Here is a 54,687-nt window from a genome sequence, read left to right on the forward strand (position 1 = left end):
TCGCAGACCTCGGACCCGGTGCGGACGAAGGTGGTCGGACTGGACGGGGCGTTCTCGCAGACCTTCAGGGTCGACGCCGCGGACACCGTCGCGATCCGGGTCCGGGAGGTCCTCGTCAACCCGCGCACCGAGACGGCGGCGTTCACCGTCCAGGACGGCACCGTGCCCGCCGGACCGGCCTTCGCGCTCTCGCCGCCCGAGGGCCCCGTCGGCACCTCGGTCCAGGTGACCGGCCGGGGGTTCGCCCCCGTCGCCACGGTCTCGGTGACCGGCCGCACCGCGGACGGGAAGCAGACCTCGGACCCGTACGTCACCCGGATCGTCGGACTCGACGGGACGTTCGCCCTCGACTTCACCGTCCGGGACCCGGCGACGAAGGCGATCAGAGCCTGCGAGGTGCTCGTGAACGGAAAAATTATTCAGCAGTCGTTCACCGTGGGTTGACGCCGGTTCACCTGTGGTGCACGGAGGGTGGCCGGAGGCGTCGACCGACCAGGACGCGCGTAGATGTTCGCTTATCGGTCGGCGCCGCGCTGACCGGCGGTTATTCTCCGGCGCCCCGGCACCGCTCCCGGCGACGCCCGGATTCTGGACGAGGTCTTCCGCTGAGCGGACTCGCTCGCTACTGTCCCAAAAAACTGCACGCCCCGTGGCAGTACAGCCGCGGAGCGCAGCCGGTGCCATGGCCAGGCCGGCGGCCTCTCCGTGCGTCGCCGCTGGGACCGGCGGCGCACATTCCGTGGGGATCAGCCGCCGCCGCTCACCACAGAGGAGAGGGCGTCGTGACCGCGGAGACCTCCCAGACGCTCGACCGGGGACTGAGAGTCCTCAAACTGCTTGCCGACACCGATCACGGCCTGACCGTCACCGAGTTGTCCAACCGACTCGGGGTCAACCGGACCGTGGTCTACCGTCTGCTCGCCACCCTGGAACAACACGCCCTGGTGCGCCGAGATCTCGGCGGCCGGGCCAGAGTGGGCCTGGGCGTGCTGCGCCTGGGCCGTCAGGTGCATCCCCTCGTACGGGAAGCCGCGCTGCCCGCGCTGCGGTCCCTCGCCGAGGACATCGGGGCCACCGCACACCTCACGCTGGTGGACGGCAGCGACGCGCTCGCGGTCGCGGTGGTGGAGCCGACCTGGACCGACTACCACGTGGCCTACCGGGCCGGTTTCCGCCATCCGCTGGACCGGGGTGCCGCGGGCCGGGCGATACTCGCGGCCCGCCAGAAGCCGGTCGGCGAGACCGCCTTCACCCTCACCCACGGCGAGCTGGAGGCCGGGGCGAGCGGTGCGGCGGCGGCACTGGTGGGAGTGACGGGCGTCGAGGGCAGCGTGGGCGTCGTGATGCTCGCGGACTCCGTGCCCGAACGGGTCGGCCCCCGGGTGGTGGACGCGGCCCGCGAGGTGGCGGACGCGCTGCGGTAGCCGCGGCGGCCCGGTGGGGACGCACCGGGGACGCGCCGGGCTCCGGCGGATGGCCGGATGTGTGCGTACGAGGAAGGCCCGGCGTACGCACACGAGTGGCCGGACGAGTGCGTACGAGGAAGGCTCGGCCGGACGTACGCGCACGGGCGCCCGGCCCCGTGTTCCGGGGCGGCGGGCGCACCGTTTGGTGTCGGTGCCCGCCCCGGCGGTTAGATTGGGCGGGTGTTCACTCGTCATTCGCGCTCCCGGACCCTCGCCCTGTGCGCCGTGCCCGTCCTCGCCCTGTTCGGCGTGGCCGCCTTCGCACCGCTGCCGTTCACCCTGGCGCAGCCCGGTACGACCGCGAACGTGCTCGGGAGCGATCACGGCACCCCGGTGATCAGCATCAAGGGCGAACCCACCCGCCCGACCAAGGGCGAGCTGCGGATGACGACCATCGTCGCGACCGGGCCCACCGCCGACATCGGCATCGGCGACGTGATCGACAGCTGGTTCCGTACGGACCGAGCGGTCCTGCCCCGTGACTCCGTCTACCCGACCGGCGGCTCCGAGAAGGAGATCGAGAAGCACAACCTGGAGGACATGCGGGAGTCGCAGGACGACGCGGTGGACGCGGCCCTCGGCTACCTGGGCAAGCCCAAGGGCTCGGTCGACGTCACTCTGCACCTCGCCGATGTGGGCGGGCCCAGCGCGGGCCTGTTCTTCGCGCTCGGCATCGTCGACAAGCTCGACGGCGACGGCCGCGGCGGCGAGCTCACCGGGGGCCGCACCATCGCGGGCACCGGCACGATCGACGCGGACGGCGAGGTCGGTGCCGTCGGCGGGGTCTCGCTCAAGACCCAGGCCGCCCACCGCGACGGGGCGACCGTCTTCCTCGTCCCGAAGGCCGAGTGCCGGCAGGCGCGCGCCGAACTGCCCGAGGGGATGAAGCTGATCCCGGTCACGACGCTGAAGGGCGCGGTGTCCTCGCTCCGGAACCTGGCGCAGGGGCACAAGGTCCCGAGCTGCTGACCGCGTCGGCCGACGGCTCCGGCACGTCGGCCGCCTTCCCGGGGGCCCCGTCGGTCTCGTCCATCGTGCGCCACGCGGGGAACACCAGCGGGCTCAGCGTCGCCAGCAGGTACGCGCCGCCCATCGCCAGCAGCGCCCCCTTCGCGCCCATGCTCTCCACCAGCAGCCCGGCCGCGAGACCGCCCACCGGCATGGCCAGTTCGCAGCCCGCCGTGAGGGCCCCGGAGACCCGGCTGCGCAGCTCCTCGGGCACCCTTCCGTAGATCACCGTCGTCAGGATCGGGTTCAGCACCCCGCCCGCCAGACCGCTCAGCACCATGGTCACGGCGAGCGGCGTCGTCGTCCCGGTCAGCGCCGCGACCACGTACCTGGGCGCGCCGCACAGCACCACGCACACCGTGAACACGGTCCGCCGCGAGAACCGGTGCCCCACCGCCCCGTACAGCAGCGCCCCGGTCAGTCCGCCCGCGCCGAACAGGGCGGTGAGCAGTCCGATGTCCCGGGCCCCGCCCAGCTCCTCGGAGGCGTGCACCGGCAGCAGCACGGCGCCCCAGCCCTGATCGGAGCCGTTCATGAAGAGCACCATGAGCACGACGGCCAGCAGCAGCCGGTTGCCCAGCAAGTAGGCGTAGCCCTCGCGCAGTTCGCCGCGGTACGCCCGGAACGAGATCGGCTCGGTGGCCCTGCTCGGCTCGGCGGCGGGTACGCCCCGCAGCCCCGTCGCGACCAGCAGCGCGGACGCCAGGAAGGTCGCCGAGTCCAGCAGCAGGACGGTCTCCGCGCCGACCAGTGCGATCAGCACGCCCGCCAGCGCCGCCCCGGCCATCCGGGCGCCGCGCGAGACCGCGTCGAAGAGGGAGGCGGCGCGCGCCAGGGTGATGCCCGCGTGCTCGGCGAGGTCGGGGACCAGGACGTAGCGGGCCGTGTTGCCCGGGGTGTGCAGGAGCCCGTTGACCGCCATCAGCGCGCACAGCATCCAGAAGGAGAGGATGCCCGCGTGGTGCAGCAGCGGGACGGCGGCGACGGACGCGCCGCACACCAGGTCGGAGGCGACGGAGACCCGGCGGCGCCCGATCCGGTCGATGACGGGGCCGCCGATCAGCGCGGAGACGACGATCGGCAGGGTCGCGCAGAAGGCGACGACACCGGCGCGTCCCGCACTGCCCGTGGTCTCCAGGACGAACCACGGCACCCCGATCAGGGTGAGTGAAGTGCCTGCCGTGGATATGGAGTTGGCGGCCAGGACCGCGGCTATCGGTTTTCGTTTCCCCCCGTTCACGGTCAGACCGTTCGGGGCGAGTGGCAGGCGAGCGATTCCCGGCCGGGCAGTACGCGCAGGCCCAACTCGACCAGGGTCCAGCCCAGTTGGGTACGAAGGGTCCGGGGCGAGGAGTGGACGGTGCGCAGGGAGCCGGTGGCCCCGGCCTCGCGGGCGGTGCGGAACTTGACGGCCTGCTCCCGCAGTTCGGTGGAGCGGGCACGGTGCAGCGACAGGTGCGTTTCCGGGTTCATGGCGGATTCCTCTCGGTCTTCGGTGTGGTGTCGCTCGATGGGCCGCGGCCGGGGCCGCAGCCGATGTCACTCGGTGGGGCCGGGGCCGGTGGCCGGTGTCACTCGGTGGGGCGCGGGAAGAAGTGCACGTGGCTGCGGACGACGGCCGATCCCTCGGTGTCCTCCGGGACCCGGCCCCGGTAGCTCTCGATGAGCTCGTGGATCTTCAGGATCAGTTCCGTGGAGAGGTCGGGGGTGAGGCGCACCTTGAAGTCGCTGATGTCCCAGCCGTGCTGCCACTCCTCGGGCCACTCGCGCATGGTGCCGATCCAGGTGTTCAGCTCCTGGGCGTGGTTGCCGGCGATCTCGTGGAGCACGACGCCGACGGCGCCGCGCACCTCGGGGTCCGGGTGGCTCAGGAACCGGTCGGTGTTGAAGGCGGTGCCCCGGTGGACGGCCCGCCACCAGCGCTCACGGCCCTTGCCGCGCTCCGGGGCGTCCTCGACGAAGCCGTACGACGCCAGCTGCCGCAGGTGGTAGCTGGTGGCGCCGCTGGACTCGCCGAGCCGGTCCGCGAGACCGGAGGCGGTGGCGGGGCCGAACTCCCGCAGTGCGTTCAGCAGTCGGAGGCGCAGGGGGTGGGCCAGCCCGCGCAGGGTGCGGGCGTCGACGGTGTGGACGTTCTGGGCTTCGGCGGGAGTCGTGCCGCCGTCCTCTGTTCCGGGCATGGCACAACCGTAGGCTTGCAAAGCCGCCTTTGCAACTACTTCTTTGCAAGATTTTCTTTGTAACTCGACGGGGGGTGCTCGACGAGGGGTGCTCGCCGGGGGCGGGAAGGCCCTGCCGCTCATCCCTCCTCGATGAACCCCTCCTGGATCAGCCAGTCCTTCGCCACCTCGTGCGGGTCCTGCCCGTCCACGTCCACCTTGGCGTTGAGCACCTGGGCGACCTCGGTCGTCAGCTTCCGGCTGACCGGGTCGAGCAGCGCCGCGATCTCCGGGTACTTCTCGAAGGTCCTGGTGTGGACGACCGGCGCCGCGTTGTAGTTGGGGAAGAAGTGCTTGTCGTCCACGAGGACTTCGAGGTCCATGGCGCTGATCCGGCCGTCCGTGGTGAACACCTCGCCCAGCAGGCAGGAGTCGGATTTCGAGACCTGGGTGTAGATGATCCCGGCGTCCATCTTCTTGATGTTGGCGGCCGGGACCGACATCCCGTACGCCTTCTCCATCCCGGGCAGTCCGTCGTCGCGGGAGGCGAACTCGTTCTCCACGCAGATCGTCACCGCCGCCGGGTTCCGCTTCGCCAGGGCGGCCACGTCGGAGAGCGTCCGCAGGTGGTACTCGGCGTTGTTCTTCCGGCTGATGGCGAGCGCGTAGGTGTTGTTGAGGGTGGACTGCGGCAGCCAGGTCACCCCGTTGTTCCGGTCCTCGTCCCGGACCGCCTCCCACTGCTTCGACGGGTCGGCGATCGGCTTCGCGTGGCCCAGGTACGTGATCCAGCCGGTGCCCGTGTACTCGTACATCGCGTCCGCGTCGCCCTTGACGATCGCCTCGCGGGCGCTGATCGAGCCGGGCAGGTTCGTCCGGTCCAGCACCTCCGCGCCGGCGGCCTTGAAGACCAGGCCGATCATCTGGCCCAGGATGATGTTCTCGCTGAAGTTCTTCGACGTGACGGTCAGCGAGGCGCCCTCCAGGGGCCGCCCCCGGCCGACCGAGCCCGGCACCACGTCATCCACCATCGGCGAACCGCTCTTCAGCCCGCACCCGGCGAGCGCCAGCGCCCCCACCAGTGCTCCCGCCAGCCCGACACGTACCCGCCGCGCGCGCATCACCCCACCTCCAGTCCGCGCGGCGTCAGCGCCAGCTCGACCAGCGAGGCCAGCCAGTCCACCAGCAGCGCCAGCACCACCGTCAGCACGGAACCGAGCACCAGCACCGGCATCCGCTGGGTCTGGATGCCCGAGGTGATCAGGTCCCCGAGGCCGCCGCCGCCGACGAACGTGGCCAGGGTCGCCGTGCCGACGTTGAGCACCAGCGCCGTCCGCACCCCGGCCAGGATCAGCGGGACGGCGAGCGGCAGTTCGACCTTGGTGAGCGTCCCCATCGCCGACATGCCGATGCCGCGCGAGGCCTCGACCAGGTTCGGTTCGATCGCCTTGAGACCGGCGACCGTGTTGGAGAACACCGGCAGCACCGCGTAGATCACCATGCCGATGATCGCCGTCGAAGGCCCGATGCCCAGCCAGATCACCAGCAGCGCCAGCAGACCGATCGCCGGGGTCGCCTGCCCGACGTTGGCGACCGCCGTGACCACCGGGGCACCCCGGCTGAGCCCGCGCCGGGTCAGCGCGATGCCCAGCGGAATGGCGATGATCAGCACCCAGAACGTCGAGATCGCGGTCAGCCGCACATGCTGCCACCAGCGCAGTTGCACATTGCCGCCGGTGAGCGAGTTCCGTGCGATCGAGTCCAGGTGGACGTTGGTGATCCACAGATAGGTGATGACCAGCACGACCACCAGCGCGAGGGGCAGCGTCACCAGCTTGCGCCAGGTGATCCGGCGCGGCGGCCCGGCCGGCGGCGGGGCGGGCTCCTCCTCCTCGTCGCGGAAGGCGTGGCCCTTGACGTCGTGTTCGCCGGGCGGGCGGTCCTCGTCGGAGGAGGGCTCGGAAGACACCCGGGCCCCGGAACGCACCCGGCGCGAGGGCTCCCGCTCCCGGCGCCCGGACTCCCGGTCCTCATAGGGCTCCCGGTTCCGGTGCCCATAGGCATCCCGGTCCCCGTAGGCATCCCGGTCCCGGCGGGGCTCCCGGCCGTCCGAGGGCGAGCGGGGGGTCATCCGTTCACACCGCCCTCCAGCTCCGCCTCGGTCTGGTGGCTGCGCATCTCCTCCAGGTCGTGCTGGTGCTCGATCGCGGCGAGCCGGTCGGCCTCCAGCAGCTCGTGGACGGAGTTCATCAGCGTGTGCATGTCCACGACCCCGATGAACTCGCCGCGCCGCCCGGTGACCGCGACCCGGCCGCCGCTGTCGGTCAGCACCGCCTCCAGCGCGTCGTGCAGCGTCGCGTCCCGGGTCACCGTGTCGTGGACCAGCTGCCCGGCACGCGCCAGCGAACCGCGGGCCCGCATCAGGTCGCCGCGCCGCAGCCACTTGTACGGGCGGTTCCTGCGGTCCAGCATCAGCAGCTCGTTGTGCGGGCCGCTGCGCAGCTTGTTGAAGATCGACTGGAGCGGGTCGTCGACCGTCACCGTCGGGAACTGGGCCATCTCCACGTCCCGTACGCGGGTCAGGTTGAGCCGTTTCAGTGCCGCGCCGGCGCCCACGAACCCCGAGACGAAGTCGTCGGTCGGGTTGGTGAGGATCGCCTCGGGGGTGTCGAACTGCGCGATGTGCGAACGCTCCCGCAGCACCGCGATCCGGTCGCCCAGCTTGATCGCCTCGTCGAAGTCGTGGGTGACGAAGACGATCGTCTTGTGCAGCTCGTGCTGGAGCCGGATCAGTTCGTCCTGGAGGTGGTCGCGGGTGATCGGGTCGACCGCGCCGAACGGCTCGTCCATCAGCAGCACCGGCGGATCGGCGGCCAGCGCCCGGGCCACCCCCACCCGCTGCTGCTGCCCGCCGGAGAGCTGGCGCGGATAGCGGCCGTGGAACTCGCGCGGATCGAGCCCGACCAGGTCGAGCATCTCCTCGACCCGGTCCTTCACCCGTGACTTGGACCAGCCGACCATCCGCGGCACCAGGGCGATGTTCTCGGCGACCGTCATGTGCGGGAAGAGCCCGGACGACTGGATCGCGTAACCGATCTTGCGGCGCAGCTTCACCGGGTCGATGTCGGTGACGTCCTCGTCGCCGATCCTGATCCGCCCCGACGACGGCTCGATCAGCCGGTTGATCATCTTCAGGGTGGTGGACTTCCCGCAGCCGGACGGCCCCACGAAGATCACCGTCTCACCGGCCCTGATCTCCATCGAGACGTTGTCCACCGCGGGACTCGGATTGCCCGGGTACCGCTTGGTCAGGTCCTCCAGCTGGATGGTGGCCCCGGAAGCGGCCTTCGCGGTCGTGCTTCCGTCGACGGCAGTGCTTCCGCCGGCGACGCCGTTCCCGGAAGCGGCTGTCCCGTGGGACTCAGGCACGGATCCCCCTCGGGATGGTGAGCCGCCCCAGCAGCACGTACGCGGCGTCGAAGAGCAGGGCGAGGACGACGATGCCGAGCGTGCCCGCGAGGACCTGGTTGATCGCGTTGGCGCTGCCCAGCGAGGCGATGCCGCGGAAGATCTCGTTGCCCAGACCGGGGCCCGAGGCGTACGCGGCGATGGCGGCGATGCCCATCAGCATCTGCGTGGAGACCCGGATGCCGGTGAGGATCGGCGGCCAGGCGAGCGGCAGTTCGATCCGGCACAGCTGCGCCGGGCGCGACATCCCGATGCCCTTCGCCGCGTCGACCAGCGCGGGATCGACCCCGCGCAGCCCCACGATGGAGTTGCGGACGACGGGCAGCAGCCCGTACAGGGTCAGGGTGATCACCGTGGGCGCGACCCCGAGGCCGACCAGCGGGATCAGCAGACCGATCGCGGCGAGGGAGGGGATGGTGAGGATCGTCGCCGTGGACGTGATGGCCAGCGACCCGGCCCATCCGCTGCGATAGGTGACGACCCCGATCAGGACGCCCAGCACGGTGGCGATGACCATGCACTGGAACACGGCGCTGACGTGCTGGTACGCGTCGGTGAGCAGCTGTTGGTGCCGGTTGCCCAGATACTCCCAGAAGCTCACGCGCCACTCCTCGGCTCAGTCGTCGTCCTCCGCGGCCTGCTCGACGAGCGGGATGACCCGCAGCGGGACCGGGTTCTCCATGACGATGGCCGTGGAGGCCCGGACGATGCCATCAAAACCGACAACCCGGTCGATCACCCGTTGGAGATCGGCGTTGGAACGGGCGACGAGACGGCACAGCATGTCGCCGTGCCCGGTGGTGGTGTGCAGCTCCAGCACCTCCGGAACGCCGGCCAAGTGGGCCCGTACATCGGCCCCTTGACCCTGTTTGATCTCCAGCGTCGCGAACGCCGTGACGGGGTACCCGAGCGCCGCCGGATCGACCGTCGGACCGAAACCGCGGATGACGCCATTCGACTGAAGCCGGTCGAGACGGGCCTGCACCGTGCCCCGTGCCACGCCGAGCCTGCGCGAGGCCTCCAGCACCCCGATGCGGGGTTCGCGGGCCAGCAGCACGATGAGTCTGCCGTCCAGTCGATCGATCGTCATGAGTCATCCCCCGGAAGGTCGACGTGATGGTCATCATGTACAGATAGCCCGGTCATCATCCCGATTCGCTGTACAGATTGACCAGGGAAAACGCGAACTATTGCGCACCTTGCGAAGCGGGGAGAGTCTTCGAACATGACTGAGACTCTGCACACCACCCCCGACACCGCTCGGCAGGCCGACCCCTTCCCGGTCAAGGGAATGGACGCGGTCGTCTTCGCCGTCGGCAACGCCAAGCAGGCCGCGCACTACTACTCGACGGCCTTCGGAATGAAGCTGGTCGCCTACTCCGGACCGGAGAACGGCAGCCGCGAGACGGCGAGTTACGTACTGACCAACGGCTCGGCCCGTTTCGTCTTCACCTCCGTCATCAAGGCGGCCACCGACCGCGGCCGCTTCCTCGCCGACCACGTCGCCGAGCACGGCGACGGCGTCGTCGACCTGGCCATCGAGGTCCCGGACGCCCGGGCGGCCTACGCGTACGCGGTCGAGCACGGTGCCCGCGGCATCGAGGAGCCCCACGAGGTGAAGGACGAGAACGGCACCGTCGTGCTCGCCGCCATCGCCACGTACGGCAAGACCCGCCACACCCTGGTGGAGCGCTCCGGTTACGAGGGCCCGTACCTGCCCGGGTTCGTCGCCGCCGACCCGATGGTCGAGCCGCCGGCCAAGCGCTTCTTCCAGGCCATCGACCACTGCGTCGGCAACGTGGAACTCGGCCGGATGAACGAGTGGGTCGAGTTCTACAACAAGGTCATGGGCTTCACCAACATGAAGGAGTTCGTGGGCGACGACATCGCCACCGAGTACTCCGCCCTCATGTCGAAGGTCGTCGCCGACGGCACCCTCAAGGTGAAGTTCCCGATCAACGAGCCGGCGATCGCCAAGAAGAAGTCCCAGATCGACGAGTACCTGGAGTTCTACGGCGGCGCCGGCGTCCAGCACATCGCGCTCGCCACGAACGACATCGTCGCCTCGGTGCGGGCGATGCGCGCGGCGGGCGTCCAGTTCCTGGACACCCCCGACTCGTACTACGACACCCTCGGCGAGTGGGCGGGCGAGACCCGCGTGCCGGTGGAGATCCTGCGCGAGCTGAAGATCCTCGTCGACCGCGACGAGGACGGCTACCTGCTGCAGATCTTCACCAAGCCGGTCCAGGACCGCCCGACCGTCTTCTTCGAGATGATCGAGCGCCACGGCTCGATGGGCTTCGGCAAGGGCAACTTCAAGGCCCTGTTCGAGGCGATCGAGCGCGAGCAGGAGAAGCGCGGCAACCTCTGACCACAGGTCCGGCGACCGCGGGTCCGGCTCCGCCGGGCGGGGAACACCCGCCCGGCGGAGCCGTTGCCGTCGCGGTGCGTCACGGCGCCGACGTGACGGGCTCCTCGGCCCGGGGGCGTTCGCGGGCGCCGGTGCGCAGGTACGGGCTCGCCAGGGCGGGCAGGACCGCCGCGATCGCGAGGACGGCCAGCACGATTCCGAGGACGACCGGGGCGCGGAGTCCGTGGGCCGGGATCAGCGCCGATCCCACGGCGGAGCCGAGGATGACCCCGAGGGTGATGAACGACGCGTGGACGGTGTTGACCAGCGGCGTGGTGCCGCCGGCCCGCTGCACCCGTACGGCCATCGCGGGGTTCATGGTCACGCCGGTCAGGCCGATGCCGAGCATGAACGCCAGCGCCGGTGACGGGGCGTCGGTGAAGAGCGCGAACCCGGTCAGGAAGACCGCGTTGAGCCCGGTGCCGATCAGCAGGGTCGAGACGGTGTGCCGGTCGGCCAGGCGGGCGACGACCGTGTTGCCGACCAGCGTCGCGGCGCCGTAGGCGAGCAGGAGCAGCGGCACCAGCCCCTCCGGGAAGCCGGTGACCTCGGTCAGGATCGGCGTGAAGAAGCTGAAGGCGGAGAACGTCGCCCCGATGATCAGGGTGCTGGAGACGAGCGCCAGCACGAACTGCGGCCGACGGAGCACGGCGAGCTCGTCCCGCATCGAACGCGCCTCCTCGGGGACCTCGGGCTCCGCGGGGTTCCGGACGAGGGCGACGATCAGGATTCCGGCGACGAGGGTGAGCAGGGAGATGGTCCAGAAGGCGGCCTGCCAGCCGAGCCGCCCGCCGACGAACGTCGCCAGCGGCAGCCCGAGCAGGGTGCCGAGCATCAGCCCGTTCATCGCGACGCCGTTCGCGCGGCCGCGTATCCGCTCGTCCACCAGCCGCGCGCACATCGACACGGCGATGCCGAAGAACGCCTGCGAGGCGATGCCGCCGATGATCCGGGCGACCACCATGACCGGGTAGGAGGTCGCGAGGGCCGCGAGGACGTTGCCGACGAGGAACACGGCGACGATCGCCAGCAGCGCGGTCCTCGGCGGAACCCTCAGCAGGGACATGGTCAGGACCGGTCCGCCGACGGTCATCGCGACGGCGAAGACCGTCACGAGGTAACCGATCCGCTCGATCCCCGTGCCGAGTCCCTCGGCGAGTTGCGGCATGAGTCCGGCGACTGCGAACTCGCTGGTCACCATCGCGAAAATGCCCGCGGCGAGGATGTGGACGGCCAGGGGGACCGTCCTGGCCGGGGTGTGCGTGGTCGGTGGGGTCATCTCTCCGCTTTCTGTGATCGAGAGTCCAAAACTCGGGCGTGCGAGGGCCCGGACCGGGGGTCGGGGCGGCGGGCCTCGAAACAGGGGTGGGCGTGGAAGTCCGGGCCCAGGGGGTGTTCGGGGGCGTACGGGTCCGGGGTCAGGGACGCGCGGTGTCCGGGGTCAGGAACGCGCGGTGTCCGGGGTCAGGGACGCGCGGTGTCCGGGGTCAGGAGGGTGCGGAGTCCGGCCAGGGCGATCCGGCGCAGGGTTTCCGCGTCCGCGCCGGTCTGCGCGGTGACCCGCAGCCCGGACACGACGGTGTTGACCAGCATGGCGCCGTCCTCCGCGTCGACGTCCGGGGAGATGCTCCCGTCGAGCCGGCCGGCCCGGACGGCCCCGGCCAGCAGGGAGTTCCGGTCCCGCAGGTCGCGATCGAGGATGCGTGCGATGCGTTCGTCCCGCGCGCGCAGGTCGGGGTTCATGAAGCTCTGCACGACCATGCACCCGGCGGCGTGCCCCCGACGGGCGGCCTCCTGCTCCTCGGCGATGACGACGTCGACCAGTGCCCGCAGCCGGTCCGCGCCGCGGAGCCCGTCGTCGGCGAGGATCGCGGTCTGCCGCTCCCGGATCGCGCCGACGTAGTGCTCCAGGGCGCGGACGAACAGCTCGTCCTTGGAGACGAAGGCGTTGTAGAGGCTGCTGCGCCGCACACCGGCCGCCTCGCAGAGCTGCTCGGTCGAGGTCTCGGCGAACCCGTGCACCCGGAACTCGCCGGCCGCGGCGTCGAGCACGGCGGTCTCGTCGAACGTACGTGGTCTGGCCATGCGAACCACCCTAACAGGAATTGGATTGCAGAATCCAAAACGGGTGCGGTCCCTGCCGCCGTGCCCCGCGCGACGGCTCGTGTGCCGGGTCCGCCCCGGCCTCCGGGGCCGGGGCGGACCCGGAGGCCCTACCCGGCGTCCGCCGGAGGAGCGGTCAGGTCGTCCAGGGCCTTCCGGGCGGCCGGACCGGCCAGGGGCGAGAACCGCGGATCGGTGCGCAGCGCCTCCTCCAGATTGCGGCGGGCCGGACCGTACCGCCCCGACCCCCGCTGGATCATGCCCAGGTGGTACGAGTACGAGGCGTTCTGCCCGCCCGTGCCGACCGCGCGGGCCGCGTACTCCAGGGCGGCGTCCGGGTCGCCGGAGCGGTACAGGGCCCAGCCCAGCGCGTCCGCCACCGCCGCGCTGCGGTGCGACCGCGCCCACTCGGCCCTCAGCACCTCGACCGCCTCGGCCGGGTTCCCGTGATCGGCCTCGAACCGGCCGCGCAGCAACGCGTCGTCCACACCCCGGGCGGCGTCGCGGGCGAGCGTCTCGGAGAGCCGGGCGTACTGGCTGCGGGCGCTCCTGCCCTGCCCCAGCGACTCGTACAACTCGCCCAGCTCCAGCATGTACTCGGGCCGGGGGAGACCCGCCAGGGCCGCCTGGTAGTCGCGCTGCGCCTCGTCCGTGCGGCCGAGCGCCGCCAGTGCCGCGGCCCGGCCCGCGAGCGACGGGTGGTGGGTGCGGTCGGTCCGCAGCGCCGCACCGTACTGCGCGACCGCCTCCTCCGGCTCGCCCCGCTTCCGGGCCAACTCGCCCAGCAGGTACAGGCACTCCGCCTTCTGCGCCGGTGCGGTGGCCCGGTCCGCCGCGTCCTGCGCGCTCGCCAGCGCGTCCTCGTGCCGGCCCCGGTCCAGGTACGTCCTGGCCTTCTGCATGAGCGCCGGGACCCCGGAACGCAGCTCCGCGAACCTCTCCACCGCCCTGTTCACCGACGTGTCGTCGCCCAGGCCCCGGTAGGCGTCGATCAGCGCCGGATACACGGCCCACTGCTTCGGCTCCCGCGCCCGTACGGCCTCGCCCCACTTCTTCGCCGTCCCGAAGTCGTGCCGGGCGTTGGCGAGTGCCGCGAGCCCCACCCGGGCGGTGTCCCCGTCCTCCCCGGGCCCGGCGTCCAGCGAGCGCCTCAGCGCCCGTTCGGCCCGGCCGTAGTACGCCGCGTCCGCGGAACGCAGCCCCCACTCCACGTAGGCCGCGCCGAGCACCGCCCAGGACCGCGCGTCGGACGGATGCACGCCCACCCACCGCTGCCGGTCCCCGATCAGCGCCTTCAGATCGGCGAGCGCGACGGGGGAACCCGTGGCCGTCGCGGCCAGCGCGCGCGACACGGAGCCGGGCACGGGCGGCGGCGGGGCCTTCTTCCCCTCGTCGTCGGGAACGGCCACCACCGCACCCGTCACCAGCACCGCACCCGCCACCACGCCCAGGGCGGCCCTGCGCAGCGTCGTCCGCAGCGACGGGGGCGGCAACTCGGCCGGTGGCACGGGATCGGGCGGCGGGGCGGGAGGGGCCAGGACCATCGCGGAAGGAGCAGAAGGAGCAGAAGGAGCAGAAGGAGCAGAAGAGGCAGGAGAGGCAGGAGAGGTGGAAGAGGTGGAAGAGGTGGAAGAGGCCGGAGAGGCGGAAGAAGTGGGGGAGCCGGAAGGGGAGCCGGAAAGGTCAAGGGGCGAGCGGTTCAGGTCGGAGGACTGCGGAGGCTGCGGCGTGACGTCCATGCCGATCACTCTGCGTCAGTAATACGAACACACTGCGCCTTGCGGGGGCTGCCGCAGACGGGTTCACACCAATGGGCCCGGATGCCACGCTTGGATCATGAACGGTCTTCTCGAACGACTGAGCTCGGGCCTGCCCGCCGAGGCACTGGTCACCGATCCGGACGTCATGGCCTCGTACGCCCATGACATGGCGAGCTTCTGCGACGCCGGAACGCCCGCCGTCGTCGTGCTCCCGCGCACCGTGGAACAGGTCCAGCACGTCATGCGCACCGCGACGGCCCTGCGCGTCCCGGTCGTTCCGCAGGGAGCGCGCACCGGCCTGTCGGGCGCGGCCAACGCCTCCGACGGCTGCATCGTGCTGTCCCTGGTGAAGATGGACCGGATCCTGGAGATCGACCCCGTCGACCGGATCGCCGTGGTCGAACCCGGCGTGGTCAACGCGGTGCTGTCCAGGGCGGTCGACGAGCACGGCCTCTACTACCCGCCGGATCCCTCCAGCTGGGAGACGTGCACCATCGGCGGCAACATCGGCACCGCGTCCGGCGGTCTGTGCTGCGTGAAGTACGGGGTCACCGCCGAGTACGTACTGGGGCTCGACGTCGTCCTCGCGGACGGCCGCCTGCTCACCACCGGTCGTCGCACCGCCAAGGGCGTCGCCGGGTACGACCTCACCCGGCTCTTCGTAGGCTCCGAGGGCAGCCTCGGCATCGTCGTCCGGGCCGTGCTCGCGCTGAAGCCCCGGCCGCCGCAGCAGCTGGTGCTGGCCGCCGAGTTCCCGAGCGCGGCGACCGCCTGCGACGCGGTCTGCCGGATCATGGAGCGTGGTCACACTCCGTCACTCCTCGAACTGATGGACCGCACCACGGTCCGGGCCGTCAACCGGCTCACCGGCATGGGTCTTCCCGACACCACCGAGGCGCTCCTGCTCGCCGCCTTCGACACCCCGGACCCGTCGGCCGACCTGGCCGCCGTCGCCGAACTGTGCACCGCCGCGGGCGCCACCGAAGTGGTCCCGGCGGAGGACACGGCCGAGTCCGAGATGCTGCTCCAGGCCCGGCGGACGGCGCTCACCGCGCTGGAGACCGTCAGTTCGGCCACGATGATCGACGACGTCTGCGTACCGCGCTCGAAGCTTGCCGCGATGGTGGAGGGCACCGCGGCCATCGCCGAGAAGCACGGCCTCACCATCGGCGTCTGCGCGCACGCGGGCGACGGCAACACCCATCCCGTCGTCTGCTTCGACCACACCGACGCCGACGAGTCCCGGCGGGCCCGCGAGTCGTTCGACGAGATCATGGCGCTCGGCCTGGAACTCGGCGGCACGATCACCGGCGAACACGGCGTGGGCGTCCTGAAGAAGGAGTGGCTCGCGCGCGAACTCGGCGAGGTGGGCGTCGAGGTGCACCGGGGCATCAAGCAGGCGTTCGACCCGCTGGGGCTGCTCAACCCCGGCAAGGTGTTCTGAGGGACGGACGGCACGGCACCGCCTTTCCGGGGCACGGACGGCACGGCACCACCGTTCCGGGGGGCGGGCGGCAGGGCGCTGTTCCGGGAGTGCGGGCGGCAGGACACCTCCGCCCGCACTCCCGTCCGTACTTCCTCCGTAACTTCCTCACGCGTCCCTTCGCGCACTCCTGCCCGCGCCCCCTTCCGCGCTTCTTTCTTCCGTGCTTCCTGCCGGACTCCTTCACGCGTCGCCGTCCTGCGACTCGTCCGACGGCCACGGGTCGCGCATCCACAGGTCGTCGGCCGGCAGCGGGGCGAGCAGTTCGGCGAGTCCCTCGTCGATGCCGAGCCGCTCGGCCTCGGTGCCGGGCGGGACCACCCGCAGCGTCCGCTCCACCCACGCGGCCACCTGGGCGGAGGGCACCTCCAGGAGCGCGTTGCCGTCCGGCGAGGTCAGAGCGACGAAGATCACGTTGCGCTGGTCGACCTTGGTCGGCCAGATCCGCACGTCCCCGTGACCGCACGGCCGGAACACGCCCTCGACCAGCAGATCGCGGGCGAACGTCCAGTGGACGGGGAAGTCCGAGCCGATGTGAAAGGCGACGTGCACGGCGTACGGGTCCGCCGTGCGGTACGTCAGCCGTGCGGGGACGGGGATGCTGCGCTCGGGCGACAGGACCAGCTTGAGTTCCAGTTCGCGTTCCACGACGGTGTGCATGAGGGCGTCCTTCCGGTGTCCGTGGACCGGTCCCATGACCGGCCCGCACCAGGAGAGAGCGCCCTCCCCGCCGACTATTACGCGACTTCGGGAAAAAATTTTTGGCGGGATCGGAAAGTGGTCCAAAGCCCTGGAGCCGCCCAGGGGCGCGCGGGCTTCTGGTAGATGTGGACCCGTCGCATTCATGCCTCGAAGAGATACGGGAACGGTGATGAGCGCCCCAACCCCGGTACCCGGTGACGAGAGCCCCCGCGAGGGCTACTACCCCGACCCGTCCATTCCCGGATACGTCCGGTACTGGAACGGCTCCTCGTGGGTGCCCGGCACGAGTCGGCCCGCCCCGGAGCAGGGCGAGTCGGCGGCCGCGGCGCTCCCCGAAGCCGTGTCCGGCCCGCAGTCCCTGCCCCGGTCGCAGCAGCCGCAGTCGTCGGATCCGGCGCCGGCGGAGGAGACCGGTCCGATCTTCCTGGACGGGGAGCCCTCCCCGGGCAACCGCCCCGAACCGGCGAGCGCCTGGCAGGCCGACGCCTCCCGGCAGACCGGCTTCGGCGGGGAGCACGACCGGCGGGTCTCCTGGGGCGGCACCGGCCGGTCCGGCGAACCGGGCGGCGCGCCGGGCCCGTCGGAGCCCGGGGGCGTCGGAGCCGCGGAACCCGCCCGCGATCCCCGTACGCCCGCGGGCCGTGCCACGGCCGACCGGGTGCCCGAGGTCCGGACCCCCGCCGACAGCGCGCCCGTGGACCCGCGACGTCCCGCCGCGAGCGGTGACGGGGTTCCCGAGAGCACGGTCGCGATCCGGGTCGGCCGCCAGGGCCGCCCCGGCAGCAGCGGCAGTGGTGACGGAGCGGGCGGGGCCGGGGCCCCGCCCGCCGACGGGACGATGACGATCCGTTCCCTCGGCGGGGGCGAGCCCGCTCCCGCCCGCCGGGCGGAACCGGACCCGGGGGAGGGGACGATGACGATCCGTTCCCTCGGCCCCGGCGCGGGTACGCAGCCCTCCGCCCCGGCACCGGGTCTGCCTCCCGCGCAGAACCAGGCCCAGGCCCAGGCGCCCGTACAGAACCAGGCACAGCCGCCCGCGCAGGCGCAGGCCCCGTTCCCCGCGCAGACCTCGGCCCCCGCTCCCGCCGAGTCCAACGGCCCCGTCCCGCAGGGCGGCGCGGCCCCGTGGGCGCAGCAGGCCGCCGGCTCCCGGTTCCCGGAACAACAGCACGGTGCACAGCCCCAGCAGCCGGTGCTTCCGCAGCCCGGACTCCAGCAGCCGGGACCGCAGCCGGGGTTCCAGCAGCCCGGACTTCCTCAGCCGGGACCGCAGCAACCCGGGCCCCGACTCGGCGGCGCGCAGCCCGACCGGCCGGATCAGCCCGTCGTGCCCTGGAAACCGCCGGTCGACGATCCGTTCCAGCAACTCGCCCGGGCCCAGGCCGCGGCGAGGCCGGCCGGGCTCGGCAAGCGGTTCGCCGCCCGGCTCATCGACACCGCGGTGCTGATGGCGCTGGCCGGCGCGGCCGGTTTCCCGCTCGTCTCACGGGCCCTGGACCACATCGACGGGAAGATCGAGGCGGCGAAGCTGTCCGGCGAGACGGTCACCGTCTGGCTGATCGACTCCACCACGGCCGGTCTGTTCGGCGGGGCGCTGGGCGCGTTCCTCGTGCTGGGCGTCCTGCTGGACGCGCTGCCGACGGCCAAGTGGGGCCGCACGCTCGGCAAGAAGCTCTGCGGGCTCGAAGTACACGACATCGAGTCCCACGAGCCCCCGTCCTTCGGCGCCGCGCTGCGCCGCTGGCTGGTCTACGGCGTGCTGGGGCTCCTGGTGATCGGAGTGGTCGAGGTGCTGTGGTGCCTGATCGACAAGCCGTGGCGCCAGTGCTGGCACGACAAGGCGGCACACACCTTCGTCGCGGGCTGACGGAGGGCCGGCGGGGCCTCGTGGGGGCGGTCCGGACCGCCCCGGGCCCGACGGTCCATCGGGCGGGGCCCGCCGGGGCGCCCCGTTCGCCCGAACGCACCTGAGCCGTTGCGGGTGCCCCGGGGCCGGGGTGCACTGCCCCCATGAGCAACGATCAGCCGACGTCCGGTCAGCCGCCCGAGGACGACCCGTTCCGCAAGCAGCCGCAGGAACCGTCGCCGCCGTCGGGCTCGCCGTACGACGGTGCTCCGCCCCCGCCCCCGCCGCCGTACGATCCCGGCCCCTACGGCGGTGGCGGCCCGTACGGGGGCGCGGACCCGCTGGCGGGCATGCCGCCGCTCGGCGAGCCCGGGAAGCGGATCCTGGCCCGGCTGGTCGACTTCCTGATCATCTCGATCCCGCTGTACCTGATCTCGTTGCCGTGGGGCGGCGTCGTCGAGGTGACGGACGACGACGGCAACGTCTTCAACCAGACGTACAGCGGGCACCAGCTGGTGTGGTCGCTGATCGGCCTCGTCGCCTATGTCGCGTACGACACGTACTTCACGCACAAGGACGGCCGGACCCTCGGCAAGCGCCTCATGAAGCTGCGGGTCGCGATGCTCGACGACGGCCGGGTGCCGGACACCGGAACGTCGTTCCTGCGGGCCGTGGTGCTGTGGCTGCCGGCGCTGCTGTGCTGCCCGTGCCTGTGGTGGCTGATCAACATCGTGCTCATGTTCACGGACAAGCCGTACCGGCAGGGCCTCCAGGACAAGGCGGCGAAGACGGTGGTCGTCCAGACCAACTGACCGGCCACGAACGGGACCGACCAGTCACGAACCGGACCGATCTGCCGTGAGCCGGTCGAAACGATCGATTCGTTCGGGCCGTTCCGTTCCGTTCTGTTCCGTTCGGCAGGCCGGGCCGGGCCGCCGGAAGAAGGGGCGGGCCCGGCCCGGGGACGGACCGGTGAGCGGACACCGGTCCGTCCTCGTCGCGCTGCCCCGGCGCGGTGAGCGGGGGAAGGACCCGCTCCCGCGCGGGATTTCAGCGCCGCAGCGAATGCCGGGCCGGCTGCCCGTCGGCAGGGGTCCCGGAGCGCTGCCCGGCCGCGGGGGCCGGTGCCCCGGTCGCCTCGCGGGTGAGGCCCTCGGCCTTCATGGCCGCGGTGACCGCGTCGTGGTTCGCACCGGTCGCGGCACCGGTCCGGGCCGGCTTCGCGGTTTTCACGCGTGACGGGTGGGGTACGGTCACGGCCACCAGCAGACCGAGCGCGAGTGCCGCGGTGCCGATGACGGCGATGCCGACGCCCGACTCCGTGCGCGAGAGCAGCAGCATGGCGAGGGTCGAGAAGACGACGGTGACCGAACCGTAGGAGAACTGTGCGGCAGTGGGATGCGGCATGGCGGTATCCGTCCTCGGGGCATCGGATGGGCAGTCTCTCAACGCGGTCGCACTGTCAATCGACTCTACGACGGTGGATGCCCGAGCAGGACCAGCAGTAAGCGTGACCTAACCCACGGTACCGGTGCACGGGGGGCGCACGGAGTCATTTCGTACCTCAACCGTGGCCCGTGACGCGCCGGTTGCCCGTCCGGTGAACGTCCGGATAACGGAAACGATCTCCTGCATAGTGCACTTGGCTTGTTCAAGTCAAGATCTGTCTTTTTTCGAGTAACTCCGGTCGAATGTCGTCACTTGTGACGCGTACCTGCGCGCGGCCCCACCTCACTTTCGGCCGCAGCGGCGGGTGCCGGGGAGGACTGCATCAAGTGACCACAAACAGAGGGGCGCTTCGCGCTGCCGCGATTGTCGTGGCCATGGCCGCCACGGCCGCCACGGCGTCGGCCTTCGCCACGGCTCAGGCCGACGACAAGGCGTCGGGTGCGAAGAGCACCACCGTCGATCGCCGCGACCCGGGGTCGGCCAAGGGCAACGAGCACGACCTGAAGGGCCCGTTCAGCGAGCAGCAGGAAGCCCAGCGTCAGGCCGCCCTGGAGCAGGTCATCGCGGGCGACAAGAAGATCTCGAAGCGCGGCGGCTCCCAGGTCGTCAAGCTCGACGACAAGAAGTACGTCGAGCTCGGCCGGGAGAAGACCGACAAGATCTTCACGATCCTGGTGGAATTCGGCGACAAGGTCGACGACACGACCATGTTCGACCCGGACGGCGACGGCCCCGAGCCCGCCGTCCCGAAGTACGGCGGTGCGCCCGGCCCGCTGCACAACAAGATAGCCAAGCCGGACCCCAAGAAGGACAACAGCACGGCCTGGCGGGCCGACTACAACCAGGAGCACTTCCAGGACCTCTACTTCGGTGAGGGCGACGGGAAGGACTCGCTGAAGACGTACTACGAGAAGACGTCCTCCGGGCGCTACTCGGTCGAGGGCCAGGTCTCCGACTGGGTCAAGGTCCCGTACAACGAGGCCCGTTACGGCTCCAACTACTGCGGCTCGACCAACTGCGCCAACGCCTGGGACATGATCCGGGACGGCGTGAACGCCTGGACCGCCGACCAGAAGGCCAAGGGCCGTACGCAGGAGCAGATCAAGGCCGATCTCGCCCAGTACGACCAGTGGGACCGTTACGACTTCGACAATGACGGCAACTTCAACGAGCCCGACGGCTACATCGACCACTTCCAGGTCGTCCACGCCGGTGAGGACGAGTCCGCGGGCGGCGGCGCCGAGGGCAAGAACGCCATCTGGGCCCACCGCTGGTACGCCTACGGCACCGACAACGGCGCGACCGGTCCGGCCAACAACAAGGCGGGCGGCACCCAGATCGGTGACACCGGCATGTGGGTCGGTGACTACACCGCGCAGCCCGAGAACGGCGGCCTGGGCGTCTTCGCCCACGAGTACGGCCACGACCTGGGCCTGCCCGACCTGTACGACACCACCAACACCGCCGAGAACTCGGTCGGTTTCTGGTCCCTGATGTCGGCCGGCTCCTGGCTCGGCAAGGGCAAGGGCGAGATCGGCGACCTGCCCGGCGACATGACCGCCTGGGACAAGCTCCAGCTGGGCTGGCTCGACTTCGCCGAGGCCAAGGCCGCGACGAAGTCCGTCCACAAGCTGGGCGTCTCCGAGTACAACACCAAGAACAAGCAGGCGCTCGTCGTCACGCTGCCCGAGAAGCCCGTCACCACCGCCGTCACGAAGCCGGCGGAGGGCTCCAAGCAGTGGTGGAGCGACATGGGCGACAACCTGAGCAACACCCTGTCCCGCTCGGTCGACCTGACCGGCAAGTCCAAGGCGTCCCTGGACCTCTCGGGCTGGTGGGACATCGAGAAGGACTACGACTACCTCTACACCGAGGTGTCTACGAGCGGCGGCACCAGCTGGACCGCGATCGACGGCACGGCCGACGGCAAGGCGATCCCGCGCGACGCCAGTGACAAGCCGGCCCTGACCGACGTCTCCGGCAAGTACCAGAAGCTCTCGTACTCGCTGGACGCCTACGCGGGCAAGAAGATCGACATCCGCTTCCGCTACGCCACCGACGGCGGCGCGGGCGGCATCGGCTTCGCCGCCGACACCATCTCGGTCAACGCCGACGGTGCCGCGATCTTCAGCGACAACGCCGAGGGCGACGACAACGGCTGGACCGCCAAGGGCTTCTCCCGCGTCGGCGAGTCGTTCACCAAGAACTACCCGCAGTACTACATCGCGGAGAACCGCCAGTACGTCAGCTACGACAAGACCCTCGAGGTCGGCCCGTACAACTTCGGCTTCTCCAAGACCCGTCCGGACTGGGTCGAGCACTACCCGTACCAGAACGGTCTGCTCGTCTGGCTCTGGGACAAGTCCCAGAAGGACAACAACGTCTCGCAGCACCCGGGCCAGGGTCTGATCCTGCCGGTCGACTCCCACGCCAAGCCGCTGAAGTGGGCCGACGGCACGATCATGCGCAACAAGATCCAGCCCTTCGACGCCCCGTTCAGCTGGTACCGCACGGACGGCTTCACGCTGCACAACGCGGACGCCCCGGTCCGGATCAAGTCGCAGAGCGGCGTTCCGGTCTTCGACGACCGCAAGGGCACCTACTGGTACAAGGAGAACCCGACCGGAAGCGTTCAGGTTCCTGACACCAACACCCGGATCTCGATCATCAGCGAGCCCCGCAACGGCTCGACGATCACCGTCAAGGTCGGTCCTTCGGGCAAGTAGTTTCGCATAACCGCAGGTCAAAGCATGATCGGCCGTCGCCCTCTAGCGGGCGGCGGCCGATCGTGTTTAGGTGCGTCTTGTTCAGATCCTTATTGACACAATGTCTCACGGGGGAGCGCGGAGCATGGCAGGCGGAGGGTTCAGCAAGTTGCCGAACGGCAGGGTCGTGGTGGCGATCACACTGCCCAGCCCGACGGACGGGACGGGGCCGGGCACCCCGGTCCGGGTCCTGGTGCACGCGGCCAACCGGGCCCGCGCCCTGACCAGGCTGCGGAACCTGGGCCTGCGCGCCGTCTACCTCCGGGGCAACGCCGAACCGCCCACCCCCGACGAGATCACCGCCGTGCTGCACCACCCCGACGGGCTGCTGTGGCGCGCGAGGCCGGAGCGGGACCAGGAGCTCTGGCACCCGATACGCACCCTGCTGCGCCCGGCGATACCGGCCGGGCGCCCGGCCTGAGACCGGGGCGGGCCGGGCCCGGGACCGGGGCCGGGCGCCCGGGACCGGGGGACGAGGCCGCGACGGGACCGGGGGACGGGCCCGGAGCCCCTCGCGGGCCCGGGGCGGCCCGTCGGCCCCGTCAGACCACCGGCTTGCCGGACAGCTTCACGCCCGCCCTGCGGAGCTCCTCCAGGGCCCGTTCCGTGGTCGTCTCGGCGACCCCCGCGGTCAGGTCGAGCAGCACGTGCGTCGTGAAGCCGGCCCGGACCGCGTCCAGGGCCGTCGCCCGTACGCAGTGGTCGGTCGCGATGCCGACCACGTCCACCTCGGTGACCTGGCGCTCCCGCAGCCAGTCGGCCAGCCCCACGCCGTTCTCGTCCAGGCCCTCGAAACCGCTGTACGCGGCGGCGTAGGCACCCTTGTCGAAGACCGCGTCGATCGACCCCGAGGCGACCGCGGGGGTGAAGTTCGGATGGAAGCCGACCCCTTCCGTGCCGGCCACGCAGTGGGCGGGCCAGGAGTGCTCGAAGTCCGGCTGCGCGGAGAAGTGGTCGCCCGGGTCGATGTGGTGGTCGCGGGTGGCCACCACGTGGCGGTACCCGGGCTGGGAGTCGCCGATCAGGTCGGTGATGGCGGCGGCGACATCGGCGCCTCCCGCCACTGCGAGGCTGCCGCCCTCGCAGAAGTCGTTCTGAACGTCGACGACGATCAAGGCGCGGTGCATGACGGGTGTCCTTAGGTGGGGGACGGTCGGCGGTCGTGGGGCGTTGTCCCGGGCCGGGGGCGGCGGCCCCCGGGGTCCCGGGCTCCCGGTCCGGGGGATTCGAGGCCCCCGGGCTTTCGAGCCTAGAGACTCGGGGCCCGCCCGGGCGAGGGGTCGGCACCGGGCCTCTCACGGCGTCACGGGGGAGGGGCGGCGCCCGGACGGGCCCGGACGCCGCCCCCGGCGGCCCCGTCAGACGTACTCCGTGGGGATGACCGGCTCCCCGCGGGACAGCTGCAGCGCCGACAGCGGAAGCCCCGCCCGCGCCGCGATGTGCCGGTCGCGCGCCGCGTCCAGCGGCTCGCGGGCGACCACCTCGCCGCCCTTGACCAGCTCGACCAGCAACTGCCGGTCGGCCAGCTCCACCGGTACGGGACCGGTGCCGACCACCTCGGCCTCGGCCACCCCGTGCTCGTCCGGACGGCGCGCGGCCCACTTGCGACCGCCCACCGACGACTTCGCGCCGAGCGACTTCTTGGCCACCGGGCGCAGCGGGTCCGCCGGATCGGCGGACCCGGCGCGGGCGACCAGCTTGTAGACCATCGAGCAGGTGGGGTGCCCGCTGCCGGTCACCAGCTGCGTGCCCACCCCGTACGCGTCGACCGGCGCGGCGGCCAGTGAGGCGATGGCGTACTCGTCCAGGTCCGAGGTCACCACGATCTTCGTCGCGGTGGCGCCCAGCTCGTCCAGCTGCTGGCGCACCCGGTGCGCGACCAGCAGCAGGTCGCCGGAGTCGATCCGCACCGCGCCCAGCTCGGTACCGGCGATCTCGACCGCCGTACGGACCGCCTCGGTGACGTCGTACGTGTCGACCAGCAGCGTCGTGCCCCGGCCCAGCGAGTCGACCTGGGCCCGGAACGCGTCGCGCTCGGTGTCGTGGAGCAGGGTGAAGGCGTGCGCGCTGGTCCCGACGGTCGGGATGTTGTAGCGGAAGCCCGCCGCCAGGTCGGACGTGGTGTTGAAGCCGCCGACGTACGCGGCGCGCGCCGACGCGACCGCCGACAGTTCATGGGTGCGGCGTGCACCCATCTCGATCAGGCCGCGCCCGCCCGCCGCCGTGGACATCCGGGACGCCGCGGCGGCGATCGCCGAGTCGTGGTTGAGGATCGACAGGATCACCGTCTCCAGCAGCACGCACTCGGCGAAGGAGCCCTCCACCCGCAGGATCGGCGAGCCCGGGAAGTACACCTCGCCCTCCGGGTAGCCCCAGATGTCACCGCTGAAGCGGTAGTCGGCCAGCCAGTCGAGGGTGGGCCCGTCGACGACGTCCTGCTCGCGCAGGAAGGTGAGCATCTCGTCGTCGAAGTGGAAGTTCTCCACCGCGTCCAGCACCCGTCCGATGCCCGCGACGACGCCGTAGCGCCGCCCCTCGGGCAGCCGGCGCGTGAACGCCTCGAAGACCGAGCGCCGATCGGCCGTGCCGGCTTTCAGCGCGGCCTGCACCATCGTGAGTTCGTACTGGTCGGTGAAGAGCGCGGTCGACGGCACACCGACCCGACGCCCAAGGTCCGCAGAGTTCATGTTTCGGATGCTACCCCTATTTCGTCAAAGTGACGAGATCTCGGGTCGTTTGTGCGATGACCCCTCCCGGGTGGCAGCATGGGGTGGGTGAGTGTCGCCCCTACAGAGATCGAGCGTCCCGAATCGGCCGAGGAGAGCCTCGTCGTCCCCGAGCCCGACGTGCCCTGGGTGACGCTGGTGCACAACGACCCGGTCAACCTCATGAGCTATGTGACCTATGTCTTCCAGGCGTACTTCGGTTACTCCAAGGACAAGGCGCACAAGCTGATGCTGGACGTCCACCACAAGGGACGGGCCGTCGTCTCCAGCGGCAGCCGCGAGGAGATGGAACGCGACGTCCAGGCCATGCACGGCTACGGACTGTGGGCCACCCTCACGCAGGACCGCGGCTAGGGTCCGTCCGGCGGGGTCCGCCGGGAGGGGCGCCGGACCGTGCGCGCCACCGACCCCGCGCCGTGGCCCCGATCCGCCGAGCCCGCCCTGCACCGCCCGCCCGACCGACCCATCATCGGAGAGAACCCATGGCCGGCCATTTCGAGGCCACCCCAGGCGGCGGCGCGGCCGTCGCGCTCGACGAGGTGGAGATCGCGATCCTGCGCTCCCTCGCCGTCCAGCTGCTGGAGCTGATCGGCCCCGGCGACGAGCCCGCCGAGGGCGAGGACCCGCTCGCCGCGCTCTTCGCGGAAGGGCCCAGCGAACCGCCCGCCGACCCCGCGCTGGCCCGCCTCTTCCCCGAGGCATACGGCGACGAGGACGGCGAACTGCGAGCCGCCTCCGCCGAGTTCCGCCGCTTCACCGAGAACGACCTGCGCGCCCGCAAGCGCGACGACGCCCTCGTCGTCGTACGCACCCTGGACGCGCTCACGACCGCCGGGAACGGCGACGCCGTGCTCGAACTCACCGCCGACGAGTGCCGCAACTGGCTCGGCGCCCTCAACGACCTCCGGCTCACCATCGGTACCCGCCTGGAGGTCTCCGAGGAGGGCGAGGGCGAGGCCGGCTCGCTCTACCGGCTGCCCGACAGCGACCCGCGCAAGCCGATGGTCATGGCCTACCTCTGGCTCGGCGGGCTCCAGGAGACCCTCGTGGAAACGCTGATGCCGGATTAGGCGCCGGGCGTCCCGTTCGTCATTGAAACAGAATGACGAACACCTCACCCGAACGGTCCTTGTTGCTGCGCCTGGATACGTTTATCGGCTTTTCCTTGTGCTGACCGCCACATAATTCCCGGTGGACGGGCACGGCGAAAGGCGCAGCACATGACATCGGCGCAGATCGACGAGGGGAAAGGCGGCCGGCCGGCCGCACGGACCGAGTCCGCCGGACCGGCGGGCGAGGGGTACCGGCGGGCCCTCGGGGCCCGCCAGATCCAGATGATCGCCATCGGCGGGGCCATCGGCACCGGGCTCTTCCTCGGCGCGGGAAAGGCGATCTCCAAGGCCGGACCCAGCCTGATCCTGGCCTACGCCGTCGCGGGCCTGGTCATCTTCCTCATCATGCGGGCACTGGGCGAACTCCTCATGTACCGGCCGGTCTCGGGCTCCTTCTCCGAGTACGCCCGTGAATTCGTCGGCCCCTTCGCCGGATTCGTCACCGGCTGGACCTACTGGCTCTTCTGGGTCGTCACCGGAATCACCGAAGTCACCGCGGCCGCCCAGTACATGACGTTCTGGTTCGACATTCCCCAGTGGGCGTCGGCACTGGTCTTCACCGTCATCCTGTACGGCGTGAACCTGATCTCCGTGAAACTCTTCGGAGAGCTCGAATTCTGGTTCTCCATGGTCAAGGTGACCGCCATCGTCGGCATGATCCTCATCTGCGCCGGAATCCTCACCCTCGGCTTCTCCGACGCCGGTGACACCGCCTCCGTCACCCACCTCTGGGCCGACGGCGGCTTCTTCCCGCACGGCATCAAGGGCACCCTGATGACCCTGCAGATCGTGATGTTCGCCTTCCTCGCCGTCGAACTCGTCGGGGTCACCGCGGGCGAGTCCAAGGACCCGGAGACCGTGCTGCCCAAGGCCATCAACACCGTGCCGTGGCGCATCGCCGTCTTCTACGTCGGCGCCCTCGTCATGATCCTCTCGGTGGTCCCGTGGTCCGTGTTCCAGCCGAAGGTCTCGCCGTTCGTCGCCGCCTTCGAGGAGATGGGCCTCGGCGTCGGCGCCGGCATCGTCAACTTCGTCGTGCTGACCGCGGCCCTCTCCTCCTGCAACTCCGGCATGTACTCCACCGGCCGGATGCTCCGGGACCTCTCGCTCAACGGACAGGGCCCGAAACTCTTCGCCCGGCTCACCCGCAGCGGCACCCCGCTCGTCGGCACGACCTTCTCCGCCGCCCTGATGCTCGTCGGCGTCTGGATCAACTACCAGTGGCCCGGGGACGCCTTCACCTACGTCGTCTCCTTCGCCACCATCTCCGGCATGTGGGCCTGGATCATGATCCTCGTCTGCCAGATCCGCTACCGGCGCCTCGCCGACCGCGGACTGCTCCCGCGCTCGGGCTTCCGGACCCCCGGCGCCCCGCTCACCGGCTTCCTCGCGCTGGCCTTCATCGCGGTGGTCGTGGTGATGATGGGCATCGACCCGAGCACCAGGATCTCGCTGTACTGCGCCCCGCTCTGGGCCGCCCTCCTCGGCGTCTCGTACCTGGTCCTCAAGGCCCGCGACCCGCAGGGCGGGGCGTTCACGAGGACCCGGCCCAAGGCCGGCGGCACGGAGTCCGCGAAGGACGGGGAGCGGAAGACCCTCATGGGGAACTGAGGGCGTCCGGCACCCCCTCCGGTCCCGCGGAACCCGGACGCCCCAACGGTCGTGTCCACCATTCGGGCCATGGCGTACCAAACCCCGGTACGCCATGGCCCGCGGCCTATCCTGGCGCCATGCTGACCATCACCCAGGCGCTCCACGACCAGATCGTCGCGCACGCCCGCGCCGACCACCCCGACGAGGCGTGCGGCGTGGTCGCGGGGCCGGCCGGGACCGGCCGCGCCGAGCGGTTCATCCCGATGCTCAACGCCGCCCGCTCGCCCACCTTCTACGAGTTCGACTCGGCCGACCTCCTCAAGCTCTACCGCGAGATGGACGACCGCGACGAGGAGCCGGTGATCATCTACCACTCCCACACGGCGACCGAGGCGTACCCCTCGCGCACCGACGTCACCTACGCCAACGAACCCGGCGCCCACTACGTCCTCGTCTCCACGGCGGACGCCGACGACGCGGGCCCCTTCCAGTTCCGCTCGTACCGCATCGTCGACGGCGTGATCACCGAGGAGGACGTCGAGGTCGTCGAGGCGTACGAGGCCGCCTGACCGCCCCGCCCGGCCGCCGGGACGGGAGTCGCCCGGCGGCCGGGCGGACCCGGGGCGACACAGATCGTCCACCTGTCGAACATCGCCCATCCGTCATGTGAGATCACACTCGGGATTGCGGACCGGGAATCGATACGATGACCGCATGGTTCTCCATGACGTGAGCGACAGGACGCCGGGCACACTGCTCGTCGCGCGGCTGCACGTCGACCTGTGCAGGCTCTCCAGCGCGATCTGTACGAGCCGCCCGCCCGCCGCCGACCGCGAGGTCTGAGCCGGGCCGCGGCCCGAAACACCGCACGCACGCACCAACCCCCGCGCGGGGGCAGAGCCGCGCGCCCCACGCCACTTCCCCGCTTCCGACAGGAGCCCACGCCATGGCCATCGAGGTCCGCATCCCGACCATCCTCCGCACCTACACCGACGGCGCCAAGGCCGTCGAGGGCAACGGGGAGACCCTCGCCGACCTCTTCACGGACCTGGACAGCCGCCACAACGGCATCCGCGAGCGCATCGTCGACGGCGGCGAACTCCGCCGCTTCGTGAACGTCTACCTCAACGACGAGGACGTCCGCTTCCTCGACGGCATCTCCACCAAGCTGAGCGACGGCGACAACGTCACGATCCTCCCGGCCGTGGCCGGCGGAATGCGCTGATGCGGTACGACTCCCCGCTGGCGGCCGTGGGGAACACTCCCCTCGTCCGCCTCCCGCGGCTCTCCCCCTCCGACGACGTCCGCATCTGGGCCAAGCTGGAGGACCGCAACCCCACCGGCTCGATCAAGGACCGCCCCGCGCTCCACATGGTCGAACAGGCGGAGAAGGACGGCCGGTTGACCCCCGGCTGCACCATCCTGGAACCCACCAGCGGCAACACCGGCATCTCGCTCGCCATGGCGGCCAAGCTCAAGGGCTACCGCATCGTGTGCGTCATGCCGGAGAACACCTCCCAGGAACGGCGCGACCTGCTCGCCATGTGGGGCGCCGAGATCATCTCGTCCCCGGCGGCGGGCGGCTCCAACACGGCGGTGCGCGTCGCCAAGGAGCTGGCCGCCGAGCACCCGGACTGGATCATGCTCTACCAGTACGGGAACCCGGACAACGCGGGCGCCCACTACGCCACCACCGGCCCCGAGATCCTCACCGACCTCCCCTCCGTCACCCACTTCGTGGCGGGCCTCGGCACCACCGGGACGCTCATGGGAGTCGGCCGCTACCTGCGCGAACACAAGCCGGACGTCAAGATCGTCGCCGCCGAGCCGCGCTACGACGACCTCGTCTACGGCCTCCGCAACCTCGACGAGGGCTTCGTGCCCGAGCTGTACGACGCCTCCGTCCTCACCACCCGCTTCTCCGTCGGCTCGGCCGACGCCGTCACCCGCACCCGCGAACTCCTCCAGCAGGAGGGAATCTTCGCGGGCGTCTCCACGGGCGCCGCACTCCACGCCGCGATCGGCGTGGGGAACAAGGCGGTCAGGGCGGGGGAGCAGGCCGACATCGTCTTCGTCGTCGCGGACGGCGGCTGGAAGTACCTGTCGACGGGCGTCTACACGGCCCCGACCACGGAAGCCGCCATCGAAACACTCCAGGGCCAGCTCTGGGCGTGAGCCCCGACGGGCCGCCGACGGGCCGGAGCCAGGACCGTCACAGAGGAAGCGGGGGAAGACCCGCACCACATCCGTCCGCCGGGCGGGCCGAACACCCCGGCCCGCCCGGCGGACGGCATTCCGGCCGGTCCGGGCCGTCCCGCACCCGGCCTCCCCGTCCGCCCGGAGCCCGGCGCACCGCCCCGTCCGGCGGACGGCACCGCGAGCACACCCGCCCCGCGCACCCCGTGCCGCCCCCGGCTCACCCCAGCCCCCGCACCCGCTCCCACACCTTCGGGTCCACGTTCCCCACCCGCCGCCGGAACCCCCGCACGGAGACCTGCCGCAACTCGTCCGTCTCCAGATAGCTCGCCCGGTTCCGCGCGTCCCCCACCGTCCCCGCGGGCAGCGCGATCACCCCCGGCCGGCCCTCGTGGTACTTGCTGGTGATCTTCGCGACGAGCGCCGAGTCGCCCCGTACCGAGAGCACCAGGCAGGGCCGGTCCTTCGCGCCGGGCCCGTCCTCGTACGGCACCTCCGCCCACCAGATCTCACCCGGCCGGGGCCGCGCCCCCCGCTCCGGGCCGGTCCCGCGACCGGGCGCCGCCGGGGGACGGGTCCGCCCGCCCGGACGCGTACCGGGCGGCGCCCCCGCCGACCTGCCGGAACGCCCGCGGGGCCGGCCGCCGCCCCGCCCCCGGCCGTCGGCGACCGCCGCGACGAGTGCGAGCAGTACCACCAGAGCGAGCGCGAGCCACCACCAGGACATGTCCATGCCCCCGACCGTACCGGCGGTCCCACCGCTTCCATCGAACCGGTGACAGCACAGGTGAGTTCCCCCACAACGGACGGCCGTGGAGGAGCGACCGACACTTTCGCGCCTTACGCTCGACAAACCGCTCAACAGACCGTACGAACCCTCCCCGTTCCCACGTCCCGGAGGTTCACGCTCCATGAAGCTCACCGTCGTCGGCTGCTCCGGCTCGTTCCCGTCCGCGGGATCCGCATGCTCGAGCTACCTCGTAGAGGCCGACGGCTTCAGGCTGCTCCTCGACATGGGCAACGGCGCCCTCGGCGAGCTGCAGCGTCACATCGGTCTCTACGACCTCGACGCCGTCTTCCTCAGTCACCTCCATGCCGATCACTGCATCGACATGTGCGCGTACTTCGTCGTCCGCTACTACCGGCACGACGGCGGGCGCCCCGCCCCCATCCCGGTCTACGGTCCCGAGGGCACCGAGCAGCGACTGACCACCGCCCACGCCGACACCCCGTCCGAGCACGCGATGGGCGAGGTCTTCGACTTCCACACGCTGAAGCCGGGAACGTTCGAGATCGGCCCCTTCTCGGTCCGCACGGAGAAGGTCTGCCACCCCGTCGACACCTTCGCGATCCGCGTCGAGCACGGCGGCCGCTCGCTCGCGTACTCCGGGGACACGGGCATCTGCGAGGCCCTGGACGAACTTGCCGAGGGGGTCGATCTGTTCCTCTGCGAAGCATCGTTCCTCCACGGCAAGGAGGACATTCCGGACCTCCACCTCAACGGCCGCGAGGCGGGCGAGATCGCCGCCCGTGCCGGAGTGGGGCGGCTCGTCCTCACCCACATCCCGCCGTGGACCGACGCGGACCGCAACCTGGCCGATGCCCGCGCGGTCTTCCGCGGACCGGCGGACGTCGCGGTGCCCGGCGCGGTCTACGAGGTCTGAGGGCCGTTCCCCGGGGGCCGCTCGGAGCCCCTCCCCCTTGGCGCACGGTTCCCGGACGCGGCGAAGCCCCTCACCTCCCGTCCGGGGAGATCCTCCCGCCCGGGGAGATGAGGGGCTTCGCCGTGCGACGCGGGTGCGCGGCGCGGGGTGTGCGGGACCTACTTGGCCTCGGCCTTGAGGAGCTCGGCGAGCTCCTCGTCGGACTCGCGGCCCGGGGTCGGCAGGTTGAACTTCGTGATCGCGAACCGGAAGACCACGTAGTACACCGCCGCGAAGCAGAGGCCGACCAGCACCAGCATCCACGGCTTGCTCGCGATGCCCAGGTTCAGTCCGAAGTCGACGAGGCCGGCCGAGAAGCCGAAGCCGTCCTTCATCCCGAGCCCCCAGGTCAGCGCCATCGAGACACCGGTCAGCACCGCGTGGACCGCGTACAGGACCGGGGCGATGAACATGAACGTGAACTCGATCGGCTCGGTCACACCGGTGACGAACGAGGTGAGCGCGAGGGAGAACATCATGCCGCCGACGACCTTGCGGCGCTCCGGACGGGCGCAGTGCACGATCGCCAGGCAGGCCGCCGGGAGGGCGAACATCATGATCGGGAAGAAGCCGGTCATGAACTGTCCGGCCGTCGGGTCACCGGCCAGGAAGCGGTTGATGTCGCCGCTCTTGCCCTCGAACTCACCGGCCTGGAACCACGGGAACGAGTTCAGCAGGTGGTGCATGCCGACCGGGATCAGCGCACGGTTGGCGACACCGAAGATGCCCGCGCCGACCGCGCCGGAACCGACCAGCCACTCGCCGAAGTTGTGCAGCCCGGTGCCCAGGACCGGCCAGATGTAGCCGAAGACGATGCCGATGACCAGACCCGCGAAGGCGGAGAGGATCGGGACCAGGCGGCGGCCGCCGAAGAAGCCCGCCCAGGCCGGCAGCTTCGTGCGGTAGAACCGCTGGTAGAGCAGTGCGACGACGAGGCCCATCACCACACCGCCGAGGACCTTGGCGTCCACGGGGGCGTCCGCCATCACGACCTTGCCGTCGACGACCGTCGCGACCTGCGGCAGATTGCTGTCCGTGAAGGTGGCCAGCACCTTCTGGAAGACCAGGTAGCCGGTGACGGCCGCGAGCGCGGTCGAACCGTCGGACTTCTTGGCGAAACCGATCGCGATGCCGACGGCGAACAGCAGCGCCATGTTGTCGAGGATCGCGTTGCCGCCCGCGGCCATGAAGGTCGCGATCTTGGTGATGAAGCCCGGGAACGACTCCCGGCCGAGCATGTCGTTGTTGCCGAGCCGGACCAGGAGGGCCGCCGCGGGCAGCACCGCGACCGGCAGCATGAGGCTGCGGCCGATGCGCTGCATGACCGCCATCACGCCGGCGCCCTTCTTCTTGGTGACCGCGGGTGCGGTGTCTGCCGTGGACATCAACTTCCTCCATTGGACAAGGCGCCGCCCGGATCGTTGACGGGGGAGGCGGCGACTCGAAGAACGCGGCAGAGCGCCACGTGGTCTGGACCACTCAGTGGTGTAGACCAGTTGTAACACGGTGAGCGTTGTATAAGGAACCTGCGATTCCCGATTGATTCGCATGAGCAACACCACACGTTCGGCGACATGACGAAGGCCCCCGGACCGCACGGTCCGGGGGCCTTCGCCGGCCGGGTCGCCGACCCGGCCGAAGTGCTACTTCGTGAGGTCCCTCTCGATCTCCGCCTCCAGCTCGTCGGGCTCGCGCCCCGGCGTCTGGAGGTCGAACCTGGTGATCGCGAACCGGAAGATCACGTAGTACACGGCGGCGAACGCCAGCCCGATCGGAATGATCAGCCAGGGCTTGGTCGCCAGACTCCAGTTGATGACGTAGTCGATCAGCCCCGCGGAGAAGCTGAAGCCGTCCTTGACCCCCAGCGCCCAGGTCACCGCCATCGAGACACCGGTGAGCACCGCGTGGATCCCGTACAGCAGCGGCGCCACGAAGAGGAACGAGTACTCGATCGGCTCGGTGATGCCCGTCACGAACGACGTCAGGGCGACCGAGAGCATCATGCCGCCGACCGCCTTGCGGCGGTTCGGCTTGGCGCAGTGGTAGATCGCCAGCGCCGCCGCGGGCAGGGCGAACATCATGATCGGGAAGAAGCCCGAGGTGAACTGCCCGGCCGTCGGGTCGCCCGCCAGGAACCGGTTGATGTCGCCGTGCACGACCGTCCCGTCCGGCTTGGTGAAGTCGCCGAACTGGAACCAGATGAAGGTGTTCAGGAACTGGTGCAGCCCGATGACCAGCAGGGCGCGGTTGGCGACGCCGAAGATGCCCGAACCCACCCAGTCCAGGTCCACCAGCCACTTGGAGAAGCTCGTCAGGCCGTCGCCGATCGGCTGCCACAGCCAGGCGCACAGCGCCGCGAAGAGCAGACCGACGAACGCCATGATGATCGGGACGAGCCGGCGGCCGTTGAAGAAGCCCAGCCAGTCCACCAGCTTGACCCGGTGGTACCGCTGCCAGAACCAGGCGGACAGCAGCCCCATCACGATGCCGCCGAACACCCCGGGATTCTGGTACGCGGCCGCCGTGACCTTGGCGTCCTTCGTCACGCAGGTGCCGAACCAGGTGCCGCCCGAGGTGAACGTCTCACCCGGGGCGCAGTCCACCGGGAAGGCGTGCAGCACCGCGTAGTACACGAGGAAGCCGGCCACCGCGGCGAGCGCGGTCGAACCGTCCGACTTCTTGGCCATGCCGATCGCGACACCGACGCAGAACAGCAGCGGAAGGCCGAGTCCCGAATCGAGCAGCGCGCCGCCCGCCGCCGCGAACACCTTGGCGACGTTGTTCCAGCCCAGCCCCTCGTTGCCGAATACGTCCGGCTGGCCCAACCGGTTGAGAATGCCCGCCGCGGGCAGCACCGCGATCGGCAGCTGGAGGCTGCGTCCCATCTTCTGAAGGCCCTGGAAGAAGCCGTTCCACCAGGTCTTCCGCGGCACTTCGGCGCTGGTTGAGCTCATCGGCATCCTCCCGGGACGAGGCGCGTTCGGCAGTCGTTGCAGAATGGTGTAGACCAGTTGGGGTACGGTGCGTAACCCGCCTGGAAGACAGGGCGCCAGTGATCGTCATCATTGAGGACGGTCCAGTCACTCGCTCGCGAAGCTGGGCCAAACGTGCGTTACGGTGACGAAACGGACCCATGGTGGGCCGTCGCACGCATGTGAAGAACCAGGGAGAAGGCCATGGCCAGCAAGGCTGAGAAGATCGTCGCCGGGCTCGGCGGTATCGACAACATCGACGAGATCGAAGGCTGCATCACCCGCCTCCGCACCGAGGTCCACGACGCGAGCAAGGTCGACGAAGCCGCGCTCAAGGCCGCCGGCGCCCACGGCGTCGTCAAGATGGGCACCGCGATCCAGGTCGTCATCGGCACCGACGCCGACCCCATCGCCGCCGACATCGAAGACATGATGTGACCGGCCACCACACCCCCCGCTGAACCGGACGACCCGGCACCGGCGCAGGCCCCACCCACCCCGGGTCGGGGCCTGCGCCGGTGCCGGCCCCGCGTCGGCTCCGGTACTGGTTCCGCGTCGGCTCCGGTGCCGGTCACCGGTGCCGGCCGGGCCCCCGCGACCGGGCCCCGCCCCGCCCCGACCGCCCCTCGCCCTCACGACCGGCCCCCCGTCCCGCACCCGAACGGCCGCCACCCCCGCACCCGATAGGGTCGACGCCATGTCTCGTATCGACGGCCGCACCCCCGAACAGCTCCGCCCCGTCACCATCGAACGCGGATGGAGCAAGCACGCCGAGGGCTCCGTACTCATCTCCTTCGGCGACACCAAGGTCTTCTGCACCGCCTCCGTCACCGAGGGCGTCCCCCGCTGGCGCAAGGGCAGCGGCGAGGGCTGGGTCACCGCCGAGTACTCGATGCTGCCCCGCTCCACCAACACCCGCGGCGACCGCGAATCCGTACGCGGCAAGATCGGCGGCCGCACCCACGAGATCAGCCGCCTCATCGGCCGCTCCCTGCGCGCCGTCATCGACTACAAGGCGCTCGGCGAGAACACCATCGTCCTCGACTGCGACGTCCTCCAGGCCGACGGCGGCACCCGCACCGCCGCCATCACCGGCGCCTACGTCGCCCTCGCCGACGCCGTCGCCTGGGCCCAGCGCAAGAAGATCGTCAAGCACGGCCGCAAGCCGCTGACCGACACCGTCTCCGCCATCAGCGTCGGCATCGTCGACGGCACCCCCCTCCTCGACCTCTGCTACGAGGAGGACGTCCGCGCCGAGACCGACATGAACGTCGTCTGCACCGGCGACGGCCGCTTCATCGAGGTCCAGGGCACCGCCGAGGCCGCCCCCTTCGACCGCAAGGAACTGGGCGCCCTCCTCGACCTCGCCACCGCCGGCTGCGCGGACCTGACCGTCCTCCAGAACGAGGCCCTCGCCCGCACTCTCGGCGAGTGATCGAGCAACCTTCCACGCTCTGCCCAGCGTCGTCATGAACACGGGCGCACGGTTCGAACCGTGCGCCCGTCCACATATCCGCACCCGGGGAGGAACCGCACCATGGCCAAGACCGCCCGCCGCCGCGCCACCGTCACGCTGACCCTGACCGCACTCGCGCTCGGGCTCACCGCGGCGACCGGCTGCAGCGCCGTCGACAAGGCACTCGACTGCGTCCGCACCGCCGACGCCATCGCCACCAGCGTCGACAACCTCCAGCAGGCCGTCTCCAACGCGACGAGCGACCCCACCCAGGCGTCCGAAGCCCTCGACGAGATCGAGAAGGAACTCGGCAAGCTCGGCGACGAGACCGACAACGCCGACCTCGGCAAGGCCGTCGACGACCTCGAAAAAGGCGTCGGCAACGTCCGCGACTCCATCGACAAGGGCGACGCCACCCCCGACATCACCCCGGTCGTCGACGCGGCCAAGGAGATCGGCAACGTCTGCACCCCCTGACCACCCCGGGCGGCCCTCGGAGCACCCCCGATACTGGGTGACATGACCCGCCTCATCCTTGCCACCCGCAACGCCGGGAAGATCACCGAACTCCACGCGATCCTCGCCGACGCAGGCCTCACCCACGAGCTCGTCGGCGCGGACGCGTACCCCGACATCCCCGACGTCAAGGAGACCGGCGTCACCTTCGCCGAGAACGCCCTGCTCAAGGCCCACGCCCTGGCCAGGGCCACCGGCCACCCCGCGATCGCCGACGACTCCGGCCTCTGCGTGGACGTGCTCGGCGGCGCCCCCGGCATCTTCTCCGCCCGCTGGGCCGGCACCCACGGCGACGACAGGGCCAACCTGGACCTGCTCCTGGCCCAGCTCTCCGACATCGACGAGGCCCACCGCGGCGCCCACTTCGCCTGCGCCGCCGCCCTCGCCCTCCCCGACGGCACGGAACGCGTGGTCGAGGGCCGCCTCACCGGCACCCTGCGCCACGTCCCCTCCGGCACGAACGGCTTCGGCTACGACCCGATCCTCCAGCCCGAGGGCGAGACCCGCACCTGCGCGGAACTGACCCCCGCGGAGAAGAACGCGATCAGCCACCGCGGCAAGGCGTTCCGGGCACTGGTGCCGGTGGTGCGGGAGTTGGTGGGGTGAGATACGCCGACGGGCCGCCCGGTCGCGGGCGGCCCGTCGAGATGTGCGGCCGGTGGGACTCGAACCCACACAGGATTTCTCCCAGATGCCCCTAAAACACCCGCCGATACCAGTTTGGCTACGGCCGCATGGTTGCCATGCTACCGGTCGACGGCTATTTGCCTACCCCGGCCTCCGCGGCACCAGGTGTCCGTGGAAGCGTGGCAATTGGGGCAGAGCAGCCTCAGATTCGCGGGCCGGTCGTCACTCCAGTCCCCATTGATGTGGTCGACCTCCAACGTCATCGGCTTCCCGAACCATTCGGGGCCGGTACCGCACTCCGCACACTCCTCCGGCACGCCGATTTCGCGTAGCGCTCGACGCAGCAGCGTGGTCTTCGTCCGGTATTTGCCGTCATGCTTGACCAGGATGCCCTCGTGGCGCCTGGGAGGGACCAGGCCTGGCCTGCCTCGCTGATGAGCCTGTCCCAGGAAATGTGCCGTCGAGACGTTCTCGTCAGTGAGCCACTGACGCAACAGGGCGCGGTGCCTGCCGTTGTCCGGACGCCCGAGTCGGCGAAGCAGCCCGGCGATCGAGACTGATTCGGCAACTGCCGCACGCAGCTCTTCGGCGGTGGGCCGAGGGAGCCTGTCATGGGGTCGGAAATGTGAGATGTCGATGCCGAAGTGGGCGAATCGTCTCGCGAGGTACCTGCGGAGATGGTCGTAGGGCCGGGTGCCGAAGAAGGCGATGACCTCGTCGAGGCTGGAGCACTGCGCGGCGGCCTCTTCCAGCCGAACGCGGGTGTACTGCACACCGTCGCTCATGAGTCCGCACGCCCCTTGCCGCGCCCTCGGTAATTGTCCGTCGTCGAATGGCAGTTGGGGCAGAGGAACCGGAGGTTTTCGATGCGATTGTCTCGCCAGTTACCGTCGATGTGATCGACTTCCAGAGGGAGTGGGCGTCCCTGCCAGACGCTCTCCGTACCGCACATGGCGCACCGCTCCGGCACGCCCGAGGCCGTCATGGCCCACTTGATCCGGCCGCTCGGAATGCGTCGGGCTTGGGCCGGTGGTTGCTCGACGAGCAAGCCCTCCGGCGTGCGCGGACGCCGAGGCATTCCTCTCCGGGACGGCATTTTGAAGTGCGACGTGTCGATGCCGCACGCCTTGATGCGGCGGCTGATGTGGGTGTGATGGCCGCCGACCACGTCCAGCCCGAGGTGGCGCAACACCTCGCACATGTTCGTCGACGCCGAGACCGCCGCCTGGAGGATGTCCCGGGTCCACTTGACCTCCCGCTCGAAGTGGGATGTGTCCACTCCCAGCCTTTTCATCCGCCCGGATACGTACCGTCGCGTCGAACTCTTCGGATCCACCCCCAACCGCACCAAGGCCTCCGTCAGTGTCCGTGCCTCTCGGGCCGCCTCGATGAGCCGCTCTCGTGTGTACGGACTTGCCCCCATGCTTCCCCTCCGCATCCGGCCGCACGTTCGTGGCCTCGTACGGATCAACGAGCCGTTTATCGGGGCGTCACGTCCGATATCCGACAAGATGTGGAATGACCTGCGCCGTTTCGAGGAGGGTTGAAGCGGCGGTGGCCATTCCGGTGGGCGGGGGCCCGGGTCAGAACTTCGGTTCGGGGGTCCGGGATGCGACCAGTTCGGCTGCTTCCTCGTGGGTCTCCACCGACGGAGGGGAGCCGGCCAAGGGCTGCTGGGCGGTTTCCTCCATGCAGGCCACGGCGATCGCGCCGACCAGGGCCGCGGCCATCGCGTAGAAGGCCGGCATCAGGTTGCTGCCGCTCCAGCTGATCAGTGCCGTGATCACCAGCGGGGTCGTGCCGCCGAAGAGGGAGGCGGAGAGGTTGTAGCCCACGGAGAGGGAGCCGTAGCGGACCGGGGTGGGGAAGAGGGCCGGGAGGGCGGCGGACATCGTGCCGAGCATGCAGACCAGGGAGAGGCCCAGCATCAGCATGCCGGCCGTGATCGCGGGGATGCCGCCCCGGCGGATGAGGAGGAACGCGGGCAGGGAGAGGAGGAGGAAGCCGAGCATTCCGCTCATCAGGAGCGGTTTGCGGCCGAAGCGGTCGGAGAGCCTGCCGACCTGGTTGATGATCAGCATCAGGAGGACCATGACGGCGAGCAGGACGAGCAGTCCGTGGGTCTCGCTGTAGCCGAGCTCGTCGGAGAGGTAGGTCGGCATGTACGACAGCAGCATGTAGTCGGTGATGTTGTACGCGCCGACCAGGCAGACGCAGAGGATCAGTGACGGCCAGTGCTGCCGGAAGATCCTGGCGAGGTCGCCCCTGGTGGTGGTCTCGACGTGGTCGGCGGCCTCCGAGGCGTGGACGGTGCCGCCCTCCAGTTTCTGGAAGGCGGGGGTCTCGTCCAGCCGCAGCCGCAGGTAGAGGCCGACCAGGCCGAGGGGGCCCGCGACGAGGAACGGGATGCGCCAGCCCCAGGCGTCCATCCGGGCGGGGTCGAGGACCGCGGTCAGCGCGGTGACGAGCCCGGCGGCGCCGACGTAGCCGGCCAGGGTGCCGAATTCGAGGAAGCTGCCGAAGTAGCCGCGGCGCTTGTCGGGGGCGTACTCGGCGATGAAGGTGGACGCGCCGCCGTACTCGCCGCCGGTGGAGAAGCCCTGGACCAGGCGGAAGAAGATCAGCAGGACGGGGGCCCAGAGGCCGATGGCGTCGTGGGAGGGGATGACGCCGATCGCGAAGGTGCCGACCGCCATCAGGATCATGGTGAGGGCGAGGACCTTCTTGCGGCCGATCCGGTCGCCCATGGGGCCGAAGAACATTCCGCCGAGGGGGCGTACGAGGAAGGCGACGGCGAAGGTGGCGAACGAGGAGAGGAGCTGGGTGGTGTCGTTCCCGGACGGGAAGAAGACGTGGCCCAGGGTGACGGCCAGGTAGGAGTAGATCCCGAAGTCGAACCACTCCATGGCGTTGCCGAGCGAGGCCGCCTTCACCGCCCGCTTGACCGCCTGGTCGTCGGTGATGGTGATGTCCGACCTGCGCAGCCTCGGGTTCCTCCGCTGCCGGATGGCGCGGAAGAGGGTGGGGTGGCGTCTGACCGCTGCGGGGTCGGACGCCCGGTGGGGGTCGGTGGCCGCCATGGCCGGTCCTTTCCTGGAGGGCTCCTCCAGGAAAGGCTTCTGCGCGGTCATGGCGGCCGCAAACCGGGCGGCGCCCGGGTCAGATGCCGAGATCCTTGATGATCTTGGCGACGTGGCCGGTGGCCCGGACGTTGTAGAGGGCCCGTTCGACCTTGCCGTCCTCGTCGACGACGATCGTGGAGCGGATGACGCCGGTCACCGTTTTGCCGTAGAGCTTCTTCTCGCCGAAGGCGCCGTACGCCTCGAGGGTCTCCTTGGAGGGGTCGCCGACCAGCGTGACCTTCAGGTTCTCCTTCTCGCGGAACTTGGCGAGCTTCTCGGGCTTGTCGGGGGAGACACCGATGACGTCGTACCCGGCGCCGGTGAGCAGCTCCAGGTTGTCGGTGAAGTCGCACGCCTGCTTGGTGCAGCCGGGGGTGAGGGCGGCCGGGTAGAAGTAGACGATGACCTTGCGGCCCTTGTGGTCGGCGAGCGAGACCTCGTTGCCGTCGGCGTCGGGAAGCGTGAAGGCGGGGGCGGTGTCGCCGGGCTGGAGTCGCTCGCTCATGGTTCTCCTCGGGTGGCACGTCGGATGACGGGACCGAGCGTAACGACCCGGGGAGCAATAGGGGTGCCGCCGAGTGCGCGGGCGGTCGAGCTGACAGACTGTCGATGAAGATTCAGACGAAGGTTTACCGGACGACGACCACGGAGGCGGCGCAGTGTCGGATGCCAGGACCCCTGCGCAGATCGAGGCGGACATCATCAGCAGGCGTGAGCAGCTTGCGGTGGTGCTCGATGAGATCGGGGTGCGCGTGCACCCGAATACGATCATTGGGGATGTGAAGGCCAGGGCTGCCGAGGCCGTGGACCGGACGGCCGGGCGGGCGTTCGTCGCGGTGAACCGGGCGGTGTCGGACGTGAAGGCGCAGTTCGTGTCGGAGGACGGTGCTCCGCGTCTGGAGCGGGTGATCCCGGCGGCGCTGCTCGGGGTGGGGGTCGTGGGTCTGGTCGTGGCGTCGAAGCGGCGCCGGAAGCGTTGACGCGGCGGTCCGTGCACCCCGGAGGCGTGCGGAGTCGCGCCGGACAGGTAGGTTGCGGGGCGTGAGCGAGAACACCGACGACAAGCTGCCCATCCGCATGCTGCACGACCGTGTGCTGGTCCGGTCCGATACGCCCGAGGGCGAGCGGCGCTCGGGTGGCGGCATCCTGATTCCGGCGACCGCTGCGGTCGGCCGTCGGCTGGCCTGGGCCGTGGTGGTCGCGGTGGGCCAGAACGTACGGACGGTGGAGCCGGGCGACCGGGTGCTGTACGACCCCGAGGACCGTGCGGAGGTCGAGGTGCGGGGTGTGGCGTACGTGCTGATGCGCGAGCGGGACCTGCACGCGGTGGCGGCGGACCGGTTCGAGGGTTCGGTGGATTCGACCGGGCTGTATCTGTAGCTGCCGGGGCCCTGCCGGTCCGGAGCCGTGGCTGCCGCGGGCGCCGGGGATGCCGGCGTCGGTGCCGGGCCGTGTTCGTGGTCCTGCCCCGTCCTGTTCCGCCCGCTGCGGCGGCCCTGTTCATGATGGTGGGCAAAGGGCCCGGTGACCGACGTCACCGGGCCCTTTGCCTGTTCTTTGCTACGGTGGGACCACCCCGACGAGACGCGCCGTACCGGGTTTCGCAAAGACGACGCACCCGTGTTGTTCGCGTGTTCTGTCTCGTCGGAGGTGCCGTCATGGCGTGGGTCCTGCTCGTTGTCGCCGGTCTGCTGGAAGTGGCCTGGTCGATCGGGATGAAGTACACCGAGGGGTTCACCCGGCTGTGGCCGAGTGTGTTCACCGGGCTCGGGATCGTGGCGAGCATGGTGTTGCTGTCCCATGCGGCCAGGACGCTGCCGATCGGTACGGCGTACGGCGTGTGGGTGGGCATCGGCGCGGCCGGGGCGGCGGTGCTCGGCATGGTGGTGCTGAACGAGCCGGTGACCGCCGCCCGGATCTTCTTCGTCTGTCTGCTGCTGGTCGCCGTCGTGGGGCTGAAGGCGACCTCGGGTCACTGACCGGGGCCGGGGGCGGGACCGGGAGCGGCGGGGCCCGGGGCCGGGGTGCCCCGGTTGCCGGGGGCGAATCCGTAGCCGCCGGGGCCTTGGGTGTTCCCGCCCCCGTTTCCTCCGCCGTTGTCGTTGCCGCCGGTGTTGTCGCCGCCCTGGGTGCCGCCGTTGTCCCCGCCGCCGTTCTGTGCGCCGCCGTTGTCCGTCGTGCCGTCGGTGGGGGTGCCGGTGTCGGTGCCTCCGGTGGCCGGTTCGCTGTTGCCGGGGGTGGTGGGGGTGTTCGGCGAGGTGTTGCCGGGGGTGCCGGCCGGGGTGCTGGGGGTGGACTCGGAGGGGGTTCCGGTGTCCTGGGGGCCGGTCTCCTCGTCGGTGGGCGGGAGGGGTTCCTCGACTCCGCTCTCCAGATCGAGGTCGAAGTCCCGGGCCTCGGTGCCGCGCAGGGCGGCCTCGGTGTACTGGGCCCAGGTCCGGGCGGGTGGGCCGCCGCCGTTGACGCGGGCCAGGCCGAGTGCTCCGTACAGCGGTTTCTGCACCCCGGTCTCGGGGTCCTGGCCCATGACGGCGATGACGGTGGTCAGGTCGGGGGTGTAGCCGGCGAACCAGGCGGCCTTGTCCTCCTCGGCGGTGCCGGTCTTGCCGGCGGCGGGGCGGCCCGCGGCCTGGGCGGCGGTGCCGGTGCCGCCCTCGACGACGCTCCGGAGGATCGCGGTCGTGGTGTCGGCGGCCTCGCGGGGGACGGCCTGTTCGGTGGTGCCGCGGTCGGGGAGCTCGACGTCCTCGCCGTTCTTGGTGACCTTCTCGACGAGGGTGTACGTGCCGTGCCGTCCGTGGTTGGCGAGGGTGGCGTACGCCTCGGCCATGTCGAGGACGCTGGCGGTGGCGACGCCGAGCGCGTTGGACGGGTACGCGGTGAGGTCCGGGGTGTTCTCGGGGAGACCGAGGTCGATGGCGGTCCGTTTCACCTCGGCCGGTCCGACGTCCTCGGCCATCTGGGCGTAGACGGCGTTGACGGACTTGTCGGTGGCGGTGGAGACGGTGATGGGCCCGTAGCTGATGTCGTCCTCGTTGGCGGGGGCGTAGCCGGTGGGGCCGTCGGGGCCCTGGACCATGCGCTTGTTGGTGCCGTCGTAGACGGTGTCGGGGGTGATGCGGCGACCGTCCCGGGTGGTGGAGCGGTTGGCGACGGCGGAGGCGAAGACGAAGGGCTTGAAGGTGGAGCCGACCTGGTAGTCGCGGCGGGTGGCGTTGTTGACGTACTGCTTGGTGTAGTCGATGCCGCCGTACATGGCGACGACCCGGCCGGTGCCGGGGTCGACGGAGGCGCCGCCGACGCGGACGTTGCGGTCGGCCGGGCGGTCGGGGCTGGTCTGGGACATGACGTTGTCGTCGACGGCGGCGACGAGTGCGTCCTGCTTCTTCCGTTCCAGGGTGGTGGTGATCCGGTGGCCGCCGGTGGCAAGGGTGTTCTCGTCGATGATCTTGTTGCTGGTGAGGTAGTCCTCGACGGCCTGGACGATGTAGCCGCGCTGTCCGGAGAGTCCGGTGGACGGCTTGACCTTGCCGGGCACGGGGAACTGCATGGCGGCGCGGTCGGCCGGGGTGAGCCACTTCTCCTTGACCATGCCGTCGAGCACGTAGTTCCAGCGGCCGAGGGCCGCGGCCTTGTTCTGGGGGTGGACGACGACGTCGTAGGCGCTGGGGGCGTTGAGGAGGGAGGCGAGGTAGGCGCCCTCGGCGGTGGTGATCTCCTCGACGTCCTTGCCGTAGTAGGCCTGGGCGGCGGCCTGGATGCCGTAGGCGTTGCGGCCGAAGTAGCTGGTGTTGAGGTAGCCCTCGAAGATCTGGTCCTTGGACTCCTCGCGGTTGAGCTTGACCGCGATGAAGAACTCCTTGGCCTTGCGGATGACGGTCTGTTCCTGGCCCAGGTAGTAGTTCTTGACGTACTGCTGGGTGATGGTCGAGCCGCCCTGTTTGCCCTTGCCGGTGAGGGTGTTCCAGGCAGCGCGGGTCATGGCCTTGAGGTCGACGGCCCGTTCGGAGTAGAAGTCGCGGTCCTCCGCGGCGAGGACGGCGTGCCGGACGGTGAGGGGGACCTGGGCGAGCTTGACGTTCTCCCGGTTGACCTCGCCGGAGCGGGCGAGGGTGCTGCCGTCCTCGTAGAGGTAGACGTTGGACTGTGCGGTGGCGCTGGCGTTGGCGGGCGGGATGTCGACGAGTTCGTACCCGGCGATGAAGCCGCCGATCAGGAGCAGGGCGAGGAGGAGCACGGCGCCGAGGGTCATCCGCCAGGTGGGGACGGCGCGGCGCCAGCCGGTGCGCTTGGGGCGTCCGGTTCTCTTCGCACTGCCGCTTCCGGGACCGGTCCCGGGGGTTCCGGCGGCCCCGGCGGTCCCATCGGTTCCGGGGGTGTCTCTGCCGTCGGCCGCCGCCGCGGCGTCGCCGCCGTCGCCCGGGGCGTCGTGGGAGGCCGGGTCCCTGGGGGCCCAGCCCCGGGGCTCGCGTTCCCCGTTCGGCTGCTGTGGCTCGTCGCTCATTTCCGTACGGACTCCTCGGAAGCGGTCACTTCCCCCATAGTGCCCTTTTCTCCGGAACAACCACCGGATCGACCTCCGAAAAGCGGTCGCGGCGGCCGTCCCGGCTGCACTAGGGTCGTGCGCTTTGGTGTCCGAAGCCGTCGGGCACCCGATCTGATGGGTGGTGGATGCGGTGCGGCTCTACGCGGTGGTGGCGGCGGGAGGGTTCAGGCGTCACGCCACCTACCGGACCGCCACGGCGGCCGGCGTCTTCACCAACACCGTCTTCGGTTTCATCCTGGCCTACACCTACACGGCGTTGTGGGACGAGCGTCCGCAGCTCGGCGGTTACGACATGTCCGAGGCGCTGACCTACGTGTGGCTGGGCCAGGCGCTGCTGATGACCTGCGCCATGATGGGCGGCGGTTTCGAGGACGAGCTGATCGAACGCATCCGCACCGGGGACGTGGCGGTGGACCTCTACCGGCCGGTGGACCTCCAACTGTGGTGGCTCGCAGGCGACTTGGGCAGGGCGGCGTTCCATCTGCTGGGGCGTGGCATCGTGCCGCTGCTGGTGGGGGCGCTCGCCTTCGACCTGGCGCTGCCCTCCGAGCCGTTGAGCTGGCTGGCCTTCCTCGTCTCGGTGACGCTCGGCGTCGTGGTCAGTTTCGCGATCCGCTATCTGGTGGCGCTCAGCGCGTTCTGGCTGCTGGACGGGGCGGGGGCGGCGCAGATGGCGTGGCTGGCCGGGATGTTCTTCTCCGGGATGCTGCTCCCGCTGACGCTGTTCCCCGGGGTGCTGGGGGAGGTCGCGCGGGCGCTGCCCTGGTCCTCGCTGCTCCAGGTGCCGGTCGACGTGTTCCTCGGCAAGCGCACGGGGTGGGGTCTGGTGGAGGCGTACGGGTTCCAGGCCGGCTGGGCGGTGGCGTTGCTGCTCGTGGGCCGGGCGGTGCAGTCGGTGGCGACGAGGAGGGTGGTGGTCCAGGGTGGCTGATACGAGCGATGTGGTGCGGACGGCCGACGGGACCGGTGCGGCCGAAGCGACCGGCACGGCCGGCACGGCCGGTACGGCCGGGTGGGGCGTTGCGGGCGGACCCGGGGTGGTGTTCGCCGAGCGGCCGGGCCTGGTCGAGGGGCTGCGCGCGTACGGGCTGATCGTGATGATGTGGCTGCGTTCGACGATGGCGTACCGCGCCTCGTTCGCCATGACGGCGTTCGGGAACTTCGCGGCGACGGCCTTCGACTTCGTGACGATCCTGCTGATGTTCTCGCACGTGGACGCGTTGGGCGGGTACACCCTGCCCGAGGTCGCCCTGCTGTACGGGGCGTCGGGCACCGCCTTCGGCCTCGCCGACCTGCTGCTGGGGTCGATGGACCGGCTGGGGCGGCGGGTGCGCGACGGCACGCTGGACACCCTGCTGGTGCGGCCGGTGCCGGTGCTCGCGCAGGTGGCGGCGGACCGGTTCGCGCTGCGCAGGGTGGGGCGGATCGTCCAGGGGCTGCTGGTGCTGGGGTACGCGCTGGTGGCGCTGGACATCGAGTGGACGCTGCTGAAGGCGGCGATGATCCCGATGATGCTGCTGAGCGGGACGGCGATCTTCGCCGCGGTGTTCGTGACCGGGGCGGCGTTCCAGTTCCTGGCGCAGGATGCGGCCGAGGTGCAGAGCTCCTTCACGTACGGCGGGAACACCCTGCTCCAGTACCCGCCGACGATCTTCGCGAAGGACCTGGTGCGCGGGGTGACCTTCGTGGTGCCGCTGGCCTTCGTGAACTGGCTGCCCGCGCTGTACGTACTGGGCCGGGAGTACCCGGTGGGCCTGCCGGACTGGGTGGCGTTCCTGCCCCCGGTGGTGGCGGGTCTGTGCCTGCTGCCGGCGGGCGCGGCCTGGCGCATGGGCCTGCGCGCGTACCGCAGCACGGGAAGCTGATCCACGACCACGACAACGTATGACAACGCACGACGACGAGTGAGGCGGGGCGGCGGACATGGGCACGGAAATCGATACGGGAGCCGGTACGGGGACGAGTGCGGAGGCAGGTGGGGAAGCGGGCGCGGAGGGCGGGCCCGGGAGCGGTTTCATCGAGCTGGACGGGGTGGAGAAGGTCTTCGACGTGCGTCGCAGGACCGGTTTCATGCGCGGTGAGCGCCGTCAGGTGCGGGCGGTCGACTCGATCAGCTTCCGGGTCGCGCGCGGCGAGATGGTCGGTTACATCGGCCCGAACGGCGCGGGGAAGTCGACCACGATCAAGATGCTGACCGGCATCCTCACCCCGAGCGCCGGCCGGCTGCGGGTGGCGGGCATCGACCCGTCCCGGGAGCGCACGAGGCTGGCGCACCGGATCGGGGTGGTGTTCGGGCAGCGCACCACGCTCTGGTGGGACCTGCCGCTGCGCGACTCGTACCGGCTGGTGCACCGGATGTACCGGATTCCCGACGCCCGCTTCCGGGAGAACCTGGAGCGCTGCGTCGAACTCCTCGACCTGGGCGAGCTGCTGGACGTTCCGGTGCGGCAGCTCTCGCTGGGGCAGCGGATGCGCGGCGACATCGCGGCGGCGCTGCTGCACGACCCCGAGGTGCTGTACCTGGACGAGCCGACGATCGGCCTGGACGTGGTGTCCAAGGCCAAGGTGCGCCAGTTCCTGCGGGACCTGAACGCCGAACGCGGTACGACGGTGCTCCTCACGACCCACGACCTGACGGACATCGAACAGCTCTGCAAGCGCGTGATGGTGATCGACCACGGCCGGTTGATGTACGACGGCGCGCTCGCCGGTCTGCACGAGGTGGGCCGGAGCGAGCGGACGCTGGTGGTCGATCTGGAGCGCGAACTCCCGCCGATCACCCTGGAGTCGGCGCCCTCGGTCCGCAACGTGAAGGTGGAGGGGCCGCGGCAGTGGCTGGCCTTCCCGGCCTCGGATTCGGCGGCCCCGCTGGTCGCGGGGATCGCCGCGGACTACCCGTTGGTCGACCTGTCGGTGCGGGAGCCGGACATCGAGGCCGTGATCGCGAAGATGTACGAGTCGGCGGCCGACAAGTAGGGCGCGGATCCGGCGGGCGGGGCCGGGACATCGGCAGGTCGGACCGGGACGTCGGCGGGCGGGATCGGGACATCGGCAGGTTGGACCGGGACATCGGCAGGTCGGACCGGGGAACCGGCACGTGGAGCTGTGACGGGAGCACGCCCGTTCAATAGGCTGCGCGGTATGACAAGTGACCTTCCGGAAATGCGTGCCTCCGACGCCGAGCGCGAGCGCGTCGCCGAGACCCTGCGCGAGGCGATGGCCGAGGGCCGGCTGGAGATGGAGGAGTTCGAGCAGCGGCTCGAAGCGGCCTACAGGGCGCGCACGCACGGGGAGTTGGAGCCGCTGGTCCGGGACCTCCCGGCGCCGGGCGCGGCGGTGGCTCCGGTGGGTGTCCGGGGTCCTGCGCGGACGGGTTCGGCGGCGAGCTGGGCGGACCGGGTCGGCAAGCCCGCCACGTCGGGCGGCGCGTTCGCGTTCTGGGGCGGGTTCGGCCGCCGGGGGAACTGGACGGTGGCCCGCAAGTTCACCGCGTTCTCGATGTGGGGCGGCGGCGAGATCGATCTGCGCGACGCGAACTTCGAGGACCGCGAGGTGGTCATCCGCTGCTTCACGATCATGGGCGGGATGCACGTGACGGTTCCGCCGGAGCTGAACGTCGAGGTCCGGGGCATCGGCATCATGGGCGGTTTCGGGGAGTCCTCGAAGGACGAGGGCATCCCGTCGCCGGACTCCCCGCGGGTGCGGATCACCGGTTTCGCGCTGATGGGCGGCGTCGGTGTGGAGCGCAAGCGGAGCAAGGCGGAGAAGCAGCGGCTGAAGGAAGCGGAGCTGGAGCGGCTGCGGGAACCGGACCGCGGGAGCGGCCGGGGCCGCCTGGAGAAGGGCCCCGGTTCCTCGGACCGGCCCCAGGACTGACGGACCGGCCCGAGGGGACTGACGGGGGCGCGGTACGGGGCCGGTCCGAGGGCCGTACGGGACGCCCCGTACGAGGTTGGCAGGGACGCCGTACGAGGTGGCGCGGGGCGGTACGAACCGGTACGGGGGTGGCGCGGGGCGGTACGAGGGTCGCTCGTTCCCGGCCGTGTCCGGCCCTGGCCCCGTCCCCGCCCTCGCTCTCGCCCCTGCCCCTTCTCCGTCCTCCGCCCCGGCCGTTCAGAGCTCGTCGGACACGGGACGCTCGTGGACCAGGGTCGTCAGGTCCACCGTCGAGCCCAGCAGCCGGTAGCCCGCGTCGTTCAGGTGGAGGTGGTCGCCGCTGTCGTAGGCGGGCCGGAGCCGCGTCGGGCGGTGCGGGTCACGGGCCGCGGCGTCGAAGTCGACGACGGCGTCGAAGACCCCGCCCGCCCGGATCAGTCCGTTGACCCGCTGCCGTACCTCCTCGCGCTCGGGGGTCCAGGTGCGGAACCCCTCGTACGGCATCAGCGTCGCCCCCACGACCCGGAGCCCCTGTGCCTGGGCGCGCCGCGTCATGGACCGCAGGGCGTCCGCGATGCGGTTCGGGTCGGTCTCCTGCGGGGACTTCTGCACGTCGTTGATGCCGAGCGCGATGACGACGGTCCGTGCTCCGGCGACCCCCAGCGCGTCGCGGTCGAAGCGGACGCTCGCCCGTACGCCGCGGCCGTCGCGCAGGATGCGGTTGCCCGCGATGCCGGCGTTGGCCACCCCGTACCGGCCGCCCAGCCGATCGGCGAGCACGTCGGGCCAGCGGCTGTTGGTGTCGGAGGTGGAGCCGGTGCCCGCGGTGAGCGAGTCGCCGATCGCCACGACCGTTCCGGCGGCGGCCCGGGTACGCACGTCGACGGCGGTGAGGTAGCGCCAGCCATCGGTCCGCCAGGTGCCCCACGCGGTGTCCACGTACGAGGTCTGGTGGCTGCCCGGGTGCATGGTGACGGGCCCCTCGGGGGCGGAGGTGCGCAGTGCGACCACGAGATCGGCGTCGGCGGCGACCGGGACGACGACCGGGTCGCTGACGAGCTGCCCGCCCGCCGCGACGGTCGTACGGGCGGCGCCCCCGAAGGTCACGGTGCGGGCGTTCACGGTGACGCGGTCCAGGTGCAGCGGGCGGGTGCCGAAGACGTTGGAGAGGGTGACGCGGGCCGCGTCGCCGCCGATGCTGGTGTGCACGACGTTACGGATGGTGCGTCGGTTCAGGGCGCTGCCGTGGGCGGTGTCCGGAACCCCGGCGATGGGGGCCGCCGCCCAGGTGGCGGTCCAGAGCCCGGTGGAGTGCGCGGGCGCGGCGGGGCCGCGGGCCGCGGTCCGGGTGTCGGCGGCGTCGACCGGTGCGGGTCGGCCGCCGGGACCGGAGAACAGCAGGGTGCCCGTGAACGCCACGGCTGCGGCGAGCACGGCGGTGCCCGCCAGGAGGGCGATGAGCAGGGCGTACCCCTGGCGCCTGGGCATGATCGGTGGGTCTCCTCATGATCGATTGTGCTGGTCCCATGGTGGGACAGGTCGTCGGGAACTCGGCGTGCGGCCCGGGAGTAGGTCAGGTAGGCACAATGCGTACGGGGCACCGGGAGCGGGGCGTACGCGGACGGGTGGAGCGGATGGAACGGATCGATCGGACCGGACCGGAGGAACGACCCGGACCGGAAGAGAACCGCACTGGACCGGAAGAGGCCGGGACCGGACCGGAAAAGGGCCGTGTCGGGCCGGAGCAGGAACGATCCGGTCCGGAAGAGGACCGCACCGGGCCGGAGCAGGAACGGACCGGTCCGGAAGGGGCGCGGGGTGCGCGGCGGCCGGTACGGGCGGCGGGCGCGGCCCGTACCGTGCCCGGTGACCGCCCGGCCCCCCTCGCCTCGTTCGCGTACACGGCGGCCGACGAGGAGAAGCGGCGCGGCGTGCGCCGGATGAAGACCACGGCCACGGGCCTCCTCCTGCTGGTCGCGCTCGTGTACGTACTCGCCACCTGGGCGAAGAACGAGGGGGTGGGCGGCTGGCCGGGCTTCGTCGCCGCGGCCGCCGAGGCGGGCATGGTGGGCGCGCTGGCCGACTGGTTCGCCGTCACGGCGCTCTTCAAGCGCCCGCTCGGCCTGCCGATCCCGCACACTGCCATCATCCCCACCAAGAAGGACCAGCTGGGGGCCTCCCTGGGTTCCTTCGTCGGCGAGAATTTTCTCTCCGGCGACGTCGTGCGGGGCCGTATCCACGGTCTGGGCGTCGGGCGGCGGGTCGGTGCCTGGCTGGCCGAGCCGGAGCACGCGGACAGGGTCACCGCCGAACTGTCGACCGCGCTGCGCGGTGCGCTGACCGTGCTGCGGGACGCCGATGTGCAGGCCGTGGTGGGCGAGGCGATCACCCGGCGGGCGAACGCGGTGGAGATCGGCCCCGGCCTCGGGAAGATGCTGGAGAAGGTCGTCGCCGACGGCGGCCACCGCAGGGTGGTGGACCTGGTCTGCACCCGCGCCCACGACTGGCTGGTGCTGCACGGCGACTCGGTGATGGAGGCGGTGCAGGGCGGGGCGCCGGGCTGGACGCCGAGGTTCGTGGACAAGCGGATCGGGGAGCGGGTCTACAAGGAGCTGCTGCGGTTCGTCACGGAGATGCGGGACATGCCGGGGCACCCGGCGCGCGCCTCGATCGACACCTTCCTGACGGACTTCGCGTCCGACCTCCGGACGGACTCGGACACCCGGGCCCGGGTGGAGCGGCTGAAGTCGGAGATCCTGGGGCGCGGCGAGGTCCAGGACGTCATCGCCTCGGCCTGGGCGTCCGTGCGCTCGATGATCATCGCGGCGGCGGAGGACGAGCAGAGCGAGCTGCGGCTGCGCGCGCGGGCCTCACTGATGGGGCTGGGGGCGCGGCTGGCGACGGATGACCGGCTCCAGGCGAAGCTGGACGGCTGGCTGGAGGACGCGGCGGTCTACGTCGTCACGACGTACCGCACGGAGATCACGTCGCTGATCAGCGACACGGTCGCGAGCTGGGACGCGGACCAGACGTCGAAGAAGATCGAGGCCCACATCGGCCGCGACCTGCAGTTCATCCGGATCAACGGCACGGTGGTGGGCGCCCTGGCGGGCCTGCTGATCTACACGGTGTCCTGGGCGCTGGGGGCGTAGGGGAAGTAAGGAGGAAGGGAGAGGGGCGGAGGCCGACGGGCCTCCGCCCCTCTTCCGTGCCGCGCGGGGCAACGGTTCCGTGCCGCGCGGGGCAACGGGACGCCGCGTACGCGGCTCGTGGCTCCCGCCGTGTACGCGGTTCAGGCCGCCCGGCGGGTGACCGCCCACGACGCGGCGGCCATGCCGCCCGCCACGGCGAAGACGGCGGGCCAGGCGCCGACCTTCTTGGCCAGCGGGTGCGAACCGGCGAACGCGGCGACGTACGCCGTGGTCAGCCCGACTGCCGCACGCGGTCCCGCCTGCCGGTTCCACTCGTAGGCGGCGGCGGTGCCCGCGGCGGCGAGGGCCACCCCGCCCAGCGGCCGCTTCCTGGTCCACCGCGCGACGGCGTACCCGCCGACCAGACCGCTCGCCGCCACCGCCGCTGCCGGAACCTTCGCCATCGTCGCCACCTTCGCCTTCAAGTCTCGGTAGTCCGGGCCCTGGCCCGGGTCTTCGAGGCTAACCCGATGTCGGGGACAGCGGTCGCCAAGGGGGTGCACAGGCGTTTACCCTGGGGGTGAACACGCGTACACCCGGTCCGGGGCCGAGCCCCGCCCACTCCGCGTCCGGACTCGCCCACTCCGCCTCCGGACCCGCCCACCCCGCATCCGTACGGAGAGCCATGCCCGCGGACATACCCGCCACCGCAGCCCCGACCGCCGCCGACGAGGCCCCGCACCCCCGCTTCGCCGTCGGCGTGCTGGCGTTCTGCGGCGTCGTGGTCGCGGTCATGCAGACGATCGTCGTCCCGCTGCTCCCGCACATCCCGGCCCTCACGGGCGCGACCCCGGCCGCCGCGAGCTGGCTGGTCACCGTCACGCTCCTCACCGGCGCCGTCTTCACCCCCGTCCTGGGCCGGGTCGGCGACATGTACGGCAAGCGGCGGGTGCTCGTCGCCTCGCTCGTGGTGCTGGTGGTGGGCTCGGTGCTGTGCGCGATCAGCTCCCACATCGGGGTGCTGATCACCGGCCGAGCCCTCCAGGGCGCGGCGCTCGCCGTCGTACCCCTGGGCATCAGCATCCTGCGCGACGAACTCCCGCCCGCCCGGGTGCTGTCCGCCGTGGCGCTGATGAGCTCGACGCTCGGCATCGGCGCGGCGGTCGGCCTGCCGGTCGCGGCCCTCGTCGTCGAACACTTCGACTGGCACACGATGTTCTGGGTGTCCGGGGCGATCGGCGTCCTCGACATCGTGCTGGTGCTGTGCTTCGTACCGGAATCCTCGCTCCGCACCCGCGGCCGTTTCGACGCGGTCGGCGCGCTCGGCCTCTCCGGGGTCCTGGTCTGCCTGCTGCTGGCGGTCACCCAGGGCGCCGACTGGGGCTGGACGTCGGTTCGGACGGTGGGTCTGCTGGTGCTCGCCGTCGTCGTGGCGCCGATCTGGGGCCGGTACGAGCTGCGCGTCCCGACGCCCATGGTCGACCTGCGGGTGTCGGCCCGGCCGTCCGTCCTGCTCACCCACGCCGCGGCCCTCCTGATCGGCTTCGCCTTCTACGCGAACTCCCTGGTCACCGCGCAGATGGTGCAGGAGCCGAAGGAGACGGGCTACGGGCTCGGCGCCTCGCTCGTCGTCAGCGGGCTCTGTCTGCTGCCGGGCGGCGTGATGATGGTGGCGCTCTCACCGGTCTCGGCGAGGATCTCCGCGAAGCACGGCCCGAAGGTCAGCCTGCTGCTGGCGTCCGGGGTGATCGCGGCCGGTTACGTGGTGCGTTACTTCACCAGCCACAGCCTCTGGCTGATCGTCGCCGGTGCCACGGTCGTCGCCTCGGGCACGGCCATCGCGTACTCGGCGCTGCCCGCACTGGTCATGCGCGGTGTACCGGTGAGCGAGACGGCCGCGGCCAACGGGCTCAACACACTGATGAGGTCGATCGGACAGGCGCTCTGCAGCGCGACGGTGGCCGCCGTCCTCACCGGCCTCACGTTCCGGGTGGGGGACAGGACGGCCCCGACCCTCCACGCGTACCAGCTGGTCTTCCTGGTCGCGGCGGGCGCGGCGCTCGCGGCACTGCTGGTCACCCTGTTCCTGCCGGGCCGCCGGGTCCCCGCGGCGGGTACGGTCGAAGGGAACCGCGATGTCCCGGGCGGACCGGGGAACGGGGCGCGGAAGGTACCGACCCAGGAGAGCGCATGACCAGCGGCCAGGCCACCGTACCGGCGCCGGCCCGGGCGGCCGCTCGGGCTTCCGCCACCTCGCCGGACCGGGCGCCCGGCCCGGCGTCCGCCGCCTCCCCGGACCGGGAGGCGGCCCCGCCCGCGGATCCCGGAACCGGCCGGGACGCGATCCTGCGCGCCGCCCGCCGGGCGTTCACGCAGCGCCCGTACGCCGAGGTCACCATCAGGGGGATAGCGGCCGACGCGGGGGTGAGCCCCTCCCTGGTCGTCAAGCACTTCGGCCGCAAGGACGAACTCTTCAACACCGTCGCCGACTT

At 71.0% G+C, this 54,687-nt stretch carries 56 protein-coding genes, 1 tRNA gene and 1 riboswitch (2 of these 58 only partly in view); of the genes, 31 read left to right on the plus strand and 26 right to left on the minus strand.

Features of this window, described 5'->3' with window-relative positions:
- The 3 genes from ABZZ04_RS11785 to ABZZ04_RS11795 form a co-directional block, all read left to right on the plus strand.
- Nucleotides 1-444 carry the 3' end of a hypothetical protein gene (locus ABZZ04_RS11785; RefSeq protein ID WP_356932025.1) on the plus strand. It extends 1,527 nt beyond the left edge of the window, so only the last 444 of its 1,971 coding nucleotides appear in the window; its start codon lies beyond the left edge, outside the window; the stop codon is at nt 442-444.
- Between the two features lie 338 nt (nt 445-782).
- Entirely contained in the window at nt 783-1,424 is a 642-nt protein-coding gene (locus ABZZ04_RS11790) for a helix-turn-helix domain-containing protein (RefSeq protein ID WP_148838225.1), read from the plus strand.
- Nucleotides 1,425-1,646: 222 nt separating this feature from the next.
- Nucleotides 1,647-2,435, plus strand: a complete 789-nt coding sequence (locus ABZZ04_RS11795; protein WP_356932026.1) for a S16 family serine protease — start codon at nt 1,647-1,649, stop codon at nt 2,433-2,435.
- Here ABZZ04_RS11795 and ABZZ04_RS11800 read toward each other — a convergent pair.
- The 8 genes from ABZZ04_RS11800 to ABZZ04_RS11835 all read right to left on the minus strand — a co-directional run bounded on the left by ABZZ04_RS11800 (nt 2,365) and on the right by ABZZ04_RS11835 (nt 9,191).
- Entirely contained in the window at nt 2,365-3,714 is a 1,350-nt protein-coding gene (locus ABZZ04_RS11800; RefSeq protein ID WP_356932027.1) for an MFS transporter, read from the minus strand. The two genes, ABZZ04_RS11795 and ABZZ04_RS11800, sit on opposite strands and share 71 nt — an antisense overlap.
- A 2-nt stretch (nt 3,715-3,716) precedes the next feature.
- Complete coding sequence (locus ABZZ04_RS11805; RefSeq protein ID WP_356932028.1) at nt 3,717-3,947, minus strand: hypothetical protein; 231 nt, start codon at nt 3,945-3,947, stop codon at nt 3,717-3,719.
- Nucleotides 3,948-4,045: 98 nt separating this feature from the next.
- Complete coding sequence (locus tag ABZZ04_RS11810) at nt 4,046-4,654, minus strand: winged helix-turn-helix domain-containing protein (RefSeq protein ID WP_356932029.1); 609 nt, start codon at nt 4,652-4,654, stop codon at nt 4,046-4,048.
- 119 nt (nt 4,655-4,773) lie between these two features.
- The gene (locus ABZZ04_RS11815) at nt 4,774-5,754 is read right to left on the minus strand and encodes a glycine betaine ABC transporter substrate-binding protein (protein ID WP_356932030.1); all 981 of its coding nucleotides are present in this window, start codon (nt 5,752-5,754) and stop codon (nt 4,774-4,776) included.
- Nucleotides 5,754-6,602: an ABC transporter permease gene (locus tag ABZZ04_RS11820; RefSeq protein ID WP_356932031.1), complete on the minus strand. Its 849-nt coding sequence runs from the start codon at nt 6,600-6,602 to the stop codon at nt 5,754-5,756. The genes ABZZ04_RS11815 and ABZZ04_RS11820 overlap by 1 nt, the downstream gene beginning before the upstream one ends.
- A 158-nt stretch (nt 6,603-6,760) precedes the next feature.
- On the minus strand, nt 6,761-7,960 hold the full coding sequence (locus ABZZ04_RS11825; RefSeq protein WP_356932117.1) for a betaine/proline/choline family ABC transporter ATP-binding protein: 1,200 nt from the start codon (nt 7,958-7,960) through the stop codon (nt 6,761-6,763).
- 94 nt (nt 7,961-8,054) lie between these two features.
- On the minus strand, nt 8,055-8,702 hold the full coding sequence (locus ABZZ04_RS11830; RefSeq protein WP_356932032.1) for an ABC transporter permease: 648 nt from the start codon (nt 8,700-8,702) through the stop codon (nt 8,055-8,057).
- A gap of 15 nt (nt 8,703-8,717) precedes the next feature.
- Complete coding sequence (locus tag ABZZ04_RS11835) at nt 8,718-9,191, minus strand: Lrp/AsnC family transcriptional regulator (protein WP_283851823.1); 474 nt, start codon at nt 9,189-9,191, stop codon at nt 8,718-8,720.
- Between the two features lie 135 nt (nt 9,192-9,326).
- Between ABZZ04_RS11835 and hppD the strand changes: the two genes are divergently transcribed.
- Entirely contained in the window at nt 9,327-10,472 is a 1,146-nt protein-coding gene (gene hppD, locus ABZZ04_RS11840; protein WP_356932033.1) for a 4-hydroxyphenylpyruvate dioxygenase, read from the plus strand.
- 79 nt (nt 10,473-10,551) lie between these two features.
- Here the strand turns inward: hppD and ABZZ04_RS11845 are convergent, their stop codons facing one another.
- From ABZZ04_RS11845 to ABZZ04_RS11855, 3 genes are all read right to left on the minus strand, one after another.
- Nucleotides 10,552-11,790, minus strand: a complete 1,239-nt coding sequence (locus ABZZ04_RS11845) for an MFS transporter (protein ID WP_356932034.1) — start codon at nt 11,788-11,790, stop codon at nt 10,552-10,554.
- Between the two features lie 185 nt (nt 11,791-11,975).
- Complete coding sequence (locus tag ABZZ04_RS11850) at nt 11,976-12,596, minus strand: TetR/AcrR family transcriptional regulator (RefSeq protein WP_356932035.1); 621 nt, start codon at nt 12,594-12,596, stop codon at nt 11,976-11,978.
- A gap of 128 nt (nt 12,597-12,724) precedes the next feature.
- Nucleotides 12,725-14,158 (minus strand): tetratricopeptide repeat protein, encoded by a 1,434-nt coding sequence (locus ABZZ04_RS11855; RefSeq protein WP_356932036.1) that lies wholly within the window; start codon nt 14,156-14,158, stop codon nt 12,725-12,727.
- A gap of 292 nt (nt 14,159-14,450) precedes the next feature.
- Here ABZZ04_RS11855 and ABZZ04_RS11860 point away from each other — a divergent pair, with 292 nt between their 5' ends.
- Entirely contained in the window at nt 14,451-15,818 is a 1,368-nt protein-coding gene (locus ABZZ04_RS11860; RefSeq protein ID WP_356932037.1) for an FAD-linked oxidase C-terminal domain-containing protein, read from the plus strand.
- 222 nt (nt 15,819-16,040) lie between these two features.
- Here the strand turns inward: ABZZ04_RS11860 and ABZZ04_RS11865 are convergent, their stop codons facing one another.
- A complete protein-coding gene (locus ABZZ04_RS11865) occupies nt 16,041-16,517 on the minus strand; it encodes an SsgA family sporulation/cell division regulator (protein WP_356932038.1) in 477 nt (158 codons plus the stop codon).
- 211 nt (nt 16,518-16,728) lie between these two features.
- On the opposite strand from ABZZ04_RS11865, the gene ABZZ04_RS11870 reads away from it, so the two are divergent.
- Both ABZZ04_RS11870 and ABZZ04_RS11875 read left to right on the plus strand, forming a co-directional pair.
- The gene (locus ABZZ04_RS11870; protein WP_356932039.1) at nt 16,729-18,426 is read left to right on the plus strand and encodes an RDD family protein; all 1,698 of its coding nucleotides are present in this window, start codon (nt 16,729-16,731) and stop codon (nt 18,424-18,426) included.
- Nucleotides 18,427-18,569: 143 nt separating this feature from the next.
- Nucleotides 18,570-19,217, plus strand: a complete 648-nt coding sequence (locus tag ABZZ04_RS11875; RefSeq protein ID WP_356932040.1) for an RDD family protein — start codon at nt 18,570-18,572, stop codon at nt 19,215-19,217.
- Between the two features lie 238 nt (nt 19,218-19,455).
- Here ABZZ04_RS11875 and ABZZ04_RS11880 read toward each other — a convergent pair whose 3' ends face one another.
- A complete protein-coding gene (locus ABZZ04_RS11880; protein WP_356932041.1) occupies nt 19,456-19,812 on the minus strand; it encodes a hypothetical protein in 357 nt (118 codons plus the stop codon).
- Between the two features lie 368 nt (nt 19,813-20,180).
- Between ABZZ04_RS11880 and ABZZ04_RS11885 the strand changes: the two genes are divergently transcribed.
- Nucleotides 20,181-22,580: an immune inhibitor A domain-containing protein gene (locus ABZZ04_RS11885; protein ID WP_356932042.1), complete on the plus strand. Its 2,400-nt coding sequence runs from the start codon at nt 20,181-20,183 to the stop codon at nt 22,578-22,580.
- A 124-nt stretch (nt 22,581-22,704) separates the two neighbouring features.
- Entirely contained in the window at nt 22,705-23,040 is a 336-nt protein-coding gene (locus tag ABZZ04_RS11890) for a hypothetical protein (protein ID WP_356932043.1), read from the plus strand.
- A gap of 121 nt (nt 23,041-23,161) precedes the next feature.
- Here ABZZ04_RS11890 and ABZZ04_RS11895 read toward each other — a convergent pair whose 3' ends face one another.
- Nucleotides 23,162-23,746 carry an isochorismatase family protein gene (locus ABZZ04_RS11895; RefSeq protein ID WP_356932044.1) on the minus strand — a complete coding sequence of 195 codons (585 nt, stop codon included), beginning with the start codon at nt 23,744-23,746 and terminating at the stop codon, nt 23,162-23,164.
- A 231-nt stretch (nt 23,747-23,977) separates the two neighbouring features.
- On the minus strand, nt 23,978-25,306 hold the full coding sequence (locus ABZZ04_RS11900; protein WP_356932045.1) for a nicotinate phosphoribosyltransferase: 1,329 nt from the start codon (nt 25,304-25,306) through the stop codon (nt 23,978-23,980).
- A 78-nt stretch (nt 25,307-25,384) separates the two neighbouring features.
- Between ABZZ04_RS11900 and clpS the strand changes: the two genes are divergently transcribed.
- From clpS to ABZZ04_RS11935, 7 genes are all read left to right on the plus strand, one after another.
- On the plus strand, nt 25,385-25,699 hold the full coding sequence (clpS, locus tag ABZZ04_RS11905) for an ATP-dependent Clp protease adapter ClpS (RefSeq protein WP_356932046.1): 315 nt from the start codon (nt 25,385-25,387) through the stop codon (nt 25,697-25,699).
- A gap of 128 nt (nt 25,700-25,827) precedes the next feature.
- Nucleotides 25,828-26,415 carry a DUF2017 domain-containing protein gene (locus ABZZ04_RS11910; protein ID WP_356932047.1) on the plus strand — a complete coding sequence of 196 codons (588 nt, stop codon included), beginning with the start codon at nt 25,828-25,830 and terminating at the stop codon, nt 26,413-26,415.
- 150 nt (nt 26,416-26,565) lie between these two features.
- The gene (locus ABZZ04_RS11915) at nt 26,566-28,068 is read left to right on the plus strand and encodes an amino acid permease (protein ID WP_356932048.1); all 1,503 of its coding nucleotides are present in this window, start codon (nt 26,566-26,568) and stop codon (nt 28,066-28,068) included.
- Between the two features lie 119 nt (nt 28,069-28,187).
- Nucleotides 28,188-28,619, plus strand: coding sequence for a M67 family metallopeptidase (locus ABZZ04_RS11920; RefSeq protein ID WP_356932049.1), 432 nt, complete (start codon nt 28,188-28,190; stop codon nt 28,617-28,619).
- Between the two features lie 145 nt (nt 28,620-28,764).
- Nucleotides 28,765-28,893, plus strand: coding sequence for a putative leader peptide (locus tag ABZZ04_RS11925; RefSeq protein ID WP_356932050.1), 129 nt, complete (start codon nt 28,765-28,767; stop codon nt 28,891-28,893).
- Between the two features lie 103 nt (nt 28,894-28,996).
- Nucleotides 28,997-29,275, plus strand: a complete 279-nt coding sequence (locus ABZZ04_RS11930) for a MoaD/ThiS family protein (RefSeq protein WP_356932051.1) — start codon at nt 28,997-28,999, stop codon at nt 29,273-29,275.
- Nucleotides 29,275-30,225, plus strand: coding sequence for a cysteine synthase (locus ABZZ04_RS11935; RefSeq protein WP_356932052.1), 951 nt, complete (start codon nt 29,275-29,277; stop codon nt 30,223-30,225). The genes ABZZ04_RS11930 and ABZZ04_RS11935 overlap by 1 nt, the downstream gene beginning before the upstream one ends.
- 241 nt (nt 30,226-30,466) lie before the next feature.
- Here the strand turns inward: ABZZ04_RS11935 and ABZZ04_RS11940 are convergent, their stop codons facing one another.
- On the minus strand, nt 30,467-30,979 hold the full coding sequence (locus ABZZ04_RS11940) for a type II toxin-antitoxin system PemK/MazF family toxin (protein ID WP_356932053.1): 513 nt from the start codon (nt 30,977-30,979) through the stop codon (nt 30,467-30,469).
- Between the two features lie 178 nt (nt 30,980-31,157).
- On the opposite strand from ABZZ04_RS11940, the gene ABZZ04_RS11945 reads away from it, so the two are divergent.
- Nucleotides 31,158-31,910: an MBL fold metallo-hydrolase gene (locus tag ABZZ04_RS11945; RefSeq protein ID WP_356932054.1), complete on the plus strand. Its 753-nt coding sequence runs from the start codon at nt 31,158-31,160 to the stop codon at nt 31,908-31,910.
- Nucleotides 31,911-32,068: 158 nt separating this feature from the next.
- Here the strand turns inward: ABZZ04_RS11945 and ABZZ04_RS11950 are convergent, their stop codons facing one another.
- Both ABZZ04_RS11950 and ABZZ04_RS11955 read right to left on the minus strand, forming a co-directional pair.
- Nucleotides 32,069-33,334: a PTS transporter subunit EIIC gene (locus ABZZ04_RS11950; RefSeq protein ID WP_356932055.1), complete on the minus strand. Its 1,266-nt coding sequence runs from the start codon at nt 33,332-33,334 to the stop codon at nt 32,069-32,071.
- 258 nt (nt 33,335-33,592) lie between these two features.
- Nucleotides 33,593-34,903, minus strand: coding sequence for a PTS transporter subunit EIIC (locus tag ABZZ04_RS11955; protein ID WP_356932056.1), 1,311 nt, complete (start codon nt 34,901-34,903; stop codon nt 33,593-33,595).
- Nucleotides 34,904-35,125: 222 nt separating this feature from the next.
- Here ABZZ04_RS11955 and ABZZ04_RS11960 point away from each other — a divergent pair, with 222 nt between their 5' ends.
- From ABZZ04_RS11960 to rdgB, 4 genes are all read left to right on the plus strand, one after another.
- On the plus strand, nt 35,126-35,359 hold the full coding sequence (locus ABZZ04_RS11960; protein ID WP_148838179.1) for a PTS glucose/sucrose transporter subunit IIB: 234 nt from the start codon (nt 35,126-35,128) through the stop codon (nt 35,357-35,359).
- A 259-nt stretch (nt 35,360-35,618) separates the two neighbouring features.
- Nucleotides 35,619-36,356, plus strand: coding sequence for a ribonuclease PH (gene rph / locus ABZZ04_RS11965; RefSeq protein ID WP_356932057.1), 738 nt, complete (start codon nt 35,619-35,621; stop codon nt 36,354-36,356).
- A 102-nt stretch (nt 36,357-36,458) separates the two neighbouring features.
- Nucleotides 36,459-36,854 (plus strand): hypothetical protein, encoded by a 396-nt coding sequence (locus ABZZ04_RS11970; protein ID WP_356932058.1) that lies wholly within the window; start codon nt 36,459-36,461, stop codon nt 36,852-36,854.
- 42 nt (nt 36,855-36,896) lie between these two features.
- Entirely contained in the window at nt 36,897-37,499 is a 603-nt protein-coding gene (gene rdgB, locus ABZZ04_RS11975) for an RdgB/HAM1 family non-canonical purine NTP pyrophosphatase (protein WP_356932059.1), read from the plus strand.
- 44 nt (nt 37,500-37,543) lie between these two features.
- Here rdgB and ABZZ04_RS11980 read toward each other — a convergent pair.
- The 5 genes from ABZZ04_RS11980 to bcp form a co-directional block, all read right to left on the minus strand.
- A tRNA-Leu gene (locus ABZZ04_RS11980) sits at nt 37,544-37,627 on the minus strand.
- A 12-nt stretch (nt 37,628-37,639) separates the two neighbouring features.
- Nucleotides 37,640-38,305: an HNH endonuclease gene (locus ABZZ04_RS11985; RefSeq protein ID WP_356932060.1), complete on the minus strand. Its 666-nt coding sequence runs from the start codon at nt 38,303-38,305 to the stop codon at nt 37,640-37,642.
- Nucleotides 38,302-38,943 (minus strand): HNH endonuclease signature motif containing protein, encoded by a 642-nt coding sequence (locus ABZZ04_RS11990; protein WP_356932061.1) that lies wholly within the window; start codon nt 38,941-38,943, stop codon nt 38,302-38,304. The genes ABZZ04_RS11985 and ABZZ04_RS11990 overlap by 4 nt, the downstream gene beginning before the upstream one ends.
- Nucleotides 38,944-39,103: 160 nt before the next feature.
- A complete protein-coding gene (proP, locus tag ABZZ04_RS11995; protein ID WP_356932063.1) occupies nt 39,104-40,600 on the minus strand; it encodes a glycine betaine/L-proline transporter ProP in 1,497 nt (498 codons plus the stop codon).
- A 79-nt stretch (nt 40,601-40,679) separates the two neighbouring features.
- Nucleotides 40,680-41,147 carry a thioredoxin-dependent thiol peroxidase gene (gene bcp, locus ABZZ04_RS12000; RefSeq protein WP_356932064.1) on the minus strand — a complete coding sequence of 156 codons (468 nt, stop codon included), beginning with the start codon at nt 41,145-41,147 and terminating at the stop codon, nt 40,680-40,682.
- Between the two features lie 154 nt (nt 41,148-41,301).
- Here bcp and ABZZ04_RS12005 point away from each other — a divergent pair, with 154 nt between their 5' ends.
- The 3 genes from ABZZ04_RS12005 to ABZZ04_RS12015 all read left to right on the plus strand — a co-directional run bounded on the left by ABZZ04_RS12005 (nt 41,302) and on the right by ABZZ04_RS12015 (nt 42,621).
- Nucleotides 41,302-41,622 (plus strand): DUF3618 domain-containing protein, encoded by a 321-nt coding sequence (locus ABZZ04_RS12005; RefSeq protein WP_356932065.1) that lies wholly within the window; start codon nt 41,302-41,304, stop codon nt 41,620-41,622.
- 61 nt (nt 41,623-41,683) lie between these two features.
- Nucleotides 41,684-42,022 carry a co-chaperone GroES gene (locus ABZZ04_RS12010; protein ID WP_030923137.1) on the plus strand — a complete coding sequence of 113 codons (339 nt, stop codon included), beginning with the start codon at nt 41,684-41,686 and terminating at the stop codon, nt 42,020-42,022.
- Nucleotides 42,023-42,189: 167 nt separating this feature from the next.
- Nucleotides 42,190-42,261, plus strand: a riboswitch (guanidine-III (ykkC-III) riboswitch).
- A 39-nt stretch (nt 42,262-42,300) separates the two neighbouring features.
- Nucleotides 42,301-42,621, plus strand: coding sequence for a multidrug efflux SMR transporter (locus ABZZ04_RS12015; protein ID WP_124723313.1), 321 nt, complete (start codon nt 42,301-42,303; stop codon nt 42,619-42,621).
- On the opposite strand, the gene ABZZ04_RS12020 is transcribed toward ABZZ04_RS12015, so the two are convergent.
- Nucleotides 42,615-45,146, minus strand: a complete 2,532-nt coding sequence (locus tag ABZZ04_RS12020; RefSeq protein WP_356932066.1) for a transglycosylase domain-containing protein — start codon at nt 45,144-45,146, stop codon at nt 42,615-42,617. The genes ABZZ04_RS12015 and ABZZ04_RS12020 overlap by 7 nt on opposite strands.
- A 172-nt stretch (nt 45,147-45,318) precedes the next feature.
- Between ABZZ04_RS12020 and ABZZ04_RS12025 the strand changes: the two genes are divergently transcribed.
- The 4 genes from ABZZ04_RS12025 to ABZZ04_RS12040 all read left to right on the plus strand — a co-directional run bounded on the left by ABZZ04_RS12025 (nt 45,319) and on the right by ABZZ04_RS12040 (nt 49,064).
- A complete protein-coding gene (locus ABZZ04_RS12025; protein ID WP_356932118.1) occupies nt 45,319-46,119 on the plus strand; it encodes an ABC-2 family transporter protein in 801 nt (266 codons plus the stop codon).
- A 106-nt stretch (nt 46,120-46,225) separates the two neighbouring features.
- Nucleotides 46,226-47,053 (plus strand): ABC transporter permease, encoded by an 828-nt coding sequence (locus ABZZ04_RS12030; protein WP_356932119.1) that lies wholly within the window; start codon nt 46,226-46,228, stop codon nt 47,051-47,053.
- Between the two features lie 58 nt (nt 47,054-47,111).
- Nucleotides 47,112-48,164 carry an ATP-binding cassette domain-containing protein gene (locus tag ABZZ04_RS12035; protein ID WP_356932067.1) on the plus strand — a complete coding sequence of 351 codons (1,053 nt, stop codon included), beginning with the start codon at nt 47,112-47,114 and terminating at the stop codon, nt 48,162-48,164.
- A 186-nt stretch (nt 48,165-48,350) separates the two neighbouring features.
- A complete protein-coding gene (locus tag ABZZ04_RS12040) occupies nt 48,351-49,064 on the plus strand; it encodes a DUF1707 domain-containing protein (protein WP_356932121.1) in 714 nt (237 codons plus the stop codon).
- Nucleotides 49,065-49,301: 237 nt separating this feature from the next.
- On the opposite strand, the gene ABZZ04_RS12045 is transcribed toward ABZZ04_RS12040, so the two are convergent.
- Complete coding sequence (locus ABZZ04_RS12045) at nt 49,302-50,552, minus strand: SGNH/GDSL hydrolase family protein (RefSeq protein WP_356932068.1); 1,251 nt, start codon at nt 50,550-50,552, stop codon at nt 49,302-49,304.
- Between the two features lie 146 nt (nt 50,553-50,698).
- Between ABZZ04_RS12045 and ABZZ04_RS12050 the strand changes: the two genes are divergently transcribed.
- The gene (locus ABZZ04_RS12050) at nt 50,699-52,216 is read left to right on the plus strand and encodes a DUF445 domain-containing protein (RefSeq protein WP_356932069.1); all 1,518 of its coding nucleotides are present in this window, start codon (nt 50,699-50,701) and stop codon (nt 52,214-52,216) included.
- A gap of 140 nt (nt 52,217-52,356) precedes the next feature.
- On the opposite strand, the gene ABZZ04_RS12055 is transcribed toward ABZZ04_RS12050, so the two are convergent.
- Nucleotides 52,357-52,659: a hypothetical protein gene (locus ABZZ04_RS12055; protein ID WP_356932070.1), complete on the minus strand. Its 303-nt coding sequence runs from the start codon at nt 52,657-52,659 to the stop codon at nt 52,357-52,359.
- Nucleotides 52,660-52,880: 221 nt separating this feature from the next.
- Here ABZZ04_RS12055 and ABZZ04_RS12060 point away from each other — a divergent pair, with 221 nt between their 5' ends.
- Both ABZZ04_RS12060 and ABZZ04_RS12065 read left to right on the plus strand, forming a co-directional pair.
- Complete coding sequence (locus ABZZ04_RS12060) at nt 52,881-54,389, plus strand: MFS transporter (protein ID WP_356932071.1); 1,509 nt, start codon at nt 52,881-52,883, stop codon at nt 54,387-54,389.
- A protein-coding gene (locus ABZZ04_RS12065) for a TetR family transcriptional regulator (RefSeq protein ID WP_356932072.1) crosses the window boundary here: on the plus strand, nt 54,386-54,687 show its 5' end (the start). It continues 364 nt past the right edge of the window; only the first 302 of its 666 coding nucleotides appear in the window; its start codon is at nt 54,386-54,388; the stop codon falls past the right edge of the window. Before ABZZ04_RS12060 ends, ABZZ04_RS12065 begins: the two co-directional genes overlap by 4 nt.

Source organism: Streptomyces sp. NPDC006435, assembly GCF_040612315.1.
In the GTDB taxonomy this organism is placed as follows: domain Bacteria; phylum Actinomycetota; class Actinomycetes; order Streptomycetales; family Streptomycetaceae; genus Streptomyces.

Excerpts from the sequence above, each read along its gene's own strand:
- ABZZ04_RS11805 (WP_356932028.1), bottom strand. The coding sequence starts at position 3,947 with ATGAACCCGGAAACGCACCTGTCGCTGCACCGTGCCCGCTCCACCGAA.
- ABZZ04_RS11810 (WP_356932029.1), bottom strand. The coding sequence starts at position 4,654 with ATGCCCGGAACAGAGGACGGCGGCACGACTCCCGCCGAAGCCCAGAAC.
- ABZZ04_RS11815 (WP_356932030.1), bottom strand. The coding sequence starts at position 5,754 with ATGCGCGCGCGGCGGGTACGTGTCGGGCTGGCGGGAGCACTGGTGGGG.
- ABZZ04_RS11835 (WP_283851823.1), bottom strand. The coding sequence starts at position 9,191 with ATGACGATCGATCGACTGGACGGCAGACTCATCGTGCTGCTGGCCCGC.
- hppD (WP_356932033.1), top strand. The coding sequence starts at position 9,327 with ATGACTGAGACTCTGCACACCACCCCCGACACCGCTCGGCAGGCCGAC.
- ABZZ04_RS11845 (WP_356932034.1), bottom strand. The coding sequence starts at position 11,790 with ATGACCCCACCGACCACGCACACCCCGGCCAGGACGGTCCCCCTGGCC.
- ABZZ04_RS11850 (WP_356932035.1), bottom strand. The coding sequence starts at position 12,596 with ATGGCCAGACCACGTACGTTCGACGAGACCGCCGTGCTCGACGCCGCG.
- ABZZ04_RS11855 (WP_356932036.1), bottom strand. The coding sequence starts at position 14,158 with ATGGTCCTGGCCCCTCCCGCCCCGCCGCCCGATCCCGTGCCACCGGCC.
- ABZZ04_RS11860 (WP_356932037.1), top strand. The coding sequence starts at position 14,451 with ATGAACGGTCTTCTCGAACGACTGAGCTCGGGCCTGCCCGCCGAGGCA.
- ABZZ04_RS11865 (WP_356932038.1), bottom strand. The coding sequence starts at position 16,517 with ATGCACACCGTCGTGGAACGCGAACTGGAACTCAAGCTGGTCCTGTCG.
- ABZZ04_RS11870 (WP_356932039.1), top strand. The coding sequence starts at position 16,729 with ATGAGCGCCCCAACCCCGGTACCCGGTGACGAGAGCCCCCGCGAGGGC.
- ABZZ04_RS11875 (WP_356932040.1), top strand. The coding sequence starts at position 18,570 with ATGAGCAACGATCAGCCGACGTCCGGTCAGCCGCCCGAGGACGACCCG.
- ABZZ04_RS11880 (WP_356932041.1), bottom strand. The coding sequence starts at position 19,812 with ATGCCGCATCCCACTGCCGCACAGTTCTCCTACGGTTCGGTCACCGTC.
- ABZZ04_RS11890 (WP_356932043.1), top strand. The coding sequence starts at position 22,705 with ATGGCAGGCGGAGGGTTCAGCAAGTTGCCGAACGGCAGGGTCGTGGTG.
- ABZZ04_RS11895 (WP_356932044.1), bottom strand. The coding sequence starts at position 23,746 with ATGCACCGCGCCTTGATCGTCGTCGACGTTCAGAACGACTTCTGCGAG.
- ABZZ04_RS11900 (WP_356932045.1), bottom strand. The coding sequence starts at position 25,306 with ATGAACTCTGCGGACCTTGGGCGTCGGGTCGGTGTGCCGTCGACCGCG.
- clpS (WP_356932046.1), top strand. The coding sequence starts at position 25,385 with ATGGGGTGGGTGAGTGTCGCCCCTACAGAGATCGAGCGTCCCGAATCG.
- ABZZ04_RS11910 (WP_356932047.1), top strand. The coding sequence starts at position 25,828 with ATGGCCGGCCATTTCGAGGCCACCCCAGGCGGCGGCGCGGCCGTCGCG.
- ABZZ04_RS11915 (WP_356932048.1), top strand. The coding sequence starts at position 26,566 with ATGACATCGGCGCAGATCGACGAGGGGAAAGGCGGCCGGCCGGCCGCA.
- ABZZ04_RS11920 (WP_356932049.1), top strand. The coding sequence starts at position 28,188 with ATGCTGACCATCACCCAGGCGCTCCACGACCAGATCGTCGCGCACGCC.
- ABZZ04_RS11925 (WP_356932050.1), top strand. The coding sequence starts at position 28,765 with ATGGTTCTCCATGACGTGAGCGACAGGACGCCGGGCACACTGCTCGTC.
- ABZZ04_RS11930 (WP_356932051.1), top strand. The coding sequence starts at position 28,997 with ATGGCCATCGAGGTCCGCATCCCGACCATCCTCCGCACCTACACCGAC.
- ABZZ04_RS11935 (WP_356932052.1), top strand. The coding sequence starts at position 29,275 with ATGCGGTACGACTCCCCGCTGGCGGCCGTGGGGAACACTCCCCTCGTC.
- ABZZ04_RS11940 (WP_356932053.1), bottom strand. The coding sequence starts at position 30,979 with ATGGACATGTCCTGGTGGTGGCTCGCGCTCGCTCTGGTGGTACTGCTC.
- ABZZ04_RS11945 (WP_356932054.1), top strand. The coding sequence starts at position 31,158 with ATGAAGCTCACCGTCGTCGGCTGCTCCGGCTCGTTCCCGTCCGCGGGA.
- ABZZ04_RS11950 (WP_356932055.1), bottom strand. The coding sequence starts at position 33,334 with ATGTCCACGGCAGACACCGCACCCGCGGTCACCAAGAAGAAGGGCGCC.
- ABZZ04_RS11955 (WP_356932056.1), bottom strand. The coding sequence starts at position 34,903 with ATGAGCTCAACCAGCGCCGAAGTGCCGCGGAAGACCTGGTGGAACGGC.
- ABZZ04_RS11960 (WP_148838179.1), top strand. The coding sequence starts at position 35,126 with ATGGCCAGCAAGGCTGAGAAGATCGTCGCCGGGCTCGGCGGTATCGAC.
- rph (WP_356932057.1), top strand. The coding sequence starts at position 35,619 with ATGTCTCGTATCGACGGCCGCACCCCCGAACAGCTCCGCCCCGTCACC.
- ABZZ04_RS11970 (WP_356932058.1), top strand. The coding sequence starts at position 36,459 with ATGGCCAAGACCGCCCGCCGCCGCGCCACCGTCACGCTGACCCTGACC.
- rdgB (WP_356932059.1), top strand. The coding sequence starts at position 36,897 with ATGACCCGCCTCATCCTTGCCACCCGCAACGCCGGGAAGATCACCGAA.
- ABZZ04_RS11985 (WP_356932060.1), bottom strand. The coding sequence starts at position 38,305 with ATGAGCGACGGTGTGCAGTACACCCGCGTTCGGCTGGAAGAGGCCGCC.
- ABZZ04_RS11990 (WP_356932061.1), bottom strand. The coding sequence starts at position 38,943 with ATGGGGGCAAGTCCGTACACACGAGAGCGGCTCATCGAGGCGGCCCGA.
- proP (WP_356932063.1), bottom strand. The coding sequence starts at position 40,600 with ATGGCGGCCACCGACCCCCACCGGGCGTCCGACCCCGCAGCGGTCAGA.
- bcp (WP_356932064.1), bottom strand. The coding sequence starts at position 41,147 with ATGAGCGAGCGACTCCAGCCCGGCGACACCGCCCCCGCCTTCACGCTT.
- ABZZ04_RS12015 (WP_124723313.1), top strand. The coding sequence starts at position 42,301 with ATGGCGTGGGTCCTGCTCGTTGTCGCCGGTCTGCTGGAAGTGGCCTGG.
- ABZZ04_RS12020 (WP_356932066.1), bottom strand. The coding sequence starts at position 45,146 with ATGAGCGACGAGCCACAGCAGCCGAACGGGGAACGCGAGCCCCGGGGC.
- ABZZ04_RS12035 (WP_356932067.1), top strand. The coding sequence starts at position 47,112 with ATGGGCACGGAAATCGATACGGGAGCCGGTACGGGGACGAGTGCGGAG.
- ABZZ04_RS12040 (WP_356932121.1), top strand. The coding sequence starts at position 48,351 with ATGCGTGCCTCCGACGCCGAGCGCGAGCGCGTCGCCGAGACCCTGCGC.
- ABZZ04_RS12045 (WP_356932068.1), bottom strand. The coding sequence starts at position 50,552 with ATGCCCAGGCGCCAGGGGTACGCCCTGCTCATCGCCCTCCTGGCGGGC.
- ABZZ04_RS12050 (WP_356932069.1), top strand. The coding sequence starts at position 50,699 with ATGGAACGGATCGATCGGACCGGACCGGAGGAACGACCCGGACCGGAA.
- ABZZ04_RS12055 (WP_356932070.1), bottom strand. The coding sequence starts at position 52,659 with ATGGCGAAGGTTCCGGCAGCGGCGGTGGCGGCGAGCGGTCTGGTCGGC.
- ABZZ04_RS12060 (WP_356932071.1), top strand. The coding sequence starts at position 52,881 with ATGCCCGCGGACATACCCGCCACCGCAGCCCCGACCGCCGCCGACGAG.